The organism is Micromonospora sp. NPDC049171 (assembly GCF_040648275.1).
Classification (GTDB): domain Bacteria; phylum Actinomycetota; class Actinomycetes; order Mycobacteriales; family Micromonosporaceae; genus Micromonospora.
Map to the genome: position 1 here is coordinate 17,093 of NZ_JBEZDJ010000036.1, position 52,795 is coordinate 69,887.

Here is a 52,795-nt window from a genome sequence, read left to right on the forward strand (position 1 = left end):
GGGCTTGGTGGTAGTGGTCGAGGGCCTGCTGCCGATCCCCTAAACCGTCGTACACGTGGCCGATGTTGTTGAGGGTGGTGGCTTCGCCGGCCCGGTTGCCGACCTCCCGCTGGATGGGGAGGGCTTGGTGGTAGTGGTCGAGGGCCTGCAGCCGGTCCCCCAAACCGTCGTACACGTGGCCGATGTTGCTGAGGGTGGCGGCTTCGCCGGTCCGGTTGCCGGCCTGCTGGTACATGGTCAGGGCCTGCTGGTAGTCCTCCAAGGCCGGCCAGGGCCGACCGGTCGACAACCGCGCCCAACCCCGGTCGTAGAGGGCGCCGGCATCCGGGCCCAGGGTCAGGGTCGCGGTGGCCATGGCCTCGACCGCCGCGAACCGCGAGGTACGCAGCCACACCCGACACACCCGGTCACCGACATCCCGGGCGATCACCGGCTGCTGACCGGCGACAGCAAGCCGATGCACCTCCACGTGTCGGGCGACGGTGGTCGCCGCAGCGGGGGCGACGGCGCGAGGTAGCGGCGGTGCCCGATCCTCCATGCCCGATCTACCTCGCTCTTCCTGCTGCTCCCGGTTGCCGACGCGGCGGTTGCCGAGGGTCGGACCGTGACACCACCGGCGTGGGGCAGTAGCCATCGGCCGCCATTGTTCTTCCCACGATGGCCGGAATGCGGTCAGCGAGTCGGAAACCCGTCACCTGAGCCGGGCTCACCGAGCGGTCCCGGGACGCGAATGAAACGTACAGTGGCCGCCAAGGTCCGCCCGTCGATCACCTGGCCGGAGCCGAGCGTGGGCGGTCCTGGGCCGGCTTGACCGGGCGTGTCGGGGGAGGGTGCGGGCAATGGGAAACGCCACGGTGGAGGTGTCCGGGGCGCAGGCCGCGAGCTGGGCGGCGGAGCTGCGGGCCGCGCTGGTCGGGGCCGTGGGGCCGGACGACAGCGTGTCGCCGGTGCAGGTGCAGCGGTCGGCCGAGATGGTGATCGCGGTGATCGGGCTGGTGTTCTCCGGGGTCGAGGTGGCCAAGACGATCACCGAGTGGTGGAGTGCCCGCCGCCGGGACGGTGCCGCGGTCACCGTGCTGCTGCCGGACGGCACCCGGATCGAGCTGGCCGAAGGCAGCCAGGCGCGGTTGGAGATCGCCATGCGGCCGGACGGCACCGGGCCGCACTGAACTGACCGCCACGACGGGATGGGCAGATGGGCACCTTCGAACTGGAGGTCTTCGCGCAGACCTCGAACTACTACGAGCTGCGGCTGTCCGCCGACGGCGAGCCGCCCCGGACCCGTGACCTGGACCGGGCCGCGGTCGATGAGTTGATCACGCTGGTACGACGTGACTACAGCACCGACGCCGCCGCGCAGAAGGTGTACGGCGCGGTCCGGCTGGCTGAGCTGGGGGCGCGGCTGGCGGAGTTCCTCGACGGTGACCAGCGGTGGCTGACCTCGATGCTGGCCCATCCGGCCGGGGCGGTGCTGCGGATCACCGCCGAGCAGCGGCTGCGGCACCTGCCCTGGGAACTGCTCGCCCGGGACGGCGCGTTCCTGACCGTGGCCGGGCGGGCGCCGCTCCTGCCGGTCCGTGCGGTCGGCACCCACGCAACGCTGACTGGCCCGGTCACGCCGGGTAACCGGCCGTTGCGGGTGCTGTTCATGGCGGCTTCGCCCGAAGGTGTCGAGCCGGTGCTCAAGTTCGAGGCCGAGGAGGCCGCGATCCTGGCCGCGACGCGACGGACCGGCACCGATCTGGTGGTCGAGGAGAGCGGCACCCTGGAGGGGCTCCGGTTCCTCAGCCGCGACTACGGGCCCGGTCACTTCGACGTGCTGCATCTGAGCGGGCACGCCACCACCGACGGCGGGGAGCCGGTCTTCGTGGTGGAGGACGAGTTCGGCGCGCCCGCGAGTGCGACGGCTGACCAGATCGCCGAGGCGATGCAGGGGCACTGGCCGCGGCTGGTGTTCGTTTCCGGCTGCCTGACCGCTGACGCCCCCGACGGTGGGGTTTTCCCGTCGATGAGCGAAAGCTTGGTGCAGGCTGGTGCTCCTGCGGTGCTCGGCTGGGCGCTGCCGGTCGGGGACGCCTCCGCCACCGATTTCGCCGCCGCGCTCTACCAGGCCCTGGCCGACGGCCAATCGTTGGACCGGGCCGTCGTCGAGGCCCGCCGTCACCTGTTCCACGACAGGAGGAGCAGCTACTGGCATCTGCTCCGGGTCTACGCCGACCGGTCCCCGCTGACGCCCATGGTCACCCCGCTGCACACCCGGGGCCGCAGACGGTTGCAGGTACGCGCCGTCGACCAGCAGTTCCTGGACCCGCAGACCCAACTGTCCCGGGTCGCTTCCCGCGCCGAGTTCGTCGGCCGGCGTCGACTCATCCAACGGTGCCTGCGCGCCCTCCGGCAACCCGCCGACACCCCCGGCGCGGCGCAGGGCCTGCTGTTGGCCGGCATGGGTGGGCTCGGCAAGAGCAGCCTCGCCTCCCGGCTCCTGGAACGCATGCCCATCCACCAGCACGCCGTCTGGTACGGCCGGGTCGACGCCATCAAGTTCCGCGAGCTGACCGACAAGATCCGCTTCGAAAGCGTCGACCAAACCATCGAGGCCGGCACACTCCTCGACAACGAACAGGTTCCCCTCCTGACCCGGCTGCGGCACCTGCTCGACGCCGACGGGCCACTCGGCGGGACACCCTGCCTGTTCGTCTTCGACGACTTCGAGACCGGCAACCTCGACACCCGCGACGACGGCAGCCGGGTGCTGGCCCCGGCGATGGCCGAGATCCTGCCCGCCCTGCTCACCGCGATCCGCGACACCGGCAGCCCGAGCCGCGTCATCATCACCAGCCGCTACCGCTTCCCCACCCCGGCCGGCACCACCGTCGCCGTCGAGGCCCTGGAGACCCTCACCCTCGTCGAGCAGACCAAGAAGATCGCCAACCTGGCCAACCTGCGCCCCGAATCCACGATCGACCCTGCCATCCGGGACCGGGCGATCAAGGCCGCGGCTGGCAACCCCCGGCTGCTCGACTGGCTCAACCGGATCGTCGACGATGCCACCCTCGACATCGACGGCCTGCTCACCGCCATCGAGAACGAAGCCAACCGGTTCCGCCGCGAGACAGTCCTGGCCGACAACCTGCTCGACTCCCAGCCCCTCGAACTCCGCCGGATGCTCGCCAGGATCAACGTCGTCGAGCTACCCGTACCCGCCGCCACCGTCCACGCCCTGCACCAACACCCCGATGCCACCCGGCACATCCAGCGGGCCGTCCAACTCGGCCTGCTCGAAGAGGGCATCGACCCCGAGAGCCGCCAGCCCCGTTACTACGTCTCCAACATCCTGCATCCCCTCGTCCGCCCCCTGCTCACCGACGACGAACACACCGACGCCTGCGCCGCCGCCGCCCAGTCCCTCTATCAGCTCTGGGTCCTCGACCCCGCCGCTTCCGATGGCCACTGACCCGACGGTCCTCGCCCGCTGGGTCGAGGTGCATCGGCTTGCTGTCGCCGGTCAGCAGCCGGCGATCGCCCGGGACCTCGGTGACCGGGTGTGTTGGGTGTGGCTGCGTACCTCGCGGTTTGCCGCAGTCGAGGCCATGGCCACCGCGACCCTGACCCTCGGCCCGGACGCCGACGCCCTCTATCAGCGTGGCTGGGCGCGGTCGGCGACCGGTCGGCCCTGGCCGGCACTGGAGGACTACCAGCAGGCCCTGACCATGTACCAGCAGGCCGGCAACCGGGGCAACGAAGCCGCCACCCTCAACAACATCGGCAGCGTGTACAACCGGTTGGGGGATCGGCAGCGGGCCCTCGACCACTACCACCAAGCCCTCCCCATTACGCAGGAGGTCGGCAACCGGGCCGGCGAAGCCGCCACCCTCAACAACATCGGCCACGTGTACGACAACCTGGGGGATCGGCAGCAGGCCCTCGACCACTACCACCAAGCCCTCCCCATCCGGCGGGACGTCGGCGACCGGGCCGGCGAAGCCGCCACCCTCAACAACATCGGCGGCGTTCACGACGGGTTGGGGGATGGGCAGCGGGCCCTCGAGCACTACCACCAGGCCCTCCCCATCCTGAGGGACGTCGGTGACCGGGCCGGCGAAGCCACCACCCTCAACAACATCGGCCACGTGTACGACAACCTGGGGGATCGGCAGCAGGCCCTCGACCACTACCACCAAGCCCTCCCCATCCAGCGGGACGTCGGCGACCGGGCCGGCGAAGCCGCCACCCTCAACAACATCGGCCACGTGTACGACAACCTGGGGGATCGGCAGCAGGCCCTCGACCACTACCACCAGGCCCTGCCCATCCGGCGGGAGGTCGGCGACCGGGCCGGCGAAGCCACCACCCTCAACAACATCGGCAGCGTGTACGACAACCTGGGGGATCTGCGGCGGGCCCTCGACCACTACCACCAAGCCCTCCCCATCCTGAGAGAGGTCGGCGACCGGGCCGGCGAAGCCGCCACCCTCAACAACATCGGCCACGTGTACGCCGGGTTAGAGGACCGGCAGCGGGCCCTCGACCACTACCACCAAGCCCTCCCCATCCGGCGGGACGTCGGCGACCGGGCGGGCGAAGCCACCACCCGGTACAACATCGCGATGGTCCACCGGGCGGGCGGTGACCTCGACCAGGCGATCCGGGAACTCGAACAGGTCGTTGATCTCGACCGGCAGGTCGACCACCCCGACCTCGAAGCCGACACCGCCCTCCTCGAACAACTCCGCCAACAACGCGCGGAAGGCCGGTAAGGAAAGACCTCCTGTCAATGCTTTCGGCACAGGAAGAGTCCGAACCCGGCTGGGCAACGCTGTGCGTTGATTCCTGCAAACAGAATCTGGGCTCGCTCGACCGAAACCCTTCAGCGGCATCGATGGTTGTCGTACCGTGGCAACTCGCCCTCGCCACCGTAGGGCCGATTCGCCACCGGCCTGGTCGGCACCCAGACCGGTGCCCAGGCCGCCACCTGGCCCACGGGCCACGAGCACCACGATCGCCACCAGCACCCAGTCGGTCAGCGGCACCGAGGACTTCGGCCTGGTCCGCTACAAGGCAGCGGCGATGCATAGGGCTCCGACCTACCCGGCCGACGTGGTGATCCACGCACCAGCCGCGCCGACGTGCGGCCCGCCTCGGCGGGCCACCGCCCGGCACCCTGACCAACCAGCCGGACGGGACCTGCCGGTGGCTCGCGCCGCCGGACACCGCTGAATGGCATACGCTCCGGCTCGCGTCGATCGGGCTGCCATTCAAGCCAACGGCCCGGCGGAGCTGGCCGCCCACCTCCGGTCAACAGGTGCGCTGTTCCAGGCCGCCGCAACGGAACCAGGCCCGGTCCGAGACGCGATCATCACGAGCTGGACGGGGTCGTGTCCGCCCGGCGTCACCGCCGCCCAGGTGATGCACTCCCGAAACGAACGCTCTGCGAACCCTAGACGCAGCAGCCCCGGCTCCGTTCAGGGCGGCGCGCACCCCGGCCCGGTCCAGCGGCCCGGGGAAGGTCACGTCCGTCCGCATCGTCAACGGCGGCTTCCTGCTGGCCAGCATCGCCCTCTCCGCCCGCGCCTCCCCCCGCTAACCCCGCCCCCGCCCCCGCGCGAACCTCGGGCTCGTCGATCATGGAGTAGTGGTGCCTGATTTGACGCTATACGAGAGCTTTGTCCCCCACCACAACTCCATGATCGACCGGGCAGTGGCGGGCGACCGGGGCAGTGGCGGGCGACGGGGCGGTGGCGGGCGTTCTGTCATGCCGTGGGGCAGCGCAGGGCCGCCCGGCACGGGGTCAGACTCGGTTGGGGGTTCGGGCTACACCTGCGTAGATGTCGATGAGCTGTTTGGTGACCACGTCAGGGTGGAAGGTGCGCTCGTAGCGGGCGCGGGCGGCCAGGGCCAGCCCGGCCGCACCCGCCCGGGCGACCGGTAGGGCGGCGGCCAGCGCGGCCGCCTCCGGTGCGACGACCCAGCCGGCCTCGCCCACCTCGATGCCGGAAGGCATGGGCGACCCGCCGCCGACGACAGCGGAGGCGACCTCGGCAGGGCCGGTGCCGGCGGGTTCGTGCGGGGCGTCGGCCCCGACCAGGTACGGAATGCCGCCCAACGCCGTGCCGAGCACCGGTCGGCCACTCGCCATCGCCTCGATGATCACGGTGGGCAGCACGTCGTGCCACATGGAGGCGGCGATCACCACGGCGCTCGCCTCGACCGCCGCGCGCACCCCGGCCCGGTCGAGCTGGCCGAGGTAGACCACGTCGGGTCGCTCGGCGGCGGCGGCCTCCACCAGCGGGCGCAGCTCCCCGTCGCCCGCCACCCGGAGCGTGCCCAGGGCACCCACCGGGTGCCGCCGCCAGGCGTCCAGCAGCAGGTCGACGCCCTTCTCCGGCGAGAGCCGGGCCATGTAGAGGAAGCCGTCACCGAGCGGCGCCGGCCGACCCGGGTCGGGGACGGAGTTCGGCTTCACGACGATGCGTTCGTCCGGAATGCCGTAGTCGCGGAGGTGGTCGGCGATCGCCGAGGTGAGCGCGACGTACCGATCGACCGAGCGCCAGGTGCCCCGGTGCACGGCCAGGGTGGTCGCCATCAGCGCGCTCTGCGCCGCCGAGTCGCGGTAGCAGCGGTGTTTGATCGCCGGCACTCCCAGCGCCCGACCCTTGCAGTCCTGACAGATCACGCCGTCGCGAAAGTAGATCCCGGACGAGCAGACCTGCCGGTAGTTGTGCACCGTCTGCACGACCGGCACGCCGTGGCGGTGCGCGGTCCGCACCACCCAGGGCGACAGCAGGGGGTACGGGTTGTGCAGGTGCAGAACGTCCGGCCGGTGCTCGGTGAGCAGCCGGCTCAGGTCGTGCTGGGCGCGCGGAGCCCAGATCGGCGAGATCGGCAGCAGCGCCTTCGCCACCTTCGACATCGACGGGATCTCGTCCGAGCTGCGGAGGAAGGGCAGCACCTCGACGCCAGCGGCGGTGAGCTGGGCGATCTCCGAGTCGACGATGGTGTTCTCGCCGGAGGGTTGGGCCTCCCGGTACCGGTTGTGCGCCACCACGATTCTCACGGGAAGAAAGGCTACCGTTGGGTCGTGCCCGAACTACCGGAGGTTGAGGCGCTCGCGGGTTACCTGCGACAGCGCGCGGTGGGCCGGCGCGTCGATCGACTGGAGATCGCCGCGATCAGCGCCCTGAAGACGTACGAACCGGCACCGACCGCGGTGGCCGGCCGGGCGGTGGTCGACGCCAGCCGGCACGGCAAGTTCCTCGACGTGCTCTTCGAGGGCGACCTGCACCTGGTGGTGCACCTGGCCCGGGCGGGCTGGCTGCACTACCGGGAGGCGTTCCCGGCCACCGCCCCGCTGCGCCCCGGCAAGGGCCCGATCGCGCTACGCGTACGCCTGGACGACGGCTCCGGGTTCGACCTCACCGAGGCCGGCACCCAGAAGAAGCTCGCCGCGTACCTGGTGACCGACCTGGCGGCGGTGCCCGGGGTGGTCAAGCTGGGCCCGGACGCGCTCGCTGCCGATCTGGCCACCTTCGCGGAGCGGCTGCGCAGTCGACGGGGGCAGGTCAAGGGGGTGCTGACCGACCAGTCGGTGCTGTCCGGGGTGGGTAACGCGTACTCCGACGAGATCCTGCACGCCGCGAAGCTGTCCCCGTTCGCGATCACCGACCGGCTCACCGACGACCAACTCGCCGGCCTGCACGCGGCCACCCGGCAGGTGCTCGGCGACGCGGTGGAGCGGTCCCTCGGTCAGCGGGCCGCGGAGTTGAAGGGCGAGAAGCGCTCCGGGTTGAAGGTGCACGCCCGCACCGGGCTGCCCTGCCCCGTCTGCGGGGACACCGTGCGGGAGGTCTCGTTCGCCGATTCCAGCCTCCAGTACTGCGCAACATGCCAGACCGGTGGAAAGCCCCTCGCTGACCGTCGGTTGTCCCGACTCGTACGGTGAGTAATTCCACTTCACGACTACGCAGCGGAATCGCCCACAGTGAGCGGAACCTCCGGTCCGCCGTTCTGGCCATGCGCGCATCCATCGGTATAGTGGCCCGGTCCCCGGCTTCTGAAATGGTGCGGAGCCGGCCAGATCGCACCGGCACCATCGGTCGCCAATCTCGTTCGGGGCGGCGACCGGTCGGAGCCCGCGTGGGAGACTGGGACGGTGGGCGACCCGGGCCCTCACGCCGAGTGAGCGGCCCGTGTCATGCGGGAGGACATGGGTGAGGTGACGGCAAGCCTCCAGCGCCCGGTATCCAACGAAGGCCGGAGCAGACTCGTGCGGCACGTCGACAGCTTCGAGATCCAGCCGCCGACGCCGCCGTCTCACAACGGCGTTCCTCGGTCGGCGTGGACGAGGTCGCGCCGCCGGGTCTCCCGCTGGCACCGCCCGTACATCGCCACCCTGCTGTTGCTCGACTTCGGCGCGGCGGCGTTCGCCAGTTGGATCGCGATCCAACTGTTCGATCAGGCCGCCTCCGGGTTCTCCGGCACCCAGCAGGACCCGACCTGGTTCCACACCGTCTCCTACCTGCTGCTGCCGCTCGGCTGGGTGGTCATCCTCTGGAGCAACCGGGGGTACGACCGGCGCTACCTGGGGCTGGGTCCGGACGAGTTCAAACGGGTGATCCGGGCCGGGGTGACGGTCGCCGCGAGTGTCTCGTTCCTCGCCTTCGCCACCAAGACCGAACTGTCCCGCTGGACGGTCGGCACGGCCCTGCTCGGGGCGCTGCTGCTGATCCTCTGGGGCCGGTTCGTGGCCCGCTGGGCGCTGCACTACATCCGGCGGCGGGCCGGCCAGGCCGCGCACCGGATGGTGCTGGTCGGCACCCTGCCGGAGTGCCTGGAGGTCTACGCGGCGGTCACCCGCAGCCCGGCCGCCGGGCTGATGCCCGTCGCCATCCACATCACCGACGGGTACGCGGCGGCCCGCGGCATGCCGACCCCCGTCCCCGTGTACGCCGGACGCGACGTGCTGGCCCTGGTCCGTGAGGTCGGTGGCGACACCATCGCCGTCTGTGGGTCGGCCAGCGCCGAGCCGGGCGAGCTGCGCCGGTTGGCCTGGCAGTTGGAGGGCTCCGGCGTCGACCTGGTGGTCGCCCCGCAGTTGACCGACATCGCCGGGCCCCGGGTGCACATCCGGCCGATCGAGGGTCTGCCGCTGCTGCACGTCGAGGAGCCGACCCTCTCCGGGCCGGCGCTGCTGGCCAAGAACCTGATGGACCGGGTCGCCGCCGGCCTCGGCCTGCTGCTGCTGGTCCCGCTCTTCCTGGCCATCGCCGTGGCGATCCGGATCTCCGACCGTGGGCCGGTCTTCTTCCGTCAGCCGCGGGTGGGGCACGAGGGGCGCACGTTCCGGGTGTGGAAGTTCCGGACCATGTACGTCGACGCCGAGGACCGGCTGGCCAGCCTGGTCGACCGGAACGAGACCGACGGCATGCTGTTCAAGATGAAGCAGGATCCCCGGGTCTTCCCGGTGGGACGTTTCCTCCGGGCCACCTCGCTGGACGAGTTACCGCAGTTGATCAACGTGCTCTGGGGTGAGATGTCGCTGGTCGGGCCGCGCCCGCTGCCGGCCGACGACGGCGACTTCCTGGGCGACGTCCGCAGGCGGCTGCTGGTCCGCCCCGGCATGACCGGCCTGTGGCAGGTCTCCGGCCGCTCCGACCTGTCGTGGGACGAGTCGGTCCGACTGGACCTCTACTACGTCGACAACTGGTCGCTCGCGTACGACCTGAGCATCCTGTGGCGCACCGTCGGGGTGGTGCTCGCCCGCAAGGGCGCGTACTAATCGCTGCGTGGCTGCCAACCTCTCCGCCGTGGTCGGCGTCGTCTCACTCGTCACCGCGCTGACGGCGGCGCTGCTGGCGGTGCTGCGGCTGCGGGCTCGCCGGGGCATCGCGACCGCCACCCAGCGGGCCACCTACGAGGTGCTGCACACCGCCGGCCTGGCGGCCGAGCCGCTGCGGGCCGGGCTGAGCGAGGCGGGCGCGGCGAAGGCCGTACGTCATCTGCGGGCCCTGGTGGGCGCGGTCGGGCTGGCGCTCACCGACGCCGAGCGGCTGTTGGCCCTCGACGGGCGCGGCACGCACCACGGCGGGCAACTGCTCGCGGCGGCCCAGCGGACGGTGCACAGCGGCCGCTCGGCGGTGCTGGGTGAGCAGGATCTGCACTGCGACCGGGTCGACTGCCCGATCCGGGGGGCGGTGGTCGCCCCGCTGCAGGGGGCGGACGGCCGGGTGGTCGGCGCGCTGGTGGCCGTCGCCGACAGTCCGCCGGCCCCGGGGTTGGTGCAGGCCACCCTGGAGACCGCGCACTGGGCCGGCAACCAGCTCGCCCTGGCGGAGTTGGACTCGTCCCGGGAGCGGCTGGCCCGGGCCGAGATCCGCGCGTTGCGGGCGCAGATCAGTCCGCACTTCATCTACAACGCGCTGACCGCGATCGGCTCGTTCGTCCGCACCGATCCCGAGCGGGCCCGGGAGTTGATCCTGGAGTTCGCGGAGTTCACCAGGTACTCGTTCCGGGCGCACGGGGAGTTCACCACCCTCGCCGAGGAGCTGCGCTCGATCGACCGCTACCTGACCATCGAGCGGGCCCGGTTCGGCGACCGGTTGCAGGTGCGGTTGCAGATCGCCCCGGAGGTGCTGCCGGTGACGCTGCCGTTCCTCTGCCTCCAGCCACTTGTGGAGAACGCCGTCCGCCACGGGTTGTCCCGCAAGCCGGGCACGGGCATGGTGAGCATCGAGGCCCGGGACGCGGGTGCCGAGTGTCACATCACGGTGGAGGACGACGGAGTGGGAATGGACCCGGCCACGCTGACCGCCGGCATCGCCGAGCTGGCCCGCGGCTCCGCCGATCCGGGCGACGACACGGGCCAGCACGTCGGCCTCTCCAACGTCGACGAGCGGCTGCGGTCGGTCTTCGGGGACCGGTTCGGCCTGGTCGTGGAGACCGGGCTGGGTTCGGGTACGAAGGTGAGCATGCGGGTGCCGAAGTTCCATCCCGGGGTACGGGCAGGCTCGTGACTGCTGCCTTTCTCCGGGTGCTCGCGGTGGACGACGAACCGCCCGCGCTCGACGAGCTGGCGTACCACCTGCGGGCCGACCCTCGGGTGGCCCGGCTGCACACCGCCGGGGACGCGACCGAGGCGCTGCGGCTGCTGCGCGACGGTGACGTGGACGTGGTCTTCCTGGACATCCGGATGCCCGGCCTGGACGGCATGGAGTTGGCGCGGGTGCTGCGCCGCTTCGCCCGGCCACCGGCGATCGTGTTCGTCACCGCGTACGACGACGGCGCGGTGGACGCCTTCGACCTGGGTGCCACCGACTACGTGCGGAAACCGGTGCGCGCCGATCGGCTGGCCGAGTCGCTGCGCCGGGTGATCGGCTCGCGGGTGGTGCCGTCGCACCCGGCGGCGCTGGCCCGCGCCGAGGAGGACCCGACCATCCCCATCGAGTTGGCCGGCACTACCCGGATGCTGCCCCGGTCGGCGGTGCGGTGGGTGGAGGCGCAGGGGGACTACGCCCGGCTGCACACCGCGGAGGGGTCGCACCTGGTACGCGTCTCGCTGGCCACGCTCGCGGAACGGTGGGCCGATGCCGGTTTCGTCCGGGTGCACCGGTCGTACCTCGTGCAGTTGAAGTTGATCGCGGAGCTGCGGTTGGTCAATTCCGGCTATGTGGTGGTGATCGACGCCGCCGAGCTGCCGGTGAGTCGGCGGCACACCCGGGAGCTGAAGGACAAGCTGGTCCGGGCCGCGAAGCAGGACTGGGGCCGCTGAGCCGGATTGCCGCGGCGGGAATAACCCCGACTCCCCGTACGTCGTACGGTACGTTTGCTGGACGACGAATGGAGCCGCCGTGTTCGACGCCGCCACCGAGTTCGACAGTCAACTCGACCACCTGGTGCAACTCGGTTACCCGGAGCTGGCCGGGCTGTCCGAGAGCGCCTTCCGGGACCTGGTCGCGCCGCTGCGGGCCAGGGCGGTCGAGGGCACCGTCGGCCTGCCCGACCCCACCGACGCCCGGGTGCCGTTCCTGCTGGTGATCACCAGGGACCTGGTCGGGGTGCCGGAACGAGTGGGCCGCACCACCCTGGCCGGCAAGCGCAAGCCCGGCGTCGTCGACCGCAACTACGCCGAGGACGACCTGCCCCGCTTCGACCCGATCAAGGAGTTGGAGGTGCCGGCGGGGCCGGCGTACCTGCTCTTCGACGTCGATCGGGGCGAGGAGTTCCGCAACCTGCCCCCGGTCACCGCGATGGAGGGGATCACCGCCCAGGGTCGGCTGCCACTCAGCATCGACGAGGGGCTCGCGTTCATCACCCTGCACCCGGCGGCGCTGGCGAGCAACAGGTGCTTCTCGCTCGTCGGCTCCCGCTGCGGCGACAAGCGGGTGCCGGCGCTCTGGATCAGCCAGGGCGCGCCGAAGCTGGGCTGGTGCTGGTACGGCAACCCGCACACCTGGCTCGGCTCCGCCTCGGCCCGGCCGGAGCGCGTCGGCCTGGAGTGACAGTCCCCTGAGGAGGGATGACCGGTCGGGCGGATCCGCCCGACCGGCCCTGCCGACAGATATCGCCGATCGCCTATCCTCCGGTTGCCGATTCCGTACGGGGCGCAGGGTCGGTGTGGGCGAAGCCTGCTCAGGTCGCCCCACCACCCTCACATTGGGACATCGATGCAGCTAACCACAGCTCGCCGCGCCCTGCTGGCCGGTGCCCTCGTGGCGGCACTCGTGCTGTCCGGCGCCACCCCGGCCCAGGCCGCGGCCACCGGTGCGGTCAGCGGACGACTGACCACCAGCACCGGGGCCGCCGCCGCCGAGGTCCAGGTGCTCGTCTACGACCCGGAGAGTTACAACTACGTCGACGACACCAACACCGACGCCGACGGCAACTTCACAGTCGCCGGGCTGCCCGCCGGCCCGTACCTGGTGGGCTACTTCCCGCTCGAACAGCCGGGGCAGTATTACCGCCAGCAGGCGACGATCTGGACCGCCGACCCGGTGACCGTCACCGCCGGTGGCACCGCCCGGGCCGACGACCAGCTCTTCGCCGTCGGCACCTTCACCGGTCGGATCGTCAACACCGCGGGCGACCCGATGCCGAACCTGCCCGTCAACGCCCGCGAGGTCGACACGGGCGCCGTGACCGGGGGCCTGACCGACGAGCAGGGTCGGTACACCTTCGCCACCCGGCCGGGCCGCTACGTGCTGAGCCTCCAGCCGATCGAGGGCATCGACCAGGTGCAGTACGTGCCCGGGAAGCTCGATCAGGAGAGCGCCACGGTCTTCCAGGTGAAGGCGGACGAGGCGACGGTGGTCAACGAGACAGCGCTGCAGGCGGGCACCCTCAGCGGCCGGTTCACCACCGCCGCCGGTGCCCCGCTCGCCGATGCCCAGGTGAGCATCAACACCCGCGGCGGCGGCGTCGGGGCGTACACGGAGACCGACGCGAACGGCGAGTTCACCGTGCAACTACTGCCGGCCTCGTACATCGTCGGCCTGTACGCCGGTGATCGCCAGCAGTACTACCGCGGCAAGTTGATCTCCGAGGAAGCCGACCGCGTCGAGGTACGCGGCGGGCAGCAGACGAGGATCACGGACAGCCTGCTCGGCACCGGCTCGGTCACCGTGCGGGCGGTCGACTCGGTCAGCGGAGCGCCCATCGCCGACTTCTGCGCCCAGTCGGTCTGCAGCAACGGCACCGGCACGGTGACCGTCACCGGCCTGCCGCAGGGCAGCCACACCATCTACCTGGACGTGCCGGACCGGCTGCACTTCAACCGCGAGGTGACCGGGGTACGGGTGAAGGCGGACGGCGACACCAAGCTGACCGTGAAGATGCGTCCCGGCGCGCTCATCAGCACCACCGTCCTCGATCGGCAGAGCGGCCGGCCCGTGCCGGACATCTGCCTGGACACGTTCCTGCCGAAGCAGGCGAAGCTCTCGGACGGCTACGGCTACTGCAGCGACCAGACCGGCAAGATCACGGTGGGGCCGTTCGCCGCCGGCAACTACAAGCTCTTCGCGGTGCCGCGGGACAGCAACTACGGCCGCCAGTGGGTGGGCGTCAACGGCGGCACTGGCGACGAGCGGCAGGCAGCGGTCGTCACCGCGACCGTCGGCCAGGTCGCCACCGGTCCGCAGATCAGGCTGGACCGGGCCGGCACGGTCACCGGCACGGTCACCGACCCGGCCGGCAAGCCGGTGCCGAACGCCAGCGTGTCGGTGCTGACCGCCCACCCCGGGGTCGGTGCGCAGGACGCCGTCACCGACGAGCACGGCGTCTACACCCTTGAGCGGCTCGGCCCGTACGCCTGGCCGGTGGTGGTCGGCGCCAACCCGTACGCGAGCCAGTGGTCCGGCGACAAGCCCAGCCGGTTCACCGCCACCCCGGTGCCGGTGACCGCCGGTGCGGCCGCCACCCACAACGTCCAGCTCGACCAGGGCGCCGAGCTGACCGGCACCTTCCGCACGCCCGACGGCACCCCGTTCACCAGCGGGTTCGTCATCGCTCGCAACGTCGACACCGGTGACATCGCGGGCAGCACCTGGCTGACCGACGGGCGGTACAGCATCCGCGTCAAGGGGCCGCAGCGGATCTTCTTCACCTACAACGTCTCGCTTGGTGACAAGCAGTTCGACGGCCGCTACCTGGTGACCCAACCGGACGGCACCCGCAAGCTGGCCCGGTTCACCATCCCGGCCAGCGGCAGCGTGACCGTGGACCTGGTCGTGCCAACCAGCTGACGGGTTCAAGCAGCGGGGCCGGTGGCGCTGCCACCGGCCCCGTTTTACGTCCGGTCAGAAGATGTCGGCCAGCGGCAGGGCGAGGGGGAACGGCTCCCTCCACAACGAGCCTCGGGAGTTCACCCACGCCAGCCGGCATGGTCACCGAGTTATCCACAGGCGTGAACGGTTCTCCACAGGTTATTCACAACGTGACCCACTGATCTCCACGGCGGCTCCCTACAGTCGGGACCCATGAAGGAACGCCGGATACTGGTCGTCGAGGACGAACGGACCATCGCCGAGTCCATCGCCGCCCGACTGCGCGCCGAGGGCTTCACGGTGCAGGTCGCGGCGGACGGGCCCAGCGCCGTCGCGCAGTTCCGCACCGGCCAGCCGGATCTCGTCGTACTCGACGTGATGCTGCCCGGCTTCGACGGCCTGGAGGTGTGCCGCCGGATCCAGGCCGACCGGCCGGTGCCGGTGCTGATGCTCACCGCCCGCGACGACGAGACCGACCTGCTGGTGGGGCTCGCGGTCGGCGCGGACGACTACCTCACCAAGCCCTTCTCGATGCGGGAGCTGGCCGCCCGGGTGCACGTCCTGCTGCGGCGGGTGGAGCGGGCCGCCACCCCGGCACCGCCCGCGATCCACCTCGGCGACATCGAGATCAACGAGGCCGAGCGGCGGGTTCGCCGGGCCGGCGCGGACGTGCACCTCACGCCGACGGAGTTCGACCTGCTGGTCCACCTCGCCGGTCGACCCCGCACGGTGCTTCCCCGGGAACGGCTGCTCGCCGATGTGTGGGGATGGGTCGACGGGAGTGGCACCCGCACGGTGGACAGCCACATCAAGGCGTTGCGGCGCAAGCTCGGCGCCGACCTGATCCGGACCGTTCACGGCGTCGGTTACGCCCTGGAGGTGCCCGCGTGACCGGTCGGCTGTTGGGCTGGCTGGACCGGGTGTTACCCCGTCCACTGGACCCGGTCCGCTCGATCAAGATGAAGCTCGGCGTCCTGCTTGTCGCCTCCTGGGCCGTGGCCATCGGCTACTTCTGGTACGGCGTCGGCTGGCTCCCGCCGGGCACGGCGATCACCAGCATCGGCATCGCGCTTGTCACCTCGCAGGTGCTTGCCCACGGGATGACCTCGCCGCTGCGTGAGATGACGGCGGCCGCCGGCGCGATGGCCCGGGGCGACTACACCCGACGGGTACGCGCCACGTCCCGCGACGAGGTCGGCGAGCTGGCTCAGGCGTTCAACAAGATGGCCGAGGATCTGCACGCCGCCGACCAGCGTCGACGTGAGCTGATCGCCAACGTCTCACACGAGTTGCGTACGCCGATCACCGCACTGCAGGGCGTGCTGGAGAACATGGTGGACGGGGTGGCCGACCCCGAACCGGCCGCGCTGCGCTCGGCGCTGTCCCAGACCGAGCGGCTCGGGCACCTCGTCGCCGACCTGCTCGACCTGTCCCGCCTCGATGCCGGGGTGGTGCCACTGCGCCGGGTGCAGATCGACGTGAACGACTTCCTCGACGAGGCCGTGGAGCATGCCACCGCCAGCGCGGTCGGCGCCGCACTGGATGTGCGTTTCCAGCTCCGCGAACTGCCGGCCCCGCTGACCGTCTACGCCGACCCGTGGCGGCTGCACCAGGTCTTCGCGAACCTGCTCGACAACGCGGCACGGCACAGCCCACCTGGCGGCACGGTGCGACTGAGCGCCGAGGAACATGCCGACCAGCTCCGCTTCGAGGTCAGCGACGAGGGCCAGGGCATTTCGCCGAGCGAGCGGTCCCGGGTCTTCGAACGGTTCACCCGAGGCGATCGATCCGCCGGCGGCGGGACCGGGCTCGGCCTGGCCATCGCCCGCTGGGTCGTCGAGTTGCACGGCGGTCGGATCGCCGTCCTCGACCCCGTCACACCACCGCACCGGGTCGATCGGCCCGGCTGCCGCATCCAGGTCACCATCCCCAGCGACGGGTCACACCGGAAAGAGGTCGCATGACCAGCCCTGGCTCCACCCCGCTTCCGGCCAGCGGACCGACCGCACCGCAGGTCTATCCGCCGGTCAGACCGGGCCCGGCCGTCGGTCAGCCCCAGCCGTGGCCGATCGCGCCGGCCCGGCCACGGCCACCGTCACTGTTCGAGCGTCGCTGGCCGGGGCCGTCCGGCGCCGCCCGTCCGCTGGTCCTGGCGGCGGTGGCGATCGCGGCGGTCGTCGGCGCCGCCACGCTCACGATGGTTCGTCCCGGCCTGGGCTGGCTGGTGGCCACACTGGCCGGCACCGTCGCCCTGGTCAGCGCCAGCGTCGCCCGTTCCCGGACGCCGTCCCCGCCAGCGGGCGTCACCGCGCCGACCATGCCCAGCGCCGCACCGGGCGGGTCGGCGACCCCGCCCGCCACCGCCGCATCCGGCACCGCCGCAACCGGCGCCGCCGCACCCGGGACCACCGCACCCGGGACCACCGCACCCGGGACCACCGCACCCGGCGCCACCGCACCCGGGACCGCCACCGCCGCACCTAAGACCGCCACCACGGCGGCACCGCCAACTGCGCAGCCCGGCACGCCGGCAGCGCCAAGTGCACCAGCAGCGCCAGGTGGGCCAGGTGGGCCCGCCTCCGCCATCACGGGGCCGCCACCGATCACCACCGCGTCAGGTGCGCCAGCAGCGCCGGGTGCGCCGGGTGCGCCGACCACGCCGGGTCCGCCGGCAGCGCCGACCGTGCCGCCAGCGAGCAGCACGTCGGCCGTGACCGCGACCGCACCGTCTACTGCGGGGGCGGCTGACCGTCCCGGTGCCACGGGGGCACCGGGGCGGGCGGCACAGGTCGTCTGGGCCGCCGCGACGATCGCGTTGGTCGCCGTCGGCACGGTCCGCGCGGCCGGTTGGCTCTTCGCGCTGTGCCTGGTCGCGGCGGCGGTGACCGGGACGCTCGCGGTGACCGGCGGGCGAAGCCCGCTGGGGATGCTGGTCGCCGCGACGCTGCCGCCGGCCGCGACGGTACGGGCGCTCCCCTGGGCGGTACGCGGACTGCGCGACACCCGCCCGGCCGGGGCGGGGATCGGGTTCGGCCGCATCCTGACCAGCTTGGCGATCTCCGCCGGTCTGTTGCTGCTGTTCGGTCTGCTCTTCTCCTCCGCCGACGCGGTCTTCGCCGATCTGGTCACGGGTCTCCTGCCGGACATCTCGGCAGCCAGTGTCGTTGGCTGGCTGGTGCGTCTGGGGCTGATCGGTGGTGGTCTGCTCGGTGCCGCGTACCTGGTCAGTCGTCCGCCCGACCTGGAGGGCCTGCGGCCGGGGCCGTCCCGACCGGCCCACCGGTTGGAGTGGACCCTGCCGCTGGTGTTGCTCGACACCCTGTTCGCCGCGTTCGTGCTGGTCCAGCTCACGGTGTTCTTCGGCGGCGCGGGGCACGTGCTGCGGACGGCCGGGCTCACCTACGCCCAGTACGCCCGGGGCGGCTTCTGGCAGTTGCTCGCCGTCACCGCGCTCACCCTGCTGGTGATCGCGATCGCCGCCCGCCGGACACCAACGGCCACCCGAGCGGACCGGCTGCTGGTTCGCGTACTGCTCGGCACGCTCGCCGCGCTGAGCCTGGTGGTCGTCGCCTCCGCGCTCTACCGGATGCAGGTCTACGCCGACGCGTACGGCGCGACCCGGCTCCGGCTCTTCGTGACGACAGTCGAACTCTGGCTCGGGCTGCTCTTCGTCCTGGTCGGGGTGGCGGTGGTGCGGCTGCGGGCCGCCTGGCTGCCCCGGCTGGTGGTCGGCACGGCGGTGCTGGCGCTGCTCGGGTTGGCGCTGGTCAACCCGGACCGGCTGATCGCCGACCGCAACGTCGACAGGTACCTGGAGACCGGCCGGTTGGACGTCAGCTACCTGTCCGGGTTGTCGGCGGACGCCGTACCGGCCCTGGCTCGGCTGCCCGAGCCGATGCGCGTCTGCGCACTGGGGGAGATCGCCGCCGAGCTGCCCCGCGATGGCCTGTGGGGGACGAACCTCGGCCGGGCGAGGGCACGACAGGACCTCGCCACGATCCCGACAGTCACCGATGTGACCGACTGCCCCGGTACGCGACGCTGGTGAGGGCCACCGCTTGACAATCGCGCGCGGCGGGCAAGACTGCCGGGGTGGCCAAGCAACTCCCTGACGTGGGGTCGGGCGGTGCGGTACCGCCGCCCCGGCGGGCCCGGATCGTGCTGGCCGAGATCAGCCGGCAGGACACCCGCGCCGAGCGGACCCGCGCCGAGCTGGCCCAGCAGACCCAGGTCGGCGAGGCGCTGGTCCGCGGCCTGGTCCGGGCCCAGCTCGCGCTGGCGCTGCGGCTCTCCCTGGTGGTGGTCATCGGGTTGGGTGGGCTGCCGTGGCTGTTCGCCATCGCACCCTCGCTCGGCCGGACCACAGTCGTCGGTGTCAACCTGCCGTGGTTGCTGCTCGGGGTGGCCTCGTTCCCGTTCCTGATCGGGGTGGGCTGGGCGTACGTGCGGTTGGCCGAGCGCAACGAGCAGGACTTCACCGATCTGGTGCAGCGGCCGGAGCACTGAGGTGGGCAACGACTTCGTGGTCCCGGCCATCGTCGCGGTCACTCTGGTCACCGTCGGGATCGGCTTCTACGGGCTGCGGTTGGCTCGGACCACGTCCGACTTCCTGGTGGCGTCCCGGGCGATCAGCCCGACCTGGAACGCCGCAGCCATCGGCGGGGAGTACCTGTCGGCGGCGAGCTTCCTCGGCATCGCCGGTCTGGTCCTCAAGTACGGCGTGGACGTGCTCTGGTATCCGGTCGGTTTCGCCGCCGGCTACCTGGCACTGCTGCTGTTCGTGGCCGCGCCGCTGCGCCGCTCGGGTGCGTTCACCCTGCCCGACTTCTGCGAGCTGCGGCTGGGGTCCCGTCGGCTGCGCATCCTGGCCACCGCGTTCGTGATCTTCATCGGTTGGCTGTACCTGGTGCCACAACTCCAGGGCGCCGGGCTCACCCTGGCCACCGTCGCCGGCGCCCCGTACCCGGTCGGTGCCCTGCTGGTGGCCGCCGTGGTCACCGCCAACGTGGCGCTGGGCGGGATGCGGGCCATCACCTTCGTGCAGGCGTTCCAGTACTGGCTCAAGCTGACCGCGCTCGCCGTACCGGTGATCTTCCTGGCGTTGCAGTGGCAGGCTGACGGCCGCCCGGCGGTGACGCCGCCCGACGGGCCGACGTTCCGGACCGCGACCACCGTCGTGGTCGAGCACCGCGCGACCCTCACCCTGCCCGATGGTGACATTCGGGAGGTACGCCCCGGCGACGAGCTGACCTTCGCCGCCGGTGACCCGGTGCCGGACGTGTCCGGGGTGGCCACCGGCGCCAGCGACTGGCTGCTGCCCAGCGCCGCGGGCAACGACGACCGGGGGCTGTTCGCCACGTACTCGCTGATCCTGGCCACGTTCCTCGGCACCATGGGGCTGCCGCACGTGCTGGTCCGCTTCTACACCAACCCCGACGGCGCGGCGGCACGCCGGACCACCCTGGTCGTGCTGGCCCTCGTCGGCGTCTTCTATCTGCTACCCACCCTCTACGGGGTGCTCGGCCGGATCTACACGCCGCAACTGCTGGTCAGCGGGCAGACCGACGCGGTGGTGGTGTTGCTGCCCGGTGCGGCACTCGGCGACGGGGCAGTGGGGCGGCTGCTCGCCGCGCTGGTCTCGGCGGGCGCGTTCGCGGCGTTCCTCTCCACCTCGTCCGGGCTGCTGACAAGCGTCGCCGGAGTGATCTCGACGGATGTGCTCGGCCAGGGCTCGGTACGCGGCTTCCGACTGGCCACGGTGCTCGCCGGAGCGGTGCCGACGCTGCTGGCGCTGCACGTCTCCGGACTTGACGTGTCGCAGGTGGTCGGGCTGGCCTTCGCGGTCGCGGCGTCGAGTTTCTGCCCGCTGCTGGTGCTCGGCATCTGGTGGCGTGGGTTGACCGACGTGGGCGCCGCCGCCGGTGTGGTGGTCGGCGGTGGCGCGGCGATCGGGGCGGTGCTGGTCACCGTGCTCGGGCCGCCGTTGTCCGGCTGGCCGGCCACGCTCACCACCCAGCCGGCCGCCTGGACAGTGCCGCTGGCGTTCACCGTGATGGTCGTGGTGTCGATGGCGACCCGACGTCGGGCCCCGGCCGACGTCGCGGCCACGATGCTGCGCCTGCACACCCCCGAGACCGTCCGCCTGTAGCTCGTCGCGACGGCGGATGCGACTACCGGATGATCGCGCGTCCGTCTGGCGCCGGAGGGCGGAAGTGGCGATCGACGGATAACGTCGGCACATGACTGTTGAGCACCCCGCGCTCGCACTACGTGGCCTGGCCAAACGCTTCGACGGCACGATCGCGGTGGCCGGCGTCGACCTGGACGTCCCCGCCGGCTCGTTCTACGGCCTGCTCGGCCCGAACGGCGCCGGCAAGACCACCACCCTGTCGATGGCGGTCGGGCTGTTGCGGCCGGACGCCGGCTCGGCGTGGGTGCTCGGGCACGACGTCTGGCAGGATCCGGTGACCGCCAAGCGGCTGCTCGGCGTGATGCCCGACGGTGTCCGCCTGTTCGACCGGCTGACCGGGGCCGAGCTGCTGGCGTACAACGGGTTGTTGCGGGGGATGGACCCGGCGGTGGTCGACCAGCGGGCCGCGGAGTTGCTTGACGTGTTGGCGCTCGGCGATGCCGGCCGGACGCTTGTGGTGGACTACTCGGCGGGCATGAAGAAGAAGATCGGCCTCGCCTGCGCGCTGCTGCACGGCCCTCGGGTGTTGGTGCTGGACGAGCCGTTCGAGGCGGTCGACCCGGTCTCCGCCGCGCTGATCCGGGACATCCTCACCCGTTACGCGGCAGGTGGCGGCACGGTGATCTTCTCCAGTCACGTGATGGAGGTCGTCGAGCGGCTCTGCTCGCACGTGGCCATCCTGGCCGGCGGCACCATCAAGCGGGTCGGCACGATCAGCGACGTGCGCGGCGGCCGCTCGTTGGAGGACGTCTTCGTCGAGGTGGTGGGCGGGCGCACCGCGACCGGCGAGGAGCTGTCGTGGCTCTCCCGGTGATCGCGGACACCGCACCCGCCGTGCCGGTGCGTGCGGTCTCCGCTCGACACTTCGCGCGGCTCAAGCTGCGGGTGATGGGCAACAGCTTCCGGGGCCAGGGTTGGCGGATCGCCCTGTTCATCGGTGGTGCGGTGGTCGGGCTCTGGTTCGCCGTCAGCGGCTTCTTCCTCTTCGCCGCGCCCGGCCTGGCCGACGACGGCACGTACGCGGTGCTCGTCGCGGCGGCGGGCGGCGGGCTGCTGGTGCTCGGTTGGCTTCTCCTACCGCTTGTCTTCTTCGGGGTGGACGAAACCCTGGATCCAGCCCGGTTCGCGCTGCTGCCACTGCCCCGCCGGACGTTGGTGACCGGCCTGTTCGTCGCGGCCCTGATCAGCGTGCCGGTGCTGGCGGTGCTCATCGCGTCGTTCGGGCTGGTGCTCACCGCGCTGTCCCTGGGCGGCTGGTCGGCGGGGTTGGTCGCCCTCGTCGGCGTGCTCGCCGGGCTGCTGCTCTGCGTGGCCGCCAGCCGGGCGGTGACCAGCGCGTTCGCCACCATGTTGCGGTCGCGTAGGGTCCGCGACCTGGCGGCCGTGCTGCTGGCGGTGACCGCCGCGATGCTCGGCCCGTTGCAGGTCGTCGGCCTCGCCGCCCTACGGGAGGCGGACTGGGGCCGACTGGCCGGCGTGGCGACCGTGATCGGCTGGACGCCGTTGGGCGCACCGTGGACGATGGGCATCGACGTGGCCCAGGGCCGGGTCTGGGCCGCACCGGTCAAGTTGCTGATCACGGTGGTGGCGATCGGTGCCCTGCTGCTCTGGTGGTCCCGGTCGCTGGAGTCGGCGATGGTGGGTGCGGCGAGCGCCGGCAAGGCACCGGCCCGACGCGCCACCACCGGCGGTGCGGTCGAGCAACTGTTCCCCAGGTTCGCCGGCTGGGCCCAGCGGGACCGGTTCGGCGCGCTGGTCGCCAGGGAGGCCCGCTACTGGTGGCGGGACGCCCGCCGCCGGGCCAACCTGATCACGATCGCGGTGGTCGGCATCTTCGTACCCGTGTTCATCAACGTGACGGGCGGGGACTTCGCGATCGAGGGCGAGGCGGGGTTGACCGCGGGTGTCGCCGACAGCTCGCCGGTCGTGGTCACCATCTCCATGCTCCTCGTGGGAGTGCTCGCCGCGGTCACCCTGGCCAATCAGTTCGGCTTCGACGGCAGCGCGTACGCGGCGAACGTGGTGGCGGGCGTGCCCGGCCGGGTGGAGCTGCGCGCCCGCATGGTGGCCTTCTCGCTGTACGTGCTGCCGCTGCTGGGGTTCGTCGCGGTGGTGCTGTCGATAGTGCTCGGTCGACCAGAGTGGATCGCGCTCACCATCGGCGGCCTGGTCGCCTCCTACGGTGCCGGGCTGGCGGTGAACAGCCTGATCTCGGTGCTCGGGGCGTACTCGCTGCCGGAGACGAGCAACCCGTTCGCGATGAACAGCGGTGCCGGCGTGGCGAAGGGGCTACTCACCCTGGTGGCCATGCTCGCCTCGGTGGTCACGGCGGTGCCGATGGCGGTGGCGGCGGCACTGCTCGGCGACGCCTGGCTCTGGCTGGCCCTGCCGGTGGGCGCGGCGTACGGGGTGGGCGCGGCGCTGCTGGGCGCGTACCTGGCCGGCGACGTGCTGGACCGGCGTCAGCCGGAGCTGCTGGCCACGGTCACACCACGCCGTTAGCCGACGCACCGGCCGAGGGCCTGGGCGGTGTCGGCGACGAAGCCGCGCCGGGCGAACGGCGACCATCGGTGATGGGTGCCGCCCGGGACTGTCGCATCGCCACGAGCGATATGCCTCCGGGTCATAAATATGCCTCTGAGTCATCACGGTTGTTCGTGCATCGGCCCCCGGCCAGCGAATCGCACCGCACCCGGTGGGCCGCACCGCCGCGCCGGGGCGGAGCGCCGAGGTGAGCCGGCGGCACCTGCCGATGCGCCCGCTCTGGCGAGGTCGGGGCGGCACAATGTTTCACGTGAATCATGAGCCGGGTGCCGAGATCCATCACACCGACCCGTTCGCGGTGCCGAGGGGGCAGCGGTCGCCGGCACGCCGGCTGCGCGGTCGACTCGCCACGCCGGTGACACTCTGGACGGCGCCGGGCCCCGCCGGGTTGACGGTGTCGTCCACGCTTGTCGCCGAGGGGGAGCCGGACCGGATGCTCGGGCTGATCGATCCGGAGTCCGACCTGTGGGCGGCAGTGGAGGAGGCGGGCCGGTTCGCGGTCACGCTGCTCGGCCCGCCGCACCGGCAACTCGCGGACCGGTTCGCCGGCCTCTTTCCCGCCCCGGGCGGGCTCTTCGCCACCGGCGAGTGGGTCGACACGCCGCACGGGCCGGTGCCGGGGGATGCCGGCGGCTGGGTCGGATGCCGACTGGACAGCGCCCGCGAGTGCGGCTGGGGCCTGCTGGTGGAGGCCATCATCGAGACGGTCGAGCTGACCGAGGAGGCGTCTCCCCTGCTGCACTTTCGCGGTCGGTACCACGAGTTGCCGGCCTGAACGGGCGGCTCGACCGGACCGACCGGTCACCGGGGTGACCTGAGTCACTTGGCGCAGGCAACCAACCGCTCGGCGCACTCGTCTACCGCCGTCGATCTCAGCCTTCCCTGTCGGGGAGTGCGCTCTCTACCGTGCGCGAAACTCCTCTGACGCCTGTGAAGGTGGTGATCCACAGATGTCCACGGACACACCCGCTCCGGCCGCTTCCCAGTCGGACAAGTACCTGGCCGTACAACGGTCGGACGAATTCGCCGGGCTGCGGCGTGCGCTGCGCGGCTTCGTCTTCCCGATGACCGTCGCGTTCTTCCTGTGGTATGCGCTCTACGTCATTCTCTCCGCGTACGCCCGGGACTTCATGGGCACGAAGCTGTTCGGCAGCAACATCAACGTCGCACTGGTCTTCGGCCTGCTCCAGTTCGTCTCGACGTTCCTGATCGCCTGGCTCTACGCCCGATACGCCGACCGGAAGATCGACCCCATCGCCGACCGGATCCGCGAAGAGATCGGGGAGGTGACCCATGAGCACGGTCCTCGCGGCTGAGACGGTCCTCGCGGCCGAGGCGGGCAACCACACCGCCCGCAACCTGACCATCACGCTCTTCCTGATCTTCGTGGCGGTGACCCTGGCCATCACCATCTGGGCCAGCCGGCAGACCAAGACGGCTACCGACTTCTACGCCGGCGGCCGGTCCTTCTCCGGCTTCCAGAACGGCATGGCGATCGGCGGCGACTACATGTCGGCCGCGTCGTTCCTCGGCATCGCCGGCATCATCGCGCTGTACGGCTACGACGGCTTCCTCTACTCGATCGGCTTCCTGGTCGCCTGGCTGGTGGCCCTGCTGCTGGTCGCGGAGCTGCTGCGTAACTCGGGCCGGTACACGATGGCCGACGTGCTGGCCTTCCGGATGCGGCAGCGTCCGGTGCGTACGGCGGCGGCGGTCTCCACCATCACGGTGTCGATCTTCTACCTGTTGGCGCAGATGGTGGGTGCCGGTGCGCTCGTCGCGCTGCTGCTCGGCATCAGGCCGGGCACGACCTTCCTCGGCATGGACGCGGCGACCGCCAAGGTGGCGACCATCATCATGGTCGGCGCCCTGATGATCGTCTACGTGACCGTGGGTGGCATGAAGGGCACCACGTACGTGCAGATCGTCAAGGCGTTCCTGCTGATGACCGGCGCGCTGCTGATGACCGTGCTGGTGCTGGCGAAGTTCAACTTCAACCTGTCGGAGCTGCTCGGCGCCGCCGCCGCCAAATCCGGAAAGGGCGAGGCCCTCCTGCAACCGGGCCTGCGGTACGGCGTGGAGGTCGCCGGAAACGCCACGCAGACGTTCTACAACAAGATGGACCTGCTCTCGCTCGGCATCGCCCTGGTGCTCGGCACCGCCGGTCTGCCGCACATCCTGATCCGCTTCTACACGGTGCCGACCGCCAAGGCGGCCCGCAAGAGCGTGCTCTGGGCGATCGGCATCATCGGCACCTTCTACCTGCTCACCCTGGCCCTCGGCTTCGGTGCGGCGGCGCTGGTCGGCAGCAAGGCGATCACCGATCAGGACAAGGCCGGCAACACCGCGGCACCGCAGTTGGCCGAGGCGTTGGGTTTGGACTTCTTCGGCGGTGACCTCGGTGGTGCCGCCATGTTGGCGATCATCGCGGCGGTCGCCTTCGCCACCATCCTGGCGGTGGTGGCCGGGTTGACCCTGGCCTCCTCGTCCAGCCTCGCGCACGACTTCTACGCGAACGTGATGAAGAAGGGGGAGGCGTCGGAGCGCCAGGAGGTGCGGGTCGCCCGGATCTCCGCCCTGGTGATCGGCGCGATCTCCATCCTGCTGTCGATCTTCGCGCAGAACCTCAACGTGGCGTTCCTGGTGGCGCTGGCCTTCGCGGTCGCCGCCTCGGGCAACCTGCCGGCGATCCTCTACAGCCTGTTCTGGCGGCGGTTCAACACCTCCGGCGCGGTGTGGGCGATCTACGGCGGTCTGCTCTCGGCCGTGCTGCTGGTGTTCTTCTCGCCAGTGGTCTCCGGCGCGGCGACCTCGATGTTCCCGGATCACGACTGGCAGTGGTTCCCGCTGTCCAACCCGGGCATCCTCTCCATCCCGTTCGGTTTCCTGTGCGGGTGGATCGGCACGATCATCTCGAAGGAGCACGACGAGGCGAAGTACGCGGAGCTGGAGGTGCGCGCCCTCACCGGCGCTGGCGCCCACTGATTCAGGCACCGGGCCCCCTGCTGACGCCACGCGTCCGCGGGGGGCCTCTCGCCGTTATCGGGGATCGGTAGGCTGACCAGCATGAAGGTTGTTGAGCGCTTCGGTTCCGGTCACCGCGTTCTCGTCACCGGCGGAGCTGGTTTCGTCCCGTCGCACCTGGTGGATGTGCTGATCGCCCGCGGTTGCGAGGTGGTGGCGCTGGACAACTTCGTGACCGGCTCCAAGGAAAACATCGCCCACCTGCTGGATCGGCCATCCTTCACGCTCGTCGATGCGGACATCTCCGACGGCCTGCCGACCAACCACCCGGCACTGGCCGAGCGGTTCGACGCGATCCTGCACATGGCCTCACCGGCCAGCCCCACCGACTTCGCCCAACTGCCGGTGGAGATCCTCCGGGTCGGCTCGGTGGGCACCCTGCACCTGTTGGAGCGCGCGGTCGCCGACGGCGCCCGGTTCCTGATGGCCTCCACCTCCGAGGCGTACGGGGACCCGAAGGAGCACCCGCAGCGCGAGACCTACTGGGGCAACGTCAACCCGATCGGGGTGCGCAGCGTCTACGACGAGGCGAAGCGCTTCTCCGAGGCGGCCACCATGGCGTACCACCGGTACCGAGGGCTCGACGCGGCGATCGTCCGGATCTTCAACACGTACGGCCCGCGGATGCGCCCGGACGACGGTCGGGCCATCCCCACCTTCATCTCGCAGGCGCTGCGCGGCGAGCCGATCACCGTGCACGGCAGCGGCAACCAGACCCGGTCGATCTGCTTCGTCGAGGATCTGGTGCGGGGCATCCTGCTGCTGCTCGACTCGACCGAGACGGGCCCGATCAACTGCGGCACCGAGCACGAGCTGTCCATGCGGCAACTCGCCGAGTTGATCGTGTCACTCTCCGGCAGCAGTTCGACGGTGACCTACGTCACTCGCAGCTCGGATGACCCGGAGATGCGACGCCCCGATCTCACCCTGGCCCGCGAACTGCTCGGCTACGAGCCGACGGTGGCGCCCGAAGACGGCCTGCGACGCACGATCGCGCACTTCCGGGCTCACCTCGGGTAACGCGACGGCGATCGCTGAGTGTCGGCTGAAGGCGGCAGTGGCTCGCGCTACGTACCCTGAGTGACATGTCTGCGACCTCGTCTGCCGGCGTCCCGCATCCGCACCTGCACCGCAGCTCCGGACGCGCGTCGGTGCCCGGCCCCGATCGGGCCGCCTCCGGGCGTGCCCGTCCGACCGAGGCACGCTTCTACCCGCCGTACGACGAGGAGCAGCCCAGGCCCGACGGCCCGGTGGGGCCACGGGGGCCCGGCGGGCCGGGTGGCCTGGGCGGGTCGGGGCGACGTGGGCCGCGACCCCGCTGGGGCCGGATCGCCCTCGTGGCGGGGATCGCGGTGCTGGTGCTGGCGCTGCTCGGCAGCGTGGGCGCCTGGTTGTACGCCCGCAACCTCAACGGTGACCTGGCCCGCACCGACCCGTTCGCGGAGATCACCGGTGGCCGGCCGGCCAAGACCGTCGACGGCGCGCTGAACATCCTGCTGGTCGGCAGCGACTCACGAGACCCGGACGCGCCGGTCGACGCCAAGAGTCAGTGGCGCGCCGACACGGTCATCGTGATGCACATTCCGGCCGACCACCAGCAGGCGTACCTGGTCTCCATCCCGCGGGACCTCTACGTGCCGATTCCGGAGAGCGCCGGCGCGGACTGCGCCTCGGGCCAGCGCGCGAAGATCAACGCGGCGTTCGCGTTCGGCGGGCTGCCGCTGGCGGTTCGCACCGTGGAGTGCTTCACCGACGTCCGGATCGACCACGTGATGGCGATCGACTTCGGCGGCTTCAAGGAGGTCACCGACGCTCTCGGCGGGGTGGACCTGAAGGTGGAGCGGACCATCACCTCGATCCACAAGCCGTACCGGACGTTCACCAAGGGCACCAACCACATGGACGGCGCGGAGGCGCTGGACTGGATCCGTCAGCGCAAGCAGTTCCCGGACGGGGACTTCGCCCGGATGCGGCACCAGCAGGAGTTTCTCCGGGCGCTGATGGACAAGGCGGCGAGCAGCGGCACGCTGGCGAACCCGGCGAAGCTCAACAACTTCCTCAAATCGGTGACCGCGGCCGTAACCGTCGACCAGGATTTCTCGGTTACCGACATGGCGCTGCAGTTCCGCAACCTGCGCGGCCAGAACCTCACCTTCGTGACAAGCCCGAACTCGGGCAGCGACACGATCAACGGCGAGTCGGTGGTGGTCTCCGACCGGGAGAAGGCACTCGCCATGTACCAGGCCATGACGGCGGACACCATGGCGGACTGGGTCAAGGCCAACCCGCCGAAGGGCAAGGACGGCGGCTGACCGTGCCGGTCGGCCGCCGGGCCGACGGTCGCCCCGCCGCTCGGCTCATCGAGACACGACGATCGATCCGCTCCGTGGGAAATCGACGACCCGATTGACCCGTGATGAACTCGCCAAGTCGATTTGATGTACGTAGAGTGGTGCCGCCCCCTCCTGATCACGAGCTGGAGCACGCATGCCGGTTCAGGCCAGTCGTCGCCCTTCGTCCCCCGGGTCCGCCGCGCCCAGCGGCCGTGCCGCCGCGTCCATACCGGCCCAGGCGCGCCCCTCGCGTGGCGGGCCGGGCGGTCGCCCGCCCGGCGGCGGGAACGGTGGTCGGGTCGTTGGCGGGGGGTCGGCGAAGAAGCGGACCAAGCGCAAGGACCCGCTGTGGGCCCGGCTGACCGTGGTGTTCGGGGCGGTGCTGATGCTCGGCAGCGGCGTGGGCATCGTCGGCGGCAAGGTGCTGATCGGTCAGGCGACCGGGGACATCGCGCAACGCAACCTGCTCGGTGACGCCAGCAAGTCCGACGCCGAGGGCGGGGCCAGTCTGGACGGCCCGATCGACATGCTGCTGCTCGGCGTGGACGCGCGGGAGCGCTGGGCCGCCGACGACGTCCGCTCGGACAGCATCATCATCCTGCACATCCCGGCCACGCACGACCAGGCGTACCTGATCTCCATCCCCCGGGACACCGAGGTGCAGATCCCGGCCCGCCCGAAGAACGGCTGGTCCGGCGGCAGCGCGAAGATCAATGCGGCCTTCGAGGTGGGCGCCCGCAACGGCGGCGGCTGGGAGGGCGGCGCCCAGTTGATGGCCGAGACGATCAAGGGACTCACCGGCGTCAGCTTCGACGGCGCGGCGATCATCAACTTCGGCGGCTTCAAGAACGTCATCGACACCCTCGGCACCGTGCGGATCTGCGTGAGCCACGAGGTCAAGTCCAAGCACATGTCGTTCGTCGACGGCAAGCCGATGTGGAACGCCGACGCCAAGAAGACCGGCAAGAAGATGACCCCGGTGGTACACAAGAAGGGCTGCCAGCAGATGGAGGGCTGGGCGGCGCTCGACTACTCCCGGCAGCGCTACGGGCTGCCCGGTGGCGACTACGACCGGCAGCAGAACCAGCAGCAGCTGATCAAGGCGATGGCCAAGAAGGCCACCGACGGCGGGATGCTGACCAACCCGACCAAGCTCCAGCAGCTGATCAAGGCGGCCGGCAAGGCGTTCGTGCTGGACACCGGCGGGGCGTCGATCGAGAACTTCATCTTCACCATGCGCGGGGTGACCGCGAACGAGCTGACCATGTTGAAGACCAACAACGGCACCTTCAACGGCACCGACAACGGCACCGAGGCGTTGAACGACGAGACGAAGGAAATGTTCCGCGCGGTCAAGCAGGACAAGCTCGCCGAGTTCGTCTTCACCCACCCCGAGGTGATCTCCAGCCGCAAGTGAGCGGTGCCGGTCGGAAGTCCCGGAAAGCCGGCGACCAGCCCGTCACCGCCCGTAACCTGACGTGAGCGGGTTTCACGTATCGGTCGCGGGGAGGCGGTCACGTCCAGGTGGGGACGGAACGTGGCGGGCCGAGCCGGATCGGCTCCGCCCAGCCGAGCACGCCGCGCCCGAGGGCCACGGATCATGCTCGGCATCGGCCTGGCCCTCGTCCTACTGGCCGGGCTCGCCGTGGTCGGCCTCAAGACGCTGAGCAACAGGTACGACCGCACGGTCACCAAGGAGCAGTTGCTCGACGCGGACGCCCGCACCGAGCGCACCGACCTGGACGGGCCCCTCAACTATCTCCTGGTCGGCTCCGACCGTCGCCCCGGCGGCAGCGGACCGGACCAACGCTCCGACACCATCCTCATCGTGCACGTGCCGGCCGGCCAGCGGGAGGCGTACCTGGTCTCCGTGCCGCGTGACCTGCTTGTCGCCATCCCGCCCACGAGCGGCTTCGGGGGCGGTCAAGACAAGATCAATGCGGCGTACGAGCACGGCGGCGGCGGACCGGCCGGCGCCCAACTACTCTCCGCCACCCTCAACCGGCTCACCGGAATCCGGTTCGACGGTGCCGCGTTGATCGACTTCTCCGGCTTCCGGAAGGTCATCGACCTCCTCGGCGGGGTGCGGATGTGCGTGGACACCGAGGTCCGCTCCATCCACACCAACCGGGTCTTCCCGGTCGGCTGCCAACAGCTGGACGGGGCGCAGGCCCTGGACTACGTCCGGCAGCGCTACGACCTGCCCGGGGGCGACTACGACCGGCAGCACCACCAGCAGCAGTTGCTCCGGGCGATGCTGGACAGCGCCGGCAGGGCGGATCTGCGGAGCAACCCGGTCAAGTTGGACCAGGTGCTCCGGGCGGTGGGCGGCTCGTTGACGGTGGACACCAACGGCGTACCCCTGGAGGACCTGCTCCTCGCGCTGCGCGCGCTGCCGCCCGACGGAATGCGCGGCGTCCAGGTGCCGTCGTCCCCACAGACCATCGACGAGGTCTCGTACGTGGTGCTGGACAACGGAGGCAACGGGCTGTTCGAGGCGGTACGCGGCCGGCAGATGCCGTCGTGGGCGCAGGCCAACCCGCGCTGGGTGACCCGGTTGTGATGGTGCCGACGGCCAGGTCGGTGCCGAACCGGTCGACGAGGATCTAGTGTTGCTTCCTGTGTTCGGACCCCAGGTTCCCACCGTGCCCGTGACCGAGATCGCCGACGAGACCTACCTGCTGGATGTGCGGGAGGCCGACGAATGGTCGGCCGGCCATGCACCCACCGCCCACCACCTGCCGATGATGGAGCTGCCGGCCCGGCTCGCGGAGGTGCCCACCGACCGGGACGTGGCGGTCATCTGCCGCTCCGGCGGGCGTTCCGCCCAGGTCGTCGCCTACCTGGTCAACAACGGCTGGGAGCAGGTGCGCAACGCCGACGGCGGAATGCGCCAGTGGGCCGCCGTCGGCCGTCCGGTGGTCGACGCGAACGGGCAGCCCGGCCAGGTCATCTGAGGCGGCCGGGATGGGTGGGCCACTGGTCTTCGCGCACCGCGGCGCCTCGTACGACCTTCCCGAGCACACCCTCGCCGCGTACCTGCGCGCTCTCGACGAGGGTGCCGACGGCCTGGAGTGTGACGTCCGGCTGACCCGGGACGGGCACCTGGTCTGCGTGCACGACCGGCGACTGGACCGCACCAGCAACGGTCGCGGTCTGGTCAGCGCGCGGACGCTCGCCGAGCTGGAGGCACTGGACTTCGGCTCCTGGCACCCGGGCAGCGCGCCGGCCGGGGACGTACCCCCGGACGACTCGCACACCCGGCTGCTGACCCTGACCCGACTGCTGGACGCGGTACTCGCCGCCGGCCGGCCGGTCCGGCTGCTGGTGGAGACGAAGCATCCGTCCCGCTACGGCTCGAACGTGGAACGGCGACTGGTCAGCCTGCTGCGCCAGTACGGGCTTGCCGACCCGGCGCCGGACGACCCGGTGCAGGTCACCGTCATGTCGTTCTCCCCGCTGGCGGTCCGTCGGGTGCACGAGCTCGCGCCGAAGCTGCCCACGGTGCTGTTGCTGGAGGTGTTGCCGCGTTGGCCGCGGCTGGGGCGGCTGCCGTTCGGCACCCGTATCGCGGGGCCGGGCATCGGCCTGGTCCGGGCCCGCCCGCACCTGCTGCCCGCACTTCGCACGGCCGGCAACCAGGTGTACGTCTGGACGGTCAACGAGCCGACCGACCTCGATCTGGTGCTGGCCGCCGGGGCGGACGGGATCATCACCGACCGGCCGGGCTACGCCCTCGCCCGACTGGACCGCTGACCCGGCAGGGGTGCCAAATCCAGGCCGGCGAGGCAGACTCGGCACATGCCGGAGCGTATCGATTTCCCCGCTCTCCTCACCGGTCACACAGTCGTGATCGAGATGATCAACTCTGGGGAGGCGGGCCTGCCGGTCCTCACCCAACTGCTGCGGGTGGCCCAGCCGGCCCTCGGCGCGACCGGTATGGCGTTCGTCGAGTTCGGTCCGACAGGCGGTCGCGTGATCGCCGCCACCGGCACGGCGGGATCGGCCCTCGGCCGTCCGCTGGCGGCCGACGACCCGGACACTGTCTGCCTGCTCAACGGGCCACGGGTGCGCAACGTGCGGGTGGGCCGCCTCAACGGCAAACTGGCCGGCGAGCTGACCGGCAGTGACCTGCGCTGGATGGTGGTCTCGCGGGCCGAGATCGGCGGCCACACCGTCGGCAGTCTGCACGCGCTCTACCCCGGCGACGACAAGCCGGACGCCGAGCGGCAGGGGGTCGTCGCCTACCTCGCGTCCTGTGTCGCGCACATGTACGGCGACCAGAGCGGCCTGCCGGTGCACGGTGACGGCCCGGTGGTGGCGGCACTCGCCGACGGGCTGGCCGTCGTCGACCGGGACGGGTACGTCCGCCTCTGGAACCCGGCCGCCGCCCAGGTCACCGGCCGGTCGGTCGAGCAGGCGCTGAGCCGTCCACTGCCGTTTCCGTTGCCGCCCTCCGGTCAGGTCCGCGACCACCGGATGCCGGACGGCCGTTGGCTGCGGATCACCTCCGGCGAGCTGCCCGGCCCGGGCTCGTTGCGGGTGGTCACCTTCCGCGACATCACCGACCAGCAGCGCCGCGACCACGACCGGGAGCTGTTCGTCGCGGTGACCAGCCATGAGCTGCGCACCCCCGTCACCGTGATCAAGGGGTACGCGGACACCCTCACCGACCACTGGGAGTCGCTGACCGACATCGACCGGCGGCAGGCCGCCCGGGTGATCGGGCAACGCGCGAACGAGCTGGCCCGGCTGGTCGACCGTCTCCTCAGCTCGGCGGCCGAGGCCGGGCCGGGCGACGATCCGCCCACCCCGTTCGACCTCGGTGAGGCGCTGCGCTCGGCAGTTCTGGACCTGCCGACGGAGTTGCGCCGCCGGCTGGTGCTCCGCCTCCCGGCCGACCTGCCCAAGGCGCTCGGCCACCGACCCAGCCTGGCCACCGTGCTGACCGAGCTGACAACCAACGCCGGCAAATACTCGGCACCCGACTCTCCGATCGAGATCGCCGCCTCGCCAGACGGTCAACTGGTGGCGTTCCGGGTCAGCGACCGGGGCATCGGCATCCGACCGGAGCACGTGGAGCGGGCGTTCGACAGGTTCTGGCAGGGCGAGTCCGGCGACCGGCGCGGCTACCCGGGGGCAGGGCTCGGCCTCTATCTCGTTCGCCGAATCGTTGAACAACAGAATGGATGGGTATCCCTACGTCCAAGGACCGGCGGCGGTACGGTCGCAGAGGTGCGGCTACCGCGCGGTTGACCGAGGGTGGCGCGACGTGGAGGCAACGGTGGCAGCGGCAGCGAGGGATCGGGCGTGGTGCGTGGTGGTTCCCCACCACCCGGCCGGGGCACGGCTGGCCCGGCACCGGCTCGCCGGTGAACTGGCGGACGTCGTCGCCCCGACGCTCCTCGCGGATCTGATCGCGGTGCTCGCGGAGCTGGTGGGCAACGCGGTGCGGCACGCCCGGCCGCTGCCCGGTGGAGTGGTCCGGGTGGCCTGGCGGTTGCGGCCCTCGGCCGAGGGCACCCTGATCCAGCTCGGCGTCACCGACGGCGGCGGCGCGAGCACCGCGCCACGGCTCCGGACGGCCAGCGCCGACGCGGCGGACGGGCGGGGGCTGCACATCGTGGCCGGGCTGGCCACCCGCTGGGGCGTCGAACGGGACGGGATGGGCCAGCGGGTCTGGGCGGAGTTCACCCCAACCCCAACCCCCAACCCCACCCTGGTGCCCACCGCCTGACATCGTTGATCATGGAGTTATTGCCACGACACGCCGGGTACGGTGACAACAACCTCATGATCGACAAGCGATGGGGTGGGTGGGTCCGGCCCACGCGCCGGCAGTTCGGGCTCTAGGCTGTGACGCCGTGAGCAAGCGTCGAAAGAGCCAACGCACCACCGCCGACACCGCCCCCCGCCGCGAGAAGGTGCGCGACGTCTTCGTGCCGCGTCCGTTCGACGGGCTGGTCGACGAGGTCGAGTGGATCGCGCTGCGTGAGTTGGTGCCCGCCGCCTCCGCGCCGCTGCGGCTGGCACCCGCCCTGGTCGAGGAGTTCGGTGACCGGCCGGCGACGCTCGCCACGGTGCTGCCGATGGCCGCCCCCGCGATCACCAAGCCGGACGGCCGGGTGCTCATCGGCCTCCAGCGCCACCAGCAGTCCGGTGACGTCTCCCGGGATCTGGCCGAGGCGCTGCTCAGCGCACTGCGCACCGAGCCGGGAGGCCAGGTGACCGTGCCGCCGCTGCCCGGCCCCGGCCCCCGCCTACAGGACATCCTCGTGGACGGCCCGCTTGAGGTCGCCCTGCACGAGGGCTTCGAGTTCTGGCTCGACCCCGGGGCTGCCGACGATCCGACCGTCCAGGCGTCGCTGGAGCGGGCGAACGCGGCCATCTACCCGACCGTGCGGCTGACCGCCGCGAAGGCCGCGTACTGGTGCCAGGTCCCGGAGAAGGCACACGTGCGCTGGGTGCTGCCGGACGACGAGGACGCCGCCCTGGATGCGCTGGCCCGCCTCGGTGCCGCCGGCACGCTGACGCTCGGCGAGCAGACCAAGTTCGCCGGCATGTTCCGCGCGCACGGTCGGCTGGTGCCGGTCTGGGACCTGCCGGAGCAGACTCCGGCGACCGAGTGGGAGGAGCCGGTGGCGCAGTTCGCCAAGCGGTACGCCGAGGCACTCACCGCCACCGACCCGCTCGACGCCGCCGGCCGACGCGCCCGCCAGGGGTTGCTCGGCCGCCAACTCACCCTGCGCTGAGCGCGGTCGCCCGGCTCGGTCTTCCGCCCGGCCGGGTGCGGTCGCCCGGCTGGATCGGGCACGGTCGTCGCGCGCAGCCGGGCGCCGTGCGTTTCAGCCGGCGACGGGCAGCGGGTCGCGGGTGATCGGGCAGGACATGCAGCGCGGCCCGCCACGGCCGGAGCCCAACTCGGAGCCGGCGATCGGGATCACCTCGATGCCGGCGCGCTCCAGTTGGGCGTTGGTCTCGGTGTTGCGCTCGTAGCCGACGCAGAGCCGGGGCGCCAACGCGAGGGTGTTGTTGCCGTCGTCCCACTGCTCGCGTTCCGCGGTCACCGGGTCCAACCCGGTGTCGATGACCCGCAGCAGGTCCAGGTCCATCGCGTCGGCGGCGGCCCGCAGGAACGGCGCGGGCCCGTCCACCCGCGGGTCCGCACCATCCGCGCCGGCAATCACGGTGTACGCGGACAGCGTGCTCGCGATGTTGGGATACATCAGCACGGCGTCCACGTCGACCATCGTGCAGACCGTGTCGAGGTGCATGGTGGCGCGTTTCTGGGCGATCGGCACCACCAGGATGGTGTGGGCGAGCCCGGCGGCGAAGACCTGCCGGGCGAGGCGTTCGGCGCCGGCCGGTGTGGTCCGTTCGCCCACCCCGACCGCCAGCACCCCGGGTGCGAGCAGCAGTACGTCCCCGCCCTCCAGGTGCTCCAGGCTCGGGCGGTAGACGAAGTCGGTGCCGGCGAAGCGTGGATGGTGGCGGTAGATGGCGTCGGTCAGGGTGGTCTCGCGTCGGCGGGCCGGCATGGCCAGGCTCGTCACACCAACCCGATCGCCGATCCACAGCGATGAGTCGCGGGTGAACAGCAGGTTGGGTAACGGATCGATAACGAAGTCGTGTCGATCCATCAGCGTGTAGACAAGCCCGCCCGGCCGCGCCGAGGAGATCCGCAGCTCCTCGTGGGCCAGCCCGGCGGTGAGCACGTCGGCCAGGGCGGCCGGGTCGAGGTAGGAGAGATGGTCGGCGACGCGGGCCCGCAGGGTGTCGCCGAGCCGCCGGGAGCGCAGCACCTCCTCGGTGAGTTCGGCACGGGCGTCCGCGACGGCAAGCGTCTCCGCCAGCAGGGTCGCCAGGTAGAGCACCTCGACCCCACGATCGCGCAGGGCGGTGGCGAACGCGTCGTGCTCCTCCTGGGCCCGTCCGACCCAGGGGATCGCGTCGAACAGGAGTGAGTCGTTGTTGCGGGGCGTGAGCCGGGCCAGTTCGGGGCCGGGCCGGTGCAGCAGTACGGTGCCGAGCCGGCCGACTTCACTGTCGACGTAGTGGGTCACTCCCGCAGCGTAGGGCAGGGTTTGGCGGCATCCGAGAAAAGAACTGTGGATGAATATGGCATTCATCCATAGTCACTCCGGCGCTCCGGCTTGCCGAACACCGGTAGTGGCAACGTAGGGTAGTGAGGACATAACTTCGAGGGACCTTTTGCCGGAGGTCGCGATGACTGTCTTTCCCGCACGACGAGCCGTACCGTCCGCTCGGGCACTGCCGCCCGTCGCGGTGCCACACCCCCGCGTCGAGTCGCCAGGGGTTCTCGAACCGGTCCGTCCGACACCGCTCGAATGGGCTCGCCGCCGTCGTGCCGAGCGGGGCGCGCGCCGCCTCGAGGCGGCCGGGGCGCGAGCACTGGGCCAACTCGACCACCTCGGGCCGGCCTGGCACGTCATCGAATGGCCGCGCACCGACGTCACCGACGTCCTCGATCGCGGTCAGGACGACCGGGCCGGGTTCCTCGCCATCGGGCCGAGCGGTCTCTTCGCCGTGACCATCGCCGATCACGGCCGGGCCAGGGTCCTCGTCGCCGGTGACGTCGTGCAGATCAACGGCAAGCGTCCACCGTACGTGGCCGAGTCCCGCCGGGACGCCAAGCGGGCCAGCAAGGCCCTCTCCGACGCGGTGGGGCTGCCCGTCCCGGTGACGCCGGTGCTGACCTTCGTCGGCTCCGGTGTGATCAGCGTCTACGGCCTCCCCAAGGACTGTCTGATGGCCACCCACCGAGAACTGGACCGGCTTCTCGTGGCTGGTGGCAGCCGGATCAGCCCCGCCACGGCCGAGAAGCTCTCCCGGGTCGCACAGCATCCCAGCACCTGGCTCAACGGCACGTACCGTCCAACTGCCGACTACCGGTGGTATGAGGAGGGCCGAACGGCCGCTGACAAGCCGGCCCACCGCCGGTAACGTCACCGTCGACGCCACGCGGCTCCGGTCCCCCCGACTACCCACCGGTCTCCGCGCCGTCACCGGTCGCCTCGGTTCACGCTGCGCGACTCGGTGACCCGGTGCGCTCGGTGATTCCGTCGGCGACCCGCTAGCGTGGACAGTCGATCGGTGCACATAGGAGGCGCGGTGGCCCACGTCGAACTTTCGCTCTCAGAAGCGTTCGTGCCGGCGGCGCGGGCCTCGACAGAGCCGGAGTCCGGCAACGTCGGCCAATGGTCCTCGACAGTCTCCCGGGCCGACGAGCCGTGCTTGCTGATCGACACCGACACCCTGGTGGTGGCGATCTCGACCGCCGGCTGCCAGTTGCTCTGTCTGGGCGAGCCGGACGTCCTGATCGGGCGACCGCTGCTTGACGGAGGGCTGCGCCTGCTCGACTTCACCGCAAACCGGGGCGAGCTGACCGAGGCCGAGATCGACAAGATCCCGCCCCTGCTGGCGCTCACCTCCGGTCGACTCGCCCGAGGGCTGCTCCGGGTGCAGGCCGCCTCGGCGAACAGCTCCGACGCGACAGTCGACGCGATCTCCACCCCGGTGCTCACCGACGGTGCCGTGGCCGGTTCGCTCACCTTCTTCTCCGAGGTCTGACCTGCGACAAGCCGCACACGGCGTTGCTGGCCCAGCCCTGCGCGAGTAGGCCGTAAGGTGCCCCCATGCTCGATATCGCCCTGCTGCCCGGGGAGTACGCGGTGTGGCGGTTGGCCGCCGGCACCGCCCTGCCGTACGCGCTGTCGAGCGGGCTGAGCGGCACCGACGTGGTGACGGTGAGCTGGACCTCCGATGGCATCTCGGTGATCTGCCCAGCGGATCGGGTGCCGGTGCAGGCCGTGGTGGAAACCGCCTGGCGCTGCCTACGGGTCACCGCCCCCGCCGACATGGCCAGCACCGGCAGCCTGGCCACGCTCGTCGATCCGCTCGCCGAGGCACGGGTCAGTGTGGTCACGTTCTCCACCTTCGACACCGACTACCTGCTGGTGCCGGCCGTCCGGCTGACCGAGGGCACCGCCGCGCTACAGCGCGCCGGGCACCGCGTCACCGGCTGACCTTCACCCGACCGGCCGCTGACCCTACGATGGGCTCGGCCACCCCGGCCGCGACGAATTCTCCGATGTCCCGAGGATCGGCCCGTGCCGTTCACCCCGCCCCACCCCCCGTCTCCCCCACCACGGGCGACGGCCTACCTCCCACCGGCGACACCCAGCCGGGCATCCGACCACGCCCCCACTCGGGCCACCGCCCGGATCCGGCCGGTCGCGCTCGCGGTGCTCGCCGTCGCGGTGCTCGCCGGCTGTGGCGCCCCACCCGAGCTACGGGAGCCGACTGCCGCGCCAACCCGCACCGCGGCACCGACGACACCTGGGCCGAGCACCGCACCCAGCACGCCGCCGGCCACCGCACCACCACTCGGCACGGTCACGCCCACCCCGGATGCCGGGCTGGTCGCCACACCCTGCCGGAACGGGCCGACCGGCGAGCGGGTGGTGCAACTGCTGCGCGGCCGGGCCGGGGTGCTTCCGGCAAACGTTCGGGTCCAGGTCCGCACCGGGCCGCTCTGCGCCGCCGAGTGGCAGTACACAGTCCTGCAGGTGACCGGGCACGAGGAGCTCCAGGTGGTCACCCGGGGCCAGGCCACCGCACCGACCCTGGTCACCGCCGGCACCGACGTCTGCACCATCGAGGTACGCGCCACCAGCCCGGCCGGGATCCGCGCCCTCGCCTGCGACGCCGCTCCGGCCAGCCGGCCGAGTGCGTAGGCTGACCGGCATGCCGGGAACACCGCCGACACGCTTCGTCTACCTCGGGCCGGAGGGCACCTTCGCCGAGCAGGCCCTGCGTACACTTCCCGCCGCCGAGCGCGGCACCCGTACGCCCGCCCGCAGCGTCGGTGAGGCGCTGGACAGCGTCCGGACCGGGGACGCCGACGCCGCGCTGGTGCCGCTGGAAAACTCGATCGGCGGCGCGGTGGGCGTCACGCTCGACGAAATGGTCGAGGGCGAGCCGTTGGTGATCACCCGAGAGGTGATCCTGCCGGTGGCGTTCGTGCTCGGCGCTCGACCCGACACTCCGCTGACTTCGATCGGCACCGTGGCGGCCCATCCGCAGGCGTCCACCCAGTGCCGGGGCTGGTTACGCGACCATCTGCCCGACGCCGTGGTGGTCGACGTGCTCTCCAACGGCGCGGCGGCGGCCGGTGCCGGCACCGGCGCGTACGACGCCGCGATCTGCGCACCGATCGGGGCGGCCCGCCACCGGCTCGTGACACTCGCCGACAAGATCGCCGATCATCCGGACGCGGTGACGCGGTTCGCGCTGGTGGCCCGCCCCGGGCCTCCCCCGCCGCCGACCGACGACGACCTCACCTCACTGGCGGTCTACATCGCGCACGACCGGGTCGGCGCGCTGCTGTCGGTGCTGATGGAGCTTGCCGTCCGTGGCGTCAACCTGACGCGCATCGAGTCCCGTCCCACCGGCGAGGCGCTGGGCCGGTATGTCTTCTTCCTGGACTGCACCGGCCACGTCGCCGACGTACGACTGGGTGAGGCGTTGCAGGGGCTGCGCCGGGTCTGCGCGGAGGTCCGCTTCCTGGGCTCGTACCCCCGGCACCGGTGGGTCGACGCGGCGCGCGATCGGCCGGTGCCCGCGCCGGCGGGCCTCTCCGACGCCGACTACGTCGACGCGGCGGCCTGGCTGACCCGACTGCGCACAGGTGAGTTGACCTGACCGGGCGCTCCCAACCGATCGGGAGCGCCCCGCGCCGCAGGTGATCAGCTCAGCAGGCCGCCGAGCAGACCGCCCTCCTGCTGCTGCTGGCCGCTGCCCAGGACCGGCGGCTCCTCGGACGGCTGCACCACCACGAAGCCCTGACCGGCGAAGCTCATCGTGAACGACTCACCGGTACGCCGACCCAGCAGCGTGCCGAGGCCCAGTTGCTCGGCCCGGTGGTAGCCGGTCTGCAGGTTCGCCGACCAGCACACCGCGGCCTGCGGGTCGACGTACGTGGGGGCGTCCACGTTGAGCACGACCGGGGTGCCCTTGGTGGTGATGGCGATCCGGCCGTAGCCGCTGAACACACAGTTGAACAGGCCGGACGAGGAGGCCATCCCGGCGCCGCCGACCATCCTGATGTCGTACTGGAGGGTCGAGTCGAAGGCGAGCACACTGGAACCGTTGATGGAGAGGGCGTCGCCCGGCTCCAGGTCGATGATGTGCACGTCCTTGGCCAGCTCGGCGAGGAAGACGTCACCGTGGCCGGAAACCTTCATCAGGGGGACGCCCTCGCCGGTGAGCTTCTGCTTGAGAAACTTGCCGAGCCCGCCCGAGCCGAGCGCCTGGAACTGCACATTCCCCTGGTAGGCGACCATCGACCCGACTCGGGCCATCGCCTCCCCGTTGAGTTCGATCTTCAACATCTTGGAGTTTTGCAGCCGCATGCCGGGCTGCGCGGACTCCTTCTCCAGGTTTTCCGCGGAGAACAGCTCACTGCGCATGAAAGGGTGCCTCCTGACAGGGTTGCGATTGCTGCACCGAAGGTAGGCGACCAGGGCAACCACGGGCCATCGGCCGAGCGGTGACCGCGACTGTCGGAAGGCTCAGCCCCAGCCCAGGGCGTGTAGCCGATCGTCGTCGATGCCGAAGTGGTGCGCGATCTCGTGCACGACGGTCACCGCCACCTCGTCGACGACATCGTCGTCGTTGTCGCAGATTCGCAGGATCGGGTGTCGGTAGATGAAGATCCGGTCCGGCAACACACCGGAGTAGTCCCAACCGCGGCTGGTCAGGGCGTGGCCCTCGTAGAGGCCGAGCAGGCCGGGCTCGCCCTGCGGCGGGTCGTCCTCGACGAGGATCACCACGTTGTTCATCAGGCCGAGCAGCTCCTCGGGCACCTCGTCGAGGGCGTCGGCAACCAGCTCCTCGAAGCGCTCGCGGGTCATGTCTACCGGCACGGCACCCATTCTGCCCGACGCCGCACCCGTTGGGCCGGTCGAGACGTGGCGCCGATCGGATCCGCAGGCTCACGGAGAGAGTGACCGCCCAGGGGCGGGCGGAGACTCTCGTCCGTGAACGAGCGGTTGTGGGTCGACCGGCTGTTGTGGTCGACCGCTCAGGAGGCCAGGCGCGCGTCGAGGGTGATCTCGGCGCCCGGTGAGAGCAGGCGGGAGATCGGGCAGTTGGCCTTGGCGGCCTCGGCGAGCTTCTGGAACTCCGCGTCGTCGATCCCCGGGACCTGGCCGACGGTCTCCAGGTCGATCCGGGTCACGGTCATGCCGGCGTCGGTCTTGTCCAGGTGGACCTTGGCGGTGGTCTCGACCGAGGTGGCCGTCGAGCCGGCGTCGGCGAGCGCCTTCGAGAACGCCATCGAGAAGCAGCCGGCGTGTGCTGCGGCGATCAACTCCTCGGGGTTGGTGCCCTCGCCCTCCTCGAAGCGCGACTTGAAGGAGTAGTTGCCCGACAGGCCGCCCTTACCGGTGCGGACCGTGCCGGAGCCCTCGGTGAGATTGCCCTGCCATTGTGCTGAAGCGGTACGGATAGGCATGAGGAGAACGCTAGCGGAAAGGTGACCGTCGAGCGACCGACCGGCACGGACGCCTGCCCTGCGATCCCTGTCACGATCGGCTGGCTGTGCCATGATGCGACCCAGGTCCGTGACCGGCGGAAGGATTGCCGATGTCCGACGAGCTTCCGATCCCCCGGCAGGGCGACCGGTCCGAGGAACCGGCCGTGATCGAGTGGGGTGCTGTCGACCCTGCTCCGCGGCGCCGGTTCGGCTGGTCCCTGGCCGGTTTCGCACAGGACCCTCGGCTGCCCCTGCTGCTCGCCGGGCTGGGCGCGGTCGCCGGGGTCGCCTCGCTGGTCGGGGAGTGGCTGGTGATGAGCCTGCCGAACGGCGGCGGGCCCGAGGGTGAGGGCACGATCGAGGTGCCGGCCGGGGTGTCCGAGGTCGGCGGTTTCGGCGTTGGCTACCTGGTCGGGCTGCTCGGTCTCGTCTGCGCCGTGGCGCTGGCCCTGCGGGGCACGGCGGCCGTGCGGCCGAACGCCCGGTTGGCCGGTCTCACCCTGGCCGGTGCCCTGTTGGCGGTGCTGATCGCCGCCACGGCCACCCTCAACGACCCCAGCCAGCGCAACTTCTTCTACTCGCCGCCGGACGGGTTCCGGGCCGAATACGGCCGTGGGCTGGTGATGGCTTTCGCCGCCTGTGTGCTGTTCGCGGTCGCCCTGCGGCTGACGCCCGCCACATCCACCGGCACGTTCGCCGGGCCACCAGACGATGACGGGCCCGCCGACGCGCCGCCGTCGCGACCCTGGCGCCGCCGCCGCAACCACGACCCCATCGAGTACGGCCCACCCGCCCCAACCGACCTGACAGTCACCCCCGCCGCCCCCTTCGCCCACCCCGACCCCCAGCCCTAAACCCACCCACGCCCCACGCCCCGGCGATCTCGCACTTACTGCCCCGACATAAGGGACAGGAAGGGCGAGATCGCGGGGGAAGGCGGCGGGGCGGGGTGGGCGTTGTTCGCGTCCGATTCGTCTGGAAGCCGTGGATGCGACCCTTTGCGCGAGGTACGGTTGCTGCCCGCCGTGACGCCGGGTCTCCTCAACAGAAGGGGACAGCAGGTGCGACGGCGGCGGGCGAAGGAGGAACGATGACCCGCCCGGGCCTGCCCAAGCTGATCGCGACCGACCTCGACGGCACGCTGGTGCGCAGCGATGACACCGTCTCCGCGTACACCCATGGGGTGCTCGACCGGGTGCGGGCTGCCGGAATTCCGGTGGTCGGCGCGACCGGACGCGGCCCTCGGTTGACCGAGTTGACCCGCAACGACATCCGGGCCGCGGACTTCCTGGTGATGGCCGGCGGCGGCCGGGTGGTCGACCAGAGCGATCCGGCCGGCCCCGTGGTGCTCCGCGACGAGCGGCTGCCCGCCGAGGTGCTGGCCCGGCTGCTGGCCGACCTGGAGGCCGAGGTCGGCCCGCTGACCGTGATGGTCGAGGCGTCCGACGAGCACGATGCTCCGCTCTGGGGCGACTATCACGAGAGTTGGCCCTACCAGGACCGGTTCGAGGCGCGCAGCCGCGCGGAGTGCCTCTCCTGCGACGTGATCAAGGCGTTCGCCCGGACCGCCGACCACCACGTGGACGAACTGCTGGCGGTGGCCCGCCGGATCGTTGCGCCGCAGGTCGCCACGCTCACCCAGGCGGGGCTCGGCTTCATCGAGATCTGCCCGCCCGGCGTGGACAAGGCCACCGGGCTGACGGTGGTGGCGCAGAGCCTCGGCGTCGATCCGGCCGACGTCCTGGTCTTCGGTGACATGCCCAACGACCTGCCGATGTTCGAGTGGGCCGGCTGGTCCCGGGTGGCGGTGGCCAACGCGCACCCCGCCCTGCGCGCCGCCGCGGACGAGGTGACCCTGCGCAACGACGACGACGGTGTGGCGGTGTACCTGGACCGGCTACTGTCCCGGTGATGCAAGAGACACCCCGCCTGGTCGCCACCGACATCGACGGCACGCTGATCCGCGACGACCACACCGTCAGCCCCCGCACCGCCGACGTGCTCGCGCGGATCTCCGCGCGAGGCACGCCCGTCGTCCTGGTCACCGGCCGTCCGGTCCGCTGGCTCAAGATGGTGTACGACCAACTGGCCCAGCCGCTGCCGGCGGTCTGCGCCAACGGCGCCGTGGTCTACGACCCGTTCTCCGACGAGGTGGTGCGGGCCGACCCGCTCGCCCCGCACCACCTGGCCGAGGTGGCCCGACGGCTACGGGCCGAGGTGCCCGGGATCAGCTTCGCCGTGGAGATCCTGGACAGCCGGGAGATGCGGCACGAGGCGCACTACCCGCTGCGCTGGGACGTCGACCCGGAGGGCATCCGACCGATCGAGACGCCGGAGGAGTTGCTCTCGGTGCCGGCGGTGAAGCTGCTCGCGCGGGCCGGCGAGCAGGACCCGGACGCCTTCGCCGAGCTGATCGCCGCGGCGGTGGCGGGGCTGGCCGAGGCCACGCACTCGTCGTCCTCCGGCCTGGTGGAGATCTCCGCGGCCGGGGTGACCAAGGCGGCCGGGCTGGCCTGGTACTGCGACCAACTCGGGGTGGCCGCGGCGGACGTGCTGGCCTTCGGCGACATGCCCAACGACGTGCCGATGTTGAGCTGGGCCGGCCGGGGCGTGGCGGTGGCCAACGCGCACCGCGCCGTCCTGGCGGTCGCCGACGACGTGACGACGGCGAACACCGAGGACGGCGTGGCGGCGTACCTGGAGAAGGTTTTCGGGGTGGACTGAGGGTTACAGGTACTGGCCGGTGTTGTGGCCCTCGCCGCCGCCCGGCTGGCCGATGCCGGACATCCCGGGGACGATCCCGCCGGGGCCACTGGGCAGCGCCTGGCGGCCACCGCGCATCTGCTCCAACTGCACCCGGGCGGCCATCTGCTGGGCCACCAGGGCCGCCTGGATGCCGTGGAACAGGCCCTCCAGCCAACCGACGAGTTGGGCGTGCGCGATCCGCAACTCGCCCTCGCTGGGGGCCTTGTCCTCGGTGAAGGGCAGCGAGATGCGCTCCAGCTCGTCGCGCAGCTCGGGGGCGAGGCCCTCCTTGAGCTCGACGATCGACCGCTCGTGGATCTCGCGCATCCGGTTGCGGCTCGCGTCGTCGAGAGGTGCGGCTTTCACCTCCTCCAGCAACTGCTTGATCATGCTGCCGATCCGCATCACCTTGGCCGGCTGTTCGACCAGGCGGGTCGGGTCCTCACCCTGGCCCTCGTCGGTCTGCATCGTCCCGATCGGCCGGCCGTCCGGACCGACCACCACGACAGTGCCGGGGTGGCCGGAGTCGTCGGTGCCGGGCTCGTCGTCCTGTCCAGCTGAGCGCGCTTCGGTCATGGGGTCCATCTTTACCCAGCGGGCTGGACCGTTGGCGCCCGGGACCGACTACCGGGACCGAACCACCCGCGCGGGCGCGCTACCGTCGCGCCATGCCTGCCGACCCGCGCGCCGTGTTGACCCGGCCCGCACCGGGGCCCGACCGGACCGTGGCGTACGGCGACCACCCGGATCAGGTGGCCGACCTGCGGTGCCCGGCGGGAGCGGGTCCGGAGCGCCCGCTGGTCGTCGTCCTGCACGGCGGTTTCTGGCGGGTCGAGTACGACCGACGACACACCGACCCGTTGGCTGCGGCACTCGCCGCGGACGGCTACCCGGTGGCGCAGTTGGAATACCGGCGGACCGGGCAGCCGGGAGGTGGCTGGCCGGGCACGTTGACCGATGTGCTGACCGGGGTGGCCGAGCTGCCCAGGCTGGCCGCCGAGGCGCTGCCCGGCCGGGTGACCCGGGCCGCGCCGATCCTGGTCGGGCACTCCGCCGGTGGTCACCTGGGGCTGTACGTGGCGGCCACCGCGCCGGCGACGGTGGGCGGGGTGCTCGCCCTGGCCCCGGTGGCCGATCTGGGCGAGGCGTACCGGCGGGATCTGGACTCGGGCGCGGTGGCCGCGCTGCTCGGCGGCGGCCCGGCCGAGTTCCCGGACCGGTACGCGGCGACGGATCCACGGCTACTGGTGCCGACGCGGACACGGACGGTAGTTTTGCACGGCTCGGAGGATCAACAGGTTCCGGTGGAGATGAGCCGGGACTTCGTCGCGGAGGCCACTGCCGCAGGATCCGATATCTCCCTTGTTGAGCTGCCCGGATGCGAGCATTTCGGGCTGATCGATCCGGAGTCCGCCGCCTGGCCCCGCGTCCTCGCCGAGTTGCGGTCCCTGCAGGTTGATCACTAGCCATTGACGCAGCGTCGCGGACCAGGTAGAACGCCGGAGGGGCGGTGTTCAGCCCTGCAACGCTCCTTGGAAGGAACTCGGTGTCGCAGATGAATCGCAGGCGGGCGCTCCAACTGTTGGCCGCGCTCGGTACCACCGGGTTCGTCGCCGGATGTGGCTCCGACTCCGACCCCGAACCGACGGTCAACCGCAGCCCGATCAAGATCGGGCTGATCACGCCGCAGGCCGGCGGTTTCAAGAGCATCGGCGATGACATCACCAACGGCTTCCAGCTCTTCCTCGACCTGCACGACAAGCGGCTGGGCGGCCACCCGGTGGAGTTGTTGACCGCCGACGAGGGCGACACCGCGAAGACCGGCAAGGCCGCCGTGGACGGCCTGCTCAAGCAGGGTGTGCTGGCGCTCACCGGGGTGGTCAACTCGGCGGTGATGGTCGGCATCCGGGACACCGTCGAGCAGGCCAAGGTCCCGCTGATCGGCTCCAACGCCTCACCGAGCAGCCTGCAGAGCGTGTTCTACATCTGGCGGACGTCGTACGTGCTGGACGAGGCCGGCAAGGCGCTGGGCCGCTACCTGCGCGACCAACTGCCTGCCAACGGCCGGGTGGCGATCATCATGCCGGAGAACGTCGGCAGCCCCGACGTGGTGCGCGGCTTCCGGCAGGAGTTCGGCGCGACCGACCCGCGCATCAGCGACCCGGTCACCTACACCAGCGCCAACCCCAACCCCGGCAAGACCGCGTTCTCGGCGGACATCAGCACCGCGCTGGCCAAGGAGCCCACGGCGGTCTTCTGCTTCTTCGCCGGAGCCGCCGCGGTGGAGTTCATCAAGCAGTTGCGGGAGAAGTTCGCCGGGCCGATCTACGCACCGGGCTTCCTCACCGAGGGCACCGTGCTGGAAAGCCTGAAGGAAAATGCGCTGGGCATCCAGACCGCGCTGAACTACTCGGCCGACCTGAACAACACGTCCAACCGGGTCTTCGCCTCGGCCTACCGCAAGAAATACCAGGTCACCCCCACCACGTACGCGATGGCGTCGTACGACGCGGCGCAGGTGCTCGACCAGGCGATCCAGCTCACCGGCGGCTCGCCCAACCCGCAGCAGGTCAACCTGGCACTCGGCAGGATCGGCCAGATCGACAGCCCGCGCGGCATCTGGCAGTTCAACCAGCCGCGCACCCCCCAGCAGAAGTGGTACCTGCGGGAGGTGCAGCGCGACGGCCAGGTCATGTCGAACGTGCTGATCAACGAGCTGGCCACGCTGGGCTGACCCCGGAGCAACGACAGGGCCGGCCTCCCGTTGGGGAGGCCGGCCCTGTCGTACGGGGAGTCAGTGCCGCAGCTCGGCGATGCAGCACTTCACGCTGCCGCCGCCCTTCTTCAGCTCGGCCAACTCGACGGGGACCGGGGTGTAGCCGGCCGCCTTCAGCTTGCCGGCGAACCGGGTCGCCTCGCTGTTGAGCACCACGTTCGCGCCGTCACTGACCAGGTTCAGCCCGAAGGCCAGAGCGTCCTCGTCGTCGGCGAGCACCGCGTCCGGGAAGAGTTGGGTGAGCACCCGCTGGCTGGCCGCGGAGAACGCGCCCGGGAAGTAGGCGACGTTCGAGTCGTCGATGACCGTGAGTGCCACGTCCAGGTGATAGAAGCGGGGGTCGATCAGACGCAGGGACACCACCGGCCGACCCAGCGCCTCCTGCGCCTCACCGTGCGCCGGAAGCTCGGTGCGGAAGCCGTGCCCGGCGAGGATGAGGCCGCCGTGCGCCTCCGGCACGTACGCGAAGTCGCCCTCGCCCTCGTTGGTTTCGCCAGGTGCGACGAACCGCCAGCCCTGCGACTCGTAGAAGGCGTGGTGGGCGGCTGCCTCGGCGGCCCGCTGCTCGTGCTTGAACCGAGCGCCGTACACGCTGCCGTCCACCACGAAGGCACCGTTGGCGGCGTAGACCATGTCGGGCAGGCCCTGCTCGGGCGTGAGCAGGTGCACCTCGTGGCCGAGACCGACAAGCGTCTCGTGCAGCCGGTCCCACTGTTTGACGGCCAGGTCCCGGTCGACGGGCGTGGTCACGTCCATCCACGGGTTGATCGCGTACTCGACCGCGAAGTGCTCGGGCGAGCACATGAGATATGTCCGCTTTCGCGGGACTCGCTGCTGGTTCACGGTCACCAAGAGTAGGTACCGTAGAACTTTGGTAACAGCCACAACCGTTGCTTCTCAGAGGCGGAACGTTGCAGATAGACGCGGTAGACCAGCGGATCATTGCGTTACTCGTCGCCGACGCCCGTGCGTCGTACGCCGACATCGGCACCCGGGTGTCACTCTCCGCCCCGGCCGTCAAGCGTCGCGTCGATCGGCTACGCGCCACCGGCGTGATCCGGGGATTCACGGCCGTGGTGGATCCGGCCGCCGTCGGCTGGACCACCGAGGCGTTCGTCGAGTTGTTCTGCGCCGGCCGGACCACCCCCGCCCAGATCGGCGTGGCCGCCCGGCGACACCCGGAGGTGGTCGGCGCCTACACCGTCTCCGGGGAGGCGGACGCGCTCGTGCACCTGCGCGCCGCCGACATCGCCCACCTGGAGGCGGCGCTGGAGCGGCTGCGCGCCGAGTCCTTCGTGACCTCCACCCGCAGCACGATCGTGCTGTCCCGCCTGGCCGAGTCCCCGGGCGTCGGACCGTCGCCCCGCACCGCTTGACCTCAACCCTGGTTGAGGAGATGAAGTGGTCGGGAGCGTGGGCACGCCGCCCACCGCAGCCAAGGGGGACGTGATGCGTGCGGTCTGGTTACGTGAGTTCGGCGGGCCCGAGGTGCTGGTGCCCGGCACCGCGACCGACCCGACACCCGGCCCCGGTCAGGTGCTGATCGACGTCGCGCACGCGAACATCACCTTCGTCGAGACGCAGCAGCGCGCCGGCCGCCCCGGTCCGTTCCAGGTCACCCCGCCCCTGATCCCCGGCAACGGCGTGGGCGGGGTGATCGCCGCCCTCGGCCCGGACGTCGACCCGGCACTGCTCGGGCGGCGGGTGGTCAGCGCGACCGGCGGCTCCGGCGGATACGCCGAACGCGCGGCGGTCGACGCCGCCGCGCCCATCGAGGTGCCCGCCGAGCTGGCCCTGGACGAGGCGGTGGCACTGCTGGCCGACGGGCGTACCGCCACCATGCTTGTCGAGGCGGTCGGCATCCGCCCCGGCGACCGGGTGCTGGTGGAAGCAGCCGCGGGCGGCGTGGGCAGCCTGTTGGTGCGGCTCGCGGCCCAGGCCGGTGCCCGGGTGATCGGCGTCGCCGGTGGGCCGCGCAAGGTGGACCTGCTACCCGGCCTGGGCGCCGACCTGGCCGTCGACTACCTCCAGCCAGACTGGGCCGACCGCGTCCGGGCCCCACTGGGCGGCGTCGACGTGGTGTTCGACGGGGTCGGCGGCGCGGTGGCCCGAGCGGCCTTCGACCTGCTGGACCCGGGCGGTCGCATGGTCAGCTTCGGCCTGGCGAGCGGGGAGTGGTCCCCGGTGTCAGCGGAGGCCGCCACGGCACGGCAGGTCACCCTGGTACGGCCGGACACGTCACCCGCACAACTGCGGGCGTACACCCGGCAGGCCCTGGCCGGCGGTGCGGCCGGCCGCCTGCGCCCGCTCATCGGCCAGCGATTCCCGCTGGAACGCGCCGCCGACGCGCACGCCGCCATCGAGGCGCGCGCGACGGTCGGCAAGACCCTGCTGGACGTCTAAGGCCTGTTTCATGAGGGCGGTCGAGCCGAGGCGGAGTCCGGGAGGCGATCCGGCAAGGCGCGGTTTCGTCCGGATACCGGTGTTGTATCCGGGCGAGACCGCAACGCCGCCGGTCGTCGTCCGGGCCCGCCGCAGGCCGGCCAGGTCTTATGAAACAAGCCTTACAGGTACATGCCGGTGCGGTGCTCCGAGTCGTCGCGCCGAACCGGCTTGTCGCCCTCGCCGAAGAACCGCTTGCCGCCGAACTCGCCGTGCAGACGGTCGTCCAGCTCATCGGCGAGCCCGGTCATCACCTGCACCGCAAGCATCAGGTGGGTGGCCTGGAAGTTGCGACCGAAGACCGGGATGGACGCCCAGACCGTGTCGTCGGCGCAGTAGAGGCGGCCGATCGGCATCCGGTTGGTCAACTCGGAGAGCTTGACGTAGAGCCGCTCGGTCGGCTCCACCTCGGTGAGCACCGGGGAGAACACGTCCACCAGCGGCGGATTGTCCCGCACCCGCACGAAGACCATCGCCGAGCCGGCCCGGATGTTGATGTCGCCGTCCGAGTCGACCTGCAACCGGTCGGTGTCCGACTTGAGCATCGTGGAGACCACGGTCCGGACCCGATCAGCCAGGTCGAGCACGTCGTCCCGCTCGACCTGCGCGGAGGCCGCCTCGGCCAGCGCCTCCTCCAGGTCGGCCTCGACGTCGGCGTCCGGGCCGAACTCGCTGCGTGCCGTGCCCAACGGGTCCACGGCAAGCGGCTCACTCTCGGCGTCCTGCACCAGGTAGACGAGGAACGCCGGGTGCGGGGCGCCGTAGACGTCGCGCAGCGTCCGGGAGAGCAGCGCGGCGATCCGGGTGGACTCGCCCGTCGTGCCGTCCAGCCCGAAGAAACCGCCGGATCCGGCGACCACCCCGGGTGGCGACCAGCCGAGCGCGACCATGTCCGCCACCGCGCCGCGGTCCAACCGGTAGCCCGCCGGCAGCGTGGCGTTGCCGACCGCCCGCGCGGACAACGCGCCGCCGTCGTGCACGTCCACGCTCACCGAGTAGACGGCGTCCCCGGTGCCGGAGGCGGTCGGGTCCAGGGTCACCTCCAGGTGCGCGCCGACGGGCAGCTCCCGCAGCCGCACGGCGAGCGCACGGGCGAACTCCTGCCACGCCTCGGTCACCTTCGCCCGCAGGTCGGTCGTGCTGGGTTCGTCGAGCAGGATCGATTCCGCCGGCTCGGCCGTAGCGCCGGGCAGGTCACCGATCGGCGCCGAGGGGTGGTCAGCCGTCATGATCGCCTCCGTCCGTCACGATCACCCTACCCACGCCACCTGGCGGCTCAATCAGCCCGGACCGGGATCGGACAACCGCGGTCAGGGGGCCGTCGGGTCCGCGGGGTCCGCGCCCAGCTCGACGGGCCAGGCGCCGGCCAGGGCACTGAGTCGGGCCGCGGCGTCCGCCGGGTCGGCACCCCGCCCAACCGCCAACCCCAGCAGGTACGCGGTGACCGGCGCACCCGGCCGCAGCACCTGGTGGGCGACGTCGCGGGCCAGATCCAGCACCGCCGGAACCGGCACCCCGGTCGGGTCCAGCTCCAGCTCGGTGCACGCCGCCGTGACCCAGTCGTCCATCACCGTCATCGCGCCCACTCCTCCGCCCGGCGTACGTCCTCGTCAGTGTCGCAGTCGAACCAGGGCGGCGGGCCCTCGCCGGACCAGGGCACCTCCCGGACGACGAGGCCGGCCAGCAACGCCCGGACCGGGGCACCGGACAGGCTGCCGCCCCGCTCGACAGTCAACCGGTCCAGCGCGGCCCGCAGCGCCGCGACCCGCCAGACACCGCAGAGCGACTGCCGCCGTCCGTCCCCGTCGACGAAGCACGCCCCGTCGGGCCGACGCCCACTCTCGACCAGGCCGCTGCCGATCGCCGGAGCGGCGTCGGGCCTCGCCGAGGCGGCATGGCGGGGGCTTTCCTCGGCGAGGTGGGCCAGCAGGTCGCCGATCGCGGCCCGGGTGAGCAGCGGCAGGTCGGCGGCGAGCAACGCGACCAGGACGATGTCAGTCTCCAGCAATGCCAGCCCGGCAGCGGCGGCGGCGACCGGGCCCCCGCCCGGCGGATCCTCCCGGACGACCCGCACACCCGCCGGCACGGAGTCGGCCGCACCGACCAGCACGCGCGGCGTCGCGTCGGTGACGGCAGCCAGCACCCGGTCACGCATCGGCCGGCCACCGACCCAAAGCGCGGGCTTGTCCACCCCACCCATCCGTCGGGCGGCCCCACCCGCGAGCACCACTGCGGCGTACGTCCCCACCCGGTCACGGTAGCCGTGCCAACGCGCGAACGGGCCAACCCGACCCGTCGTCCCGGTGATCATGAAGTTATCGCTCGACACGCCGACGGTGGTTTCTAGGCTTCAGTGCAACTGATCTTGGTTGTGGTGGAGGTGCTGGTGGCGAGGCCGGGTGTGGTGACGTTCGGGCATCGGCAGGTGTT

The 52,795-nt window shown here is 71.4% G+C and carries 52 protein-coding genes and 1 pseudogene; 41 read left to right on the top strand and 12 right to left on the bottom strand.

Features of this window, described 5'->3' with window-relative positions; all coding sequences use genetic code 11:
• On the bottom strand, positions 1-538 hold a 538-nt coding region (locus AB0B14_RS32795), incomplete at its 3' end, for a tetratricopeptide repeat protein (protein WP_357525935.1).
• Between the two features lie 301 nt (positions 539-839).
• Here AB0B14_RS32795 and AB0B14_RS32800 point away from each other — a divergent pair.
• From AB0B14_RS32800 to AB0B14_RS32815, 4 genes are all read left to right on the top strand, one after another.
• Positions 840-1,169: a hypothetical protein gene (locus AB0B14_RS32800; protein WP_357525937.1), complete on the top strand. Its 330-nt coding sequence runs from the start codon at positions 840-842 to the stop codon at positions 1,167-1,169.
• Positions 1,170-1,195: 26 nt separating this feature from the next.
• Complete coding sequence (locus tag AB0B14_RS32805; protein WP_357525939.1) at positions 1,196-3,454, top strand: CHAT domain-containing protein; 2,259 nt, start codon at positions 1,196-1,198, stop codon at positions 3,452-3,454.
• Complete coding sequence (locus AB0B14_RS32810; RefSeq protein WP_357525941.1) at positions 3,444-4,757, top strand: tetratricopeptide repeat protein; 1,314 nt, start codon at positions 3,444-3,446, stop codon at positions 4,755-4,757. Before AB0B14_RS32805 ends, AB0B14_RS32810 begins: the two co-directional genes overlap by 11 nt.
• A gap of 199 nt (positions 4,758-4,956) precedes the next feature.
• Positions 4,957-5,217 (top strand): hypothetical protein, encoded by a 261-nt coding sequence (locus AB0B14_RS32815; RefSeq protein WP_357525942.1) that lies wholly within the window; start codon positions 4,957-4,959, stop codon positions 5,215-5,217.
• A 571-nt stretch (positions 5,218-5,788) separates the two neighbouring features.
• Here the strand turns inward: AB0B14_RS32815 and AB0B14_RS32820 are convergent.
• A complete protein-coding gene (locus tag AB0B14_RS32820) occupies positions 5,789-7,054 on the bottom strand; it encodes a glycosyltransferase family 4 protein (protein WP_357525944.1) in 1,266 nt (421 codons plus the stop codon).
• Positions 7,055-7,078: 24 nt separating this feature from the next.
• Here AB0B14_RS32820 and AB0B14_RS32825 point away from each other — a divergent pair, with 24 nt between their 5' ends.
• From AB0B14_RS32825 to AB0B14_RS32860, 8 genes are all read left to right on the top strand, one after another.
• Positions 7,079-7,939, top strand: coding sequence for a DNA-formamidopyrimidine glycosylase family protein (locus tag AB0B14_RS32825; RefSeq protein ID WP_357065865.1), 861 nt, complete (start codon positions 7,079-7,081; stop codon positions 7,937-7,939).
• 264 nt (positions 7,940-8,203) lie between these two features.
• A complete protein-coding gene (locus tag AB0B14_RS32830; protein ID WP_357066531.1) occupies positions 8,204-9,775 on the top strand; it encodes a sugar transferase in 1,572 nt (523 codons plus the stop codon).
• Between the two features lie 7 nt (positions 9,776-9,782).
• Positions 9,783-11,009 carry a histidine kinase gene (locus AB0B14_RS32835; RefSeq protein ID WP_357065868.1) on the top strand — a complete coding sequence of 409 codons (1,227 nt, stop codon included), beginning with the start codon at positions 9,783-9,785 and terminating at the stop codon, positions 11,007-11,009.
• Positions 11,006-11,764 carry a LytTR family DNA-binding domain-containing protein gene (locus AB0B14_RS32840; RefSeq protein ID WP_357065871.1) on the top strand — a complete coding sequence of 253 codons (759 nt, stop codon included), beginning with the start codon at positions 11,006-11,008 and terminating at the stop codon, positions 11,762-11,764. Before AB0B14_RS32835 ends, AB0B14_RS32840 begins: the two co-directional genes overlap by 4 nt.
• A 79-nt stretch (positions 11,765-11,843) precedes the next feature.
• Positions 11,844-12,494, top strand: coding sequence for a DUF5701 family protein (locus AB0B14_RS32845; protein ID WP_357065874.1), 651 nt, complete (start codon positions 11,844-11,846; stop codon positions 12,492-12,494).
• Positions 12,495-12,659: 165 nt separating this feature from the next.
• Positions 12,660-14,732 carry a carboxypeptidase-like regulatory domain-containing protein gene (locus AB0B14_RS32850; protein WP_357525946.1) on the top strand — a complete coding sequence of 691 codons (2,073 nt, stop codon included), beginning with the start codon at positions 12,660-12,662 and terminating at the stop codon, positions 14,730-14,732.
• Positions 14,733-14,966: 234 nt separating this feature from the next.
• A complete protein-coding gene (locus AB0B14_RS32855; protein ID WP_357065882.1) occupies positions 14,967-15,644 on the top strand; it encodes a response regulator transcription factor in 678 nt (225 codons plus the stop codon).
• Positions 15,645-15,712: 68 nt separating this feature from the next.
• Positions 15,713-16,717 (top strand): HAMP domain-containing sensor histidine kinase, encoded by a 1,005-nt coding sequence (locus tag AB0B14_RS32860; protein WP_357066533.1) that lies wholly within the window; start codon positions 15,713-15,715, stop codon positions 16,715-16,717.
• 85 nt (positions 16,718-16,802) lie between these two features.
• Here the strand turns inward: AB0B14_RS32860 and AB0B14_RS32865 are convergent, their stop codons facing one another.
• Positions 16,803-17,249 (bottom strand): hypothetical protein, encoded by a 447-nt coding sequence (locus AB0B14_RS32865; protein WP_357525948.1) that lies wholly within the window; start codon positions 17,247-17,249, stop codon positions 16,803-16,805.
• Positions 17,250-17,463: 214 nt separating this feature from the next.
• Here AB0B14_RS32865 and AB0B14_RS32870 point away from each other — a divergent pair, with 214 nt between their 5' ends.
• The 17 genes and pseudogenes from AB0B14_RS32870 (at position 17,464) to AB0B14_RS32950 (ending at position 35,596) form a co-directional block, all read left to right on the top strand.
• A complete protein-coding gene (locus AB0B14_RS32870; RefSeq protein ID WP_357525950.1) occupies positions 17,464-18,801 on the top strand; it encodes a DUF4173 domain-containing protein in 1,338 nt (445 codons plus the stop codon).
• A 44-nt stretch (positions 18,802-18,845) separates the two neighbouring features.
• Positions 18,846-19,259, top strand: a complete 414-nt coding sequence (locus AB0B14_RS32875) for a hypothetical protein (protein ID WP_357065888.1) — start codon at positions 18,846-18,848, stop codon at positions 19,257-19,259.
• A 1-nt stretch (position 19,260) separates the two neighbouring features.
• A complete protein-coding gene (locus AB0B14_RS32880; RefSeq protein ID WP_357065890.1) occupies positions 19,261-20,901 on the top strand; it encodes a cation acetate symporter in 1,641 nt (546 codons plus the stop codon).
• A 91-nt stretch (positions 20,902-20,992) separates the two neighbouring features.
• Complete coding sequence (locus AB0B14_RS32885) at positions 20,993-21,757, top strand: ABC transporter ATP-binding protein (protein ID WP_357065893.1); 765 nt, start codon at positions 20,993-20,995, stop codon at positions 21,755-21,757.
• Positions 21,742-23,445, top strand: a complete 1,704-nt coding sequence (locus AB0B14_RS32890) for an ABC transporter permease (RefSeq protein WP_357525952.1) — start codon at positions 21,742-21,744, stop codon at positions 23,443-23,445. Before AB0B14_RS32885 ends, AB0B14_RS32890 begins: the two co-directional genes overlap by 16 nt.
• 283 nt (positions 23,446-23,728) lie before the next feature.
• Positions 23,729-24,262 (top strand): annotated as a pseudogene (locus AB0B14_RS32895) (flavin reductase family protein); the annotation flags it as partial.
• A gap of 175 nt (positions 24,263-24,437) precedes the next feature.
• Complete coding sequence (locus tag AB0B14_RS32900; RefSeq protein WP_357065898.1) at positions 24,438-24,803, top strand: DUF485 domain-containing protein; 366 nt, start codon at positions 24,438-24,440, stop codon at positions 24,801-24,803.
• Positions 24,781-26,472, top strand: a complete 1,692-nt coding sequence (locus AB0B14_RS32905) for a cation acetate symporter (RefSeq protein WP_357525954.1) — start codon at positions 24,781-24,783, stop codon at positions 26,470-26,472. Before AB0B14_RS32900 ends, AB0B14_RS32905 begins: the two co-directional genes overlap by 23 nt.
• An 81-nt stretch (positions 26,473-26,553) precedes the next feature.
• Positions 26,554-27,531, top strand: a complete 978-nt coding sequence (locus tag AB0B14_RS32910; RefSeq protein ID WP_357525956.1) for an NAD-dependent epimerase/dehydratase family protein — start codon at positions 26,554-26,556, stop codon at positions 27,529-27,531.
• 65 nt (positions 27,532-27,596) lie between these two features.
• On the top strand, positions 27,597-28,823 hold the full coding sequence (locus AB0B14_RS32915) for an LCP family protein (RefSeq protein WP_357065906.1): 1,227 nt from the start codon (positions 27,597-27,599) through the stop codon (positions 28,821-28,823).
• Positions 28,824-28,998: 175 nt separating this feature from the next.
• Positions 28,999-30,261 carry an LCP family protein gene (locus AB0B14_RS32920; RefSeq protein ID WP_357525958.1) on the top strand — a complete coding sequence of 421 codons (1,263 nt, stop codon included), beginning with the start codon at positions 28,999-29,001 and terminating at the stop codon, positions 30,259-30,261.
• Between the two features lie 183 nt (positions 30,262-30,444).
• Complete coding sequence (locus AB0B14_RS32925; RefSeq protein WP_357525960.1) at positions 30,445-31,407, top strand: LCP family protein; 963 nt, start codon at positions 30,445-30,447, stop codon at positions 31,405-31,407.
• A 58-nt stretch (positions 31,408-31,465) separates the two neighbouring features.
• Positions 31,466-31,801: a rhodanese-like domain-containing protein gene (locus tag AB0B14_RS32930; protein ID WP_357065916.1), complete on the top strand. Its 336-nt coding sequence runs from the start codon at positions 31,466-31,468 to the stop codon at positions 31,799-31,801.
• A 10-nt stretch (positions 31,802-31,811) separates the two neighbouring features.
• A complete protein-coding gene (locus AB0B14_RS32935) occupies positions 31,812-32,600 on the top strand; it encodes a glycerophosphodiester phosphodiesterase family protein (RefSeq protein ID WP_357065919.1) in 789 nt (262 codons plus the stop codon).
• A 45-nt stretch (positions 32,601-32,645) separates the two neighbouring features.
• Positions 32,646-34,100, top strand: coding sequence for a PAS domain-containing sensor histidine kinase (locus tag AB0B14_RS32940; RefSeq protein WP_357065921.1), 1,455 nt, complete (start codon positions 32,646-32,648; stop codon positions 34,098-34,100).
• Positions 34,101-34,161: 61 nt separating this feature from the next.
• The gene (locus AB0B14_RS32945) at positions 34,162-34,581 is read left to right on the top strand and encodes an ATP-binding protein (protein WP_357066535.1); all 420 of its coding nucleotides are present in this window, start codon (positions 34,162-34,164) and stop codon (positions 34,579-34,581) included.
• Between the two features lie 127 nt (positions 34,582-34,708).
• Positions 34,709-35,596 carry a DUF5926 family protein gene (locus tag AB0B14_RS32950; protein WP_357065924.1) on the top strand — a complete coding sequence of 296 codons (888 nt, stop codon included), beginning with the start codon at positions 34,709-34,711 and terminating at the stop codon, positions 35,594-35,596.
• Positions 35,597-35,689: 93 nt separating this feature from the next.
• On the opposite strand, the gene AB0B14_RS32955 is transcribed toward AB0B14_RS32950, so the two are convergent.
• Positions 35,690-36,907 carry an arginine deiminase gene (locus AB0B14_RS32955; protein WP_357065926.1) on the bottom strand — a complete coding sequence of 406 codons (1,218 nt, stop codon included), beginning with the start codon at positions 36,905-36,907 and terminating at the stop codon, positions 35,690-35,692.
• A 163-nt stretch (positions 36,908-37,070) separates the two neighbouring features.
• Between AB0B14_RS32955 and AB0B14_RS32960 the strand changes: the two genes are divergently transcribed.
• The 5 genes from AB0B14_RS32960 (at position 37,071) to pheA (ending at position 40,568) form a co-directional block, all read left to right on the top strand.
• Positions 37,071-37,808: a hypothetical protein gene (locus AB0B14_RS32960; RefSeq protein WP_357065929.1), complete on the top strand. Its 738-nt coding sequence runs from the start codon at positions 37,071-37,073 to the stop codon at positions 37,806-37,808.
• Between the two features lie 168 nt (positions 37,809-37,976).
• The gene (locus tag AB0B14_RS32965; RefSeq protein WP_357065932.1) at positions 37,977-38,435 is read left to right on the top strand and encodes a hypothetical protein; all 459 of its coding nucleotides are present in this window, start codon (positions 37,977-37,979) and stop codon (positions 38,433-38,435) included.
• Positions 38,436-38,500: 65 nt separating this feature from the next.
• Positions 38,501-38,890, top strand: a complete 390-nt coding sequence (locus AB0B14_RS32970; protein WP_357065935.1) for an ACT domain-containing protein — start codon at positions 38,501-38,503, stop codon at positions 38,888-38,890.
• Between the two features lie 84 nt (positions 38,891-38,974).
• The gene (locus tag AB0B14_RS32975) at positions 38,975-39,601 is read left to right on the top strand and encodes a hypothetical protein (RefSeq protein WP_357065938.1); all 627 of its coding nucleotides are present in this window, start codon (positions 38,975-38,977) and stop codon (positions 39,599-39,601) included.
• A 10-nt stretch (positions 39,602-39,611) separates the two neighbouring features.
• The gene (pheA, locus tag AB0B14_RS32980; RefSeq protein ID WP_357065941.1) at positions 39,612-40,568 is read left to right on the top strand and encodes a prephenate dehydratase; all 957 of its coding nucleotides are present in this window, start codon (positions 39,612-39,614) and stop codon (positions 40,566-40,568) included.
• A 44-nt stretch (positions 40,569-40,612) separates the two neighbouring features.
• Here pheA and AB0B14_RS32985 read toward each other — a convergent pair whose 3' ends face one another.
• The 3 genes from AB0B14_RS32985 to AB0B14_RS32995 form a co-directional block, all read right to left on the bottom strand.
• Complete coding sequence (locus tag AB0B14_RS32985) at positions 40,613-41,335, bottom strand: AIM24 family protein (protein WP_357065944.1); 723 nt, start codon at positions 41,333-41,335, stop codon at positions 40,613-40,615.
• Between the two features lie 102 nt (positions 41,336-41,437).
• A complete protein-coding gene (locus AB0B14_RS32990) occupies positions 41,438-41,800 on the bottom strand; it encodes a metallopeptidase family protein (RefSeq protein ID WP_357065946.1) in 363 nt (120 codons plus the stop codon).
• Positions 41,801-41,949: 149 nt separating this feature from the next.
• Entirely contained in the window at positions 41,950-42,381 is a 432-nt protein-coding gene (locus AB0B14_RS32995) for an OsmC family protein (protein WP_357065949.1), read from the bottom strand.
• A 131-nt stretch (positions 42,382-42,512) separates the two neighbouring features.
• On the opposite strand from AB0B14_RS32995, the gene AB0B14_RS33000 reads away from it, so the two are divergent.
• The 3 genes from AB0B14_RS33000 (at position 42,513) to AB0B14_RS33010 (ending at position 45,126) form a co-directional block, all read left to right on the top strand.
• Positions 42,513-43,256, top strand: coding sequence for a hypothetical protein (locus AB0B14_RS33000; protein ID WP_357525963.1), 744 nt, complete (start codon positions 42,513-42,515; stop codon positions 43,254-43,256).
• A gap of 236 nt (positions 43,257-43,492) precedes the next feature.
• Positions 43,493-44,314, top strand: coding sequence for an HAD family hydrolase (locus AB0B14_RS33005; protein ID WP_357065955.1), 822 nt, complete (start codon positions 43,493-43,495; stop codon positions 44,312-44,314).
• On the top strand, positions 44,314-45,126 hold the full coding sequence (locus AB0B14_RS33010; RefSeq protein WP_357065958.1) for an HAD family hydrolase: 813 nt from the start codon (positions 44,314-44,316) through the stop codon (positions 45,124-45,126). Before AB0B14_RS33005 ends, AB0B14_RS33010 begins: the two co-directional genes overlap by 1 nt.
• Before the next feature lie 3 nt (positions 45,127-45,129).
• Here AB0B14_RS33010 and AB0B14_RS33015 read toward each other — a convergent pair whose 3' ends face one another.
• Complete coding sequence (locus AB0B14_RS33015; protein WP_357065961.1) at positions 45,130-45,732, bottom strand: bacterial proteasome activator family protein; 603 nt, start codon at positions 45,730-45,732, stop codon at positions 45,130-45,132.
• Positions 45,733-45,815: 83 nt separating this feature from the next.
• Between AB0B14_RS33015 and AB0B14_RS33020 the strand changes: the two genes are divergently transcribed.
• Entirely contained in the window at positions 45,816-46,613 is a 798-nt protein-coding gene (locus AB0B14_RS33020; RefSeq protein ID WP_357525965.1) for an alpha/beta fold hydrolase, read from the top strand.
• A gap of 80 nt (positions 46,614-46,693) precedes the next feature.
• Entirely contained in the window at positions 46,694-47,881 is a 1,188-nt protein-coding gene (locus AB0B14_RS33025; RefSeq protein ID WP_357065966.1) for an ABC transporter substrate-binding protein, read from the top strand.
• 60 nt (positions 47,882-47,941) lie between these two features.
• Here AB0B14_RS33025 and ddaH read toward each other — a convergent pair whose 3' ends face one another.
• On the bottom strand, positions 47,942-48,775 hold the full coding sequence (gene ddaH, locus AB0B14_RS33030; protein ID WP_357065968.1) for a dimethylargininase: 834 nt from the start codon (positions 48,773-48,775) through the stop codon (positions 47,942-47,944).
• 59 nt (positions 48,776-48,834) lie between these two features.
• On the opposite strand from ddaH, the gene AB0B14_RS33035 reads away from it, so the two are divergent.
• Positions 48,835-49,299 carry an Lrp/AsnC family transcriptional regulator gene (locus AB0B14_RS33035; RefSeq protein ID WP_357065971.1) on the top strand — a complete coding sequence of 155 codons (465 nt, stop codon included), beginning with the start codon at positions 48,835-48,837 and terminating at the stop codon, positions 49,297-49,299.
• Positions 49,300-49,324: 25 nt separating this feature from the next.
• Entirely contained in the window at positions 49,325-50,326 is a 1,002-nt protein-coding gene (locus AB0B14_RS33040; protein ID WP_357525967.1) for a zinc-binding dehydrogenase, read from the top strand.
• A gap of 161 nt (positions 50,327-50,487) precedes the next feature.
• On the opposite strand, the gene AB0B14_RS33045 is transcribed toward AB0B14_RS33040, so the two are convergent.
• From AB0B14_RS33045 to AB0B14_RS33055, 3 genes are all read right to left on the bottom strand, one after another.
• Positions 50,488-51,594 (bottom strand): hypothetical protein, encoded by a 1,107-nt coding sequence (locus AB0B14_RS33045; RefSeq protein ID WP_357065977.1) that lies wholly within the window; start codon positions 51,592-51,594, stop codon positions 50,488-50,490.
• An 81-nt stretch (positions 51,595-51,675) separates the two neighbouring features.
• The gene (locus AB0B14_RS33050) at positions 51,676-51,942 is read right to left on the bottom strand and encodes a DUF6457 domain-containing protein (RefSeq protein WP_357065980.1); all 267 of its coding nucleotides are present in this window, start codon (positions 51,940-51,942) and stop codon (positions 51,676-51,678) included.
• On the bottom strand, positions 51,939-52,676 hold the full coding sequence (locus AB0B14_RS33055) for an NTP transferase domain-containing protein (RefSeq protein WP_357525969.1): 738 nt from the start codon (positions 52,674-52,676) through the stop codon (positions 51,939-51,941). Before AB0B14_RS33055 ends, AB0B14_RS33050 begins: the two co-directional genes overlap by 4 nt.
• Between the last annotated feature and the right edge of the window lie 119 nt (positions 52,677-52,795).

Bases quoted from the DNA above. Each gene is read 5' to 3' on its own strand.
- AB0B14_RS32800 (WP_357525937.1), top strand. From the start codon at position 840: ATGGGAAACGCCACGGTGGAGGTGTCCGGGGCGCAGGCCGCGAGCTGG.
- AB0B14_RS32805 (WP_357525939.1), top strand. From the start codon at position 1,196: ATGGGCACCTTCGAACTGGAGGTCTTCGCGCAGACCTCGAACTACTAC.
- AB0B14_RS32810 (WP_357525941.1), top strand. From the start codon at position 3,444: ATGGCCACTGACCCGACGGTCCTCGCCCGCTGGGTCGAGGTGCATCGG.
- AB0B14_RS32830 (WP_357066531.1), top strand. From the start codon at position 8,204: ATGGGTGAGGTGACGGCAAGCCTCCAGCGCCCGGTATCCAACGAAGGC.
- AB0B14_RS32850 (WP_357525946.1), top strand. From the start codon at position 12,660: ATGCAGCTAACCACAGCTCGCCGCGCCCTGCTGGCCGGTGCCCTCGTG.
- AB0B14_RS32855 (WP_357065882.1), top strand. From the start codon at position 14,967: ATGAAGGAACGCCGGATACTGGTCGTCGAGGACGAACGGACCATCGCC.
- AB0B14_RS32860 (WP_357066533.1), top strand. From the start codon at position 15,713: ATGAAGCTCGGCGTCCTGCTTGTCGCCTCCTGGGCCGTGGCCATCGGC.
- AB0B14_RS32885 (WP_357065893.1), top strand. From the start codon at position 20,993: ATGACTGTTGAGCACCCCGCGCTCGCACTACGTGGCCTGGCCAAACGC.
- AB0B14_RS32900 (WP_357065898.1), top strand. From the start codon at position 24,438: ATGTCCACGGACACACCCGCTCCGGCCGCTTCCCAGTCGGACAAGTAC.
- AB0B14_RS32905 (WP_357525954.1), top strand. From the start codon at position 24,781: ATGAGCACGGTCCTCGCGGCTGAGACGGTCCTCGCGGCCGAGGCGGGC.
- AB0B14_RS32910 (WP_357525956.1), top strand. From the start codon at position 26,554: ATGAAGGTTGTTGAGCGCTTCGGTTCCGGTCACCGCGTTCTCGTCACC.
- AB0B14_RS32915 (WP_357065906.1), top strand. From the start codon at position 27,597: ATGTCTGCGACCTCGTCTGCCGGCGTCCCGCATCCGCACCTGCACCGC.
- AB0B14_RS32920 (WP_357525958.1), top strand. From the start codon at position 28,999: ATGCCGGTTCAGGCCAGTCGTCGCCCTTCGTCCCCCGGGTCCGCCGCG.
- AB0B14_RS32925 (WP_357525960.1), top strand. From the start codon at position 30,445: ATGCTCGGCATCGGCCTGGCCCTCGTCCTACTGGCCGGGCTCGCCGTG.
- AB0B14_RS32935 (WP_357065919.1), top strand. From the start codon at position 31,812: ATGGGTGGGCCACTGGTCTTCGCGCACCGCGGCGCCTCGTACGACCTT.
- AB0B14_RS32940 (WP_357065921.1), top strand. From the start codon at position 32,646: ATGCCGGAGCGTATCGATTTCCCCGCTCTCCTCACCGGTCACACAGTC.
- AB0B14_RS32960 (WP_357065929.1), top strand. From the start codon at position 37,071: ATGACTGTCTTTCCCGCACGACGAGCCGTACCGTCCGCTCGGGCACTG.
- AB0B14_RS32970 (WP_357065935.1), top strand. From the start codon at position 38,501: ATGCTCGATATCGCCCTGCTGCCCGGGGAGTACGCGGTGTGGCGGTTG.
- pheA (WP_357065941.1), top strand. From the start codon at position 39,612: ATGCCGGGAACACCGCCGACACGCTTCGTCTACCTCGGGCCGGAGGGC.
- AB0B14_RS32985 (WP_357065944.1), bottom strand. From the start codon at position 41,335: ATGCGCAGTGAGCTGTTCTCCGCGGAAAACCTGGAGAAGGAGTCCGCG.
- AB0B14_RS32990 (WP_357065946.1), bottom strand. From the start codon at position 41,800: ATGGGTGCCGTGCCGGTAGACATGACCCGCGAGCGCTTCGAGGAGCTG.
- AB0B14_RS32995 (WP_357065949.1), bottom strand. From the start codon at position 42,381: ATGCCTATCCGTACCGCTTCAGCACAATGGCAGGGCAATCTCACCGAG.
- AB0B14_RS33000 (WP_357525963.1), top strand. From the start codon at position 42,513: ATGTCCGACGAGCTTCCGATCCCCCGGCAGGGCGACCGGTCCGAGGAA.
- AB0B14_RS33005 (WP_357065955.1), top strand. From the start codon at position 43,493: ATGACCCGCCCGGGCCTGCCCAAGCTGATCGCGACCGACCTCGACGGC.
- AB0B14_RS33010 (WP_357065958.1), top strand. From the start codon at position 44,314: ATGCAAGAGACACCCCGCCTGGTCGCCACCGACATCGACGGCACGCTG.
- AB0B14_RS33015 (WP_357065961.1), bottom strand. From the start codon at position 45,732: ATGGACCCCATGACCGAAGCGCGCTCAGCTGGACAGGACGACGAGCCC.
- AB0B14_RS33020 (WP_357525965.1), top strand. From the start codon at position 45,816: ATGCCTGCCGACCCGCGCGCCGTGTTGACCCGGCCCGCACCGGGGCCC.
- AB0B14_RS33045 (WP_357065977.1), bottom strand. From the start codon at position 51,594: ATGACGGCTGACCACCCCTCGGCGCCGATCGGTGACCTGCCCGGCGCT.
- AB0B14_RS33050 (WP_357065980.1), bottom strand. From the start codon at position 51,942: ATGACGGTGATGGACGACTGGGTCACGGCGGCGTGCACCGAGCTGGAG.
- AB0B14_RS33055 (WP_357525969.1), bottom strand. From the start codon at position 52,676: ATGATCACCGGGACGACGGGTCGGGTTGGCCCGTTCGCGCGTTGGCAC.